Here is a 56,940-nt window from a genome sequence, read left to right as displayed (position 1 = left end):
GACAAGCTGATGGACAAGATCATGCCCGGTCAGGCACCGACCGCAGATGCCGATGCCGTGGCGATCACCCTGGACACCAAGGACGGGCTGACCTTCGGATCGGGCAAGGACAAGCGGCTGGTGCTGCCGGTGCGCTTTTCCTACCCGGCGGTGGAACTGCGCGAACTGGCCATCGAACAACCCGCCGCCGACAATGCGGAAAACAAGAACCGCGTGAACGTGGTCTTTACCGTGGCGGGCAAGCTGGGCGACGTTTTCGCCTGCGTGGTCGAAGGGGGTGGCGTATCGATCCGCTGGGTCGATGGCGGCGATCCCGATGTGAAGCCCAAGATCCCTTCGGGGGCCGGGCTGCGGCTGAAGACGCCCGCCGTCACCGGCGGCGGCTACCTGCGCTATGACGAGGTAAAAGAGGAATATGGCGGCGTTTTCCAGCTGAGCGTGCTGAACAGTTTCAGCGTGACGGCCATAGGTCTGCTGGGGACCGAGCCATTCAACATGGTGATCGTGATCGGTGTGCGGTTCACGCCCGCCATCGTCATCGGTCCGGGCTTTACGATTTCCGGCCTTGGCGGACTGCTGGCGATCAACCGTTCGCTGGACAGTGCGGCACTGCGCGACGGGCTGAAGGACGGCGTGGTGGGACAGTTGCTGTTCCCTGCCGACCCGGTTGCCGCCGCACCCGACATCCTGAACAATCTGGGCAAGATCTTCCCCGTGCGCGACGGCGGCTTCGTCATCGGCCCGATGGCGGAAATCGGCTGGGGCTCTCAGGCGGGCTTTGTCGTCGCCCAGCTTGGTCTGGTGATTTCGCTGCCCGATCCCAAGCTGGTGCTTCTGGGCAAGGTCGTCATCGGCGTGCCTTCGGCCAAAGTCGACGAAAGCCTTCGCGTGGTCGATCTGCGCGCCGAGCTGATGGGAGAGATCACACCCGACTATTTCTTTCTCAAGGTCTCGCTGGCGAAATCCAAGGTCTTCAAGCTAGAGATCACCGGCGACATCTGCATCTTCATCCAATGGGGCGGAGAAGGCGCTTTCGTCATTTCGGTCGGCGGCTTCTTCCCCGGCTATGAGGCCCCCAAGCAGATCGGAGAAATGCAGCGCGTCGGCGTCAAGTTCGCGCCGCCGGTGAAATGGCTGTCCGTGTCGGTCCAGGCCTATGTGGCGATCACCACGAACACGGTTCAGTTCGGTGGCCGCGTGTCCATCGTCGCCGATCTTGAGGTCGCCAAGGCCGAGGCATGGTTGCAGCTGGATGCGCTGTTCCAATGGGCGCCGCATTTCTATTTCGAAATCCGCATAGATGCCGGGATCAAGGTCTCGGCCCTGGGTGTCACGCTGGCGGGCGTGCAGTTTCAGGGCAAACTGGCGGGCGACAAGCCCTTTCATCTGGAAGGCAAGGCAACGGTCGAAATCCTGTGGTGGGACATCGATGTCGATGTGGGGCCGATCGAATGGGGAGAAAGCCGCCCTGCCCCGGCGCCGCAGATCGACCCCATCGCCTCGGCTGCGCAGGCACTGGACGCCGATACCGCATGGGCGCCGCTGCTGCCTGCGGGCGCGGCCTCGATCGTGCGACTAAGCCCGGCGGATGACACCCCGCTGTATCATCCGATGGGCCAGATCGAGCTGCGTCAGCTTTCGGTGCCGCTGGAGACCGATATAGACCGTATCGGTTCCTCGCGCGTGACGCATCGGCGCATCAATCTGCAGGCAGCGACGCTGGGCGGGGTTGCGGCGGGCGCGGTCTGGCCGCTGATGGACCGTTTTCCGCCCGGACATTTCCTTGACCTCAAGGATCACGAGATCCTGTCGCGCCCGGAATATGAGGAACACGCATCAGGTCTGGGCATGGGCGCTGCGCGGGGTGCAAGCTTCAGCGCGGGTGTCCATGCAGGCGTCGCGTGGAACACGGTGCTGCCGCATCACGACCATGCGCCGATCCTTTCGACATGGCTGCTGGCGGGCCATGCGGGCAAGATTTTCGCAGCCTCGGCCAAGATGCGGGCGCGGGACGGGGTGAACCCCTATCTTTCCGCGCCGCAGCCCGCCCCTGCGGTCCAGATGACCGACCGTGGCGCGGTGCGGGTGGTGTCCGCCGAAACGCTGGCGATCGAAACGGGCATGGCGGGCGTGGTGATGCCCGCAAGTGCCGCAGCCGAGGCTGTCCGACTGGGACAGGCCGATGGCAGAGAGCTGACGGTGCTGTCGGCAGGGTTGGTGTGACATGGCGGAATATGCGACGCTGAAGCAATCGGCAGGGGTCAGCTTCTATGCTGCGGCCCGCGCACTGACGCCGGTGGCTTTCAAACCCGAAGACATCCACCTGGGCGATTATGCGTTCGTCCCCTATGTCCGCACCGGGCTTGCCGCCGCGATCAAGGACGTGCCGACCGGCAATCGCGCGGTGATTCAGGCGCGGGTCGAGGTGGCGGATTCCGCCAACCCGGCCACCAGCCAGCCCGTCGGGCGGGTATTGACGCTGTATGGGCCCGGCGACGTGACGGGCATTGATCCCGCGCAGGTGATCCGCCGCGAACCCGCGCCCGACAGCGCCGATGCCGAACGGGGCTACATGGCGCATATCGAATTCGCACTGCCGGATTTTCCGTGGATGTTCGCGCCGGAACCTGCCGCAGCCGACACCTGCAAGCCTTGGCTTGCCCTTGTGGTATGCGAAGCGGCACTGACACATATCGAACCCTCGCGCGGTGAGCTTCCGGCGCAGATATGGACCAAAAAGGGCCAGTTGCAGCCCCTGGAGGAAAATCACCGTTTCTGCCACGCCCAAGTCGTCGGCGCAGCCATTGATCCTGCCGGGCCGCGTCTGCGGGGCGATGCAGCCGATACGGTCGAGACCCGGCTATCGCCGGAACACGGCCCCGCCAATCTGTCGCGTATCCTGTGTCCGCGCAGGCTGGACGACGCAACGACCTATGTCGCGGCGCTTGTGCCCGCCTATGATTGCGGGGTCCGGGCCGGGCTTGGCATGGGCGGGGGCTCGCTAAGTGCTGCATGGACCCGCGCGCCGGGGGACGAACAGGACGACATCGTGCTGCCGGTCTATGACTTCTGGAGCTTTCGCACCGCGCCGGGCGGCAGTTTTCGCGAACTGGCCGAGCGGATCGAGGGTCTGCCCGCGCCATGGGCGATCGGGCGGCGGCTGATCGACCTGTCGCGCCCCGGCAGCGGCATTCCCGAACTGCCCGAAGGCGACAGCGACGCGATCCAGATCCTGAAATGCGCGCTTTATTCCCCCGCGACAGAACCACCCGGACGGCCGGTAACGACTGCCTGGCCCGTCGCCCATCGCGACGCCGTGCGGCTGCGCGTCGATCAGGCCAATGACAGCGCCGATCCCGATCTGCCGCGCGTGGGCGCAAGACTTTACGCCCGGTTTCAGCGCGCGGCCAACCGCATCGGGGCGGTTTTCGGCAACCCGCCCGGTGATGCCGTCGCAGCCGATGCCGATTGGTTTCCACAACTGAACACCGATCCCATGCTGCGCATCGTCGCATCACTGGGTGCCAAGGTGGTGCGCCGCGACCAGGAGGCGCTGATGCAATCGGCCTGGGCACAGGTCGAAGGCATCCGCCGCGCCAATCAGGCATTGGTCTGGGCGGGCATGGCCGAGGTCGTGAACATCTCGATACGCGACCGGCATATCGCGGTGCTGGACGCCGGGTCACTGATGCAGGTGACGCGCAACCTGCATCCAAGACTGCGCGACAGCGGCCATGATCGCACGGTGCTGGCCGCGGTGACGAACAGCCGCACGGCCGCCACGGTGATGACGGGGGCTTTTCGACGGGCGCTGCGTCAGGGCGGCTCGATCGGTCAAAAGCTGGCGGTGGCCGTCGATGGCAAGATCGTGGCAGGCCCGACAGGATTTGCCGATCACAGACGGGCCTATCGCACGCCCGACGGCATCCTTGCGGTATCCAAGGCGGGCATGGCCTTTTTCCCGGCCGAGATCGTCGCCAGAAGGCTGGGCGTCCCGGTCGATGCTGCGCTGGCCCGGCTTGATCAAAGGATAGGCGTTCTGGCCGAGGGCGGCGGGGCATTGCGACAGCTTGCGACCACGAAATGGCGCGGTCCCGATGGAATGGCCGGCGAGGCGCTGGCAGGGGCGCTGCTGGAGCAACTTGGTGAGCGGGTCGATCGGTTCGAGGCAGGCCATGCCAGCGGCGCCGAAGGGCTGGCGGAATTGCTGGTCGGTATCGGGAATTCCGGGCTGGCCGTGTCGGGGCGCGCGAAATCGGTGCTGGACAAGGTTGATCGGGTGGTACCGCGCGTCGATCTGCCCGGCCGGATCGTGACCGGACCCATCGTCACGGGCCCTATCGTCACGGGCCCCATCGTCACCGGACCGATCATCACGGGTCCGGTAATAACGCGCCCCGTGACACCGCTTCCCGGAACCCGCCCCATGACCCCGGTTGCGCCCACGCCCTTTGGCCGCACCATTCCCGAACGCGGCGCAACGATCACCGGGCCGCTGTCCCGGTCCAATACGGTCACGGGCGGGCGCATCGGCGCGGGGCCGGTCCTGACCAACCGACCGGCAGATAGCCTGCTGCGCATCCCGACCGAACCGCAGGCCCGGTTCGAAACGGATATGTCGCGCTGGGTTTCCGCGCAATTTGCCGAACTCAACCGAATGCCCTTGCAGACGTTGCGCGACCAGCTTGCCGTCATGGTCCGCGATCAGGTCGCACCTGCGGTCATGCAGACCGATCTGGGCCCGCTGGCCGTGTCGAAGCCGACGATTCTGGCGCAGATCGATCCGCGCGTCACGGCCCGCGCCGCGTTCCGGGGTCGCCTTGCCGTCAGCGGTCACGCGATCCCCGCAAACTGGATCGACCTGCTGGGCCTGCGTCCGATTATGGCCGCGCCGGAAATTCGGCGCCCGATGTCGAATGCGCTTGAGGATTTCGACCGCGACTGGCTCGTGCCGGGTCTGGGCACGATTGCGGCGCGCGATTTCATCACCCTGCTTGCGATCAATCCCGGCTTTGCCGAGGCGTTCCTGATCGGCGCCTCGGATGAAATGGGGCGGGAATTGCTGTGGCGCGACTATCCGACCGATCAGCGCGGCACCTATTTCAAACGGTTCTGGGATGCAGACGAAGACGAACTGACCGGCCCGATCCACCGCTTCAGCCGCCAGCCGATAGGCAGCCATTTCAGCATCGGCGGCGACAAGGCCGCAGGTGCGGGTGCGCTGGCGCTGGTGGTCCGGGGCGAATTGCTGCGGCGTTTTCCCGATACCTTCATCATGGCGATCCGGGCGATTTCGGATGCGGTGCCCCCCACCTTTGCCGCTGGAACCGAGGCGCGCGTGCTGTTTCACAGCCACCTGAAACCGGATTACAACATCATCGGTTTCGACCTGACGCCCGAACAGCTTGGACCGCAGAACTGGTGGTTCGTGCTGGCCCAGAACCCGACCGCGCCACGCTTCGGGCTGGACGGGAACCCCAGCGCCTCGACCGCGCATGACAATCTGGACTGGGCCGATTTCGGCAATATTCCGGTCGGCGGATTTCTGGGCACCGGTCGCAGCTTTGATGTCCACGACGCCAATGGCAAGCCGGATACCGTGCGCTGGCCGGGCCATGCGGGGGTGGTGGCCCGCATCTTGCTGAACAACCCGATCCGCGCCGCATGGCGGGCCGATACGCTGATCGACACAAGCGGGACGACCCGCGACGCAGGGCGGAGGTAACGACCGTGCCACCCATGGACCTCAGAGAGCTGAAAACCGCGCAGACCCGCACCGCAAGGTCGCGGCTGGCCGTGGAAAAGGCGGCGCATGCCGAGGCGGTCGCCCGCGCCGGGCTGAAGACGCAGCGTGCCGCGCTGGAAGCCGCGCAGCGGGCGGGCGACACGGCTGCCGTCGAACGGCTGGGCGTGGCGATCGAAAAAGCGAACGCGCAGTTGCAGGAACGCGAAAGCACCCGCAAGGAATTGCAAGACAGCCTGCGCGACCGGCTGGGCGACATGCTGCGCTTTGGGCTTGATGCCCCGGCAGACATTCCCCTTTTGCTGCTGCCCCTGCGGCTTGAAACGCGGTTTTCCCGCAACGCGGCGGGCGCATCGGTGCTGAAAGTCCGAATCTATCCCGATGAAATCCACGTGGACAACAGCCGTGCCGGACTGTCCGAGGCCGAGGCGCAGGCGGGCCGTGCCTATTGGAACGCGCTGTTTCAGGCAGCAGATGACAGCGGCATGGAGACATTCTGGTCCACGCTTCGTCAGGTGACCGGGCCTGAACGGGCGCGGCACGTGGCCTTTGCCACCCGCCCTTCGAACCCCGACGCGCGCGGCACGGGCGCATTGCCGGTCTTTCCCGAGGTGGCGGCGCTTGACGCCGCCGCCGCGCGACCGCGCCTGCTGCCCGAACGCTTTCGTATCTCGGCATGGCAGGGCGGCAATCTGCTGCGGGCCGAAGGTGCCTTGATCGACCGCGACCTGCGTATCGGCCTTTTGTCGGGCGACGGCGCCAAGCTGACGGATCAGGACGGGCTGAAGGTGCTGGAAGGCACGGAATGGCTTTCGGACTATGACCTTGCGCTGAAGCTGGGCATGGCGATCGAACTTGCCTTGCCGGGGACCGCCCCGATCGAACGGCTTTTCGTCTATGGCGTGGCGCAAAGCCGCCAGCCCGCCGAGGGCGCGGCGGCGCTTGACGACCTTTTTGCGGCGCATGACGGCGCAGCGAAAATGGCCTTTGTCGCGCCCGGCACGCCCACGAACAACACCGAAGCGACCGAGGCGGGCTGGATGCGCTGGTCAGACCCCGCACCCGTGCCGCTGACGCCCCCCGCCTTGCCCGCCGACAGCGCCGCGATGCGGACCGCAGCCGCGCTTGGCACCGATCCCGCCCGGCTGGCCGGACTGGCTGGCGCCGCCGGGCGCGAAGATGTCTTGGCCGGGGCCATCAACGCCGCGCTGTGGCCGGCGACATGGGGCTATTTTCTGGAAACGCTGGACGACGGACAAGAGACGCTGTCCCCCCGCATCATCGAAGAACTGCGCCTGTTCCACCAAAGCTTCGTGCGCGGCGGCGGCAGCCTGCCCAGCCTGCGCATTGGCCGCCAGCCTTACGGCCTTTTGCCGTTTGCGGGCTTTTCGCACAGGTTTTCAGCGCAGGATGCTGGCCGCACCGAGGCCGGGTTGGAGCGGATGACGCGAAAGATGCTGCCGAACTGGCTGGCCGGGCTGGACGACGTGCCGATGCTGGATCAGGGCGCGGATGCACAGCGCGTTCTGTCAATTTTCGGCCATGCCCCGCAAAGCTGGGCCGTGCGGGCGCGCAAATGCCTGTCATCGGACTTTCTGAACAAGATCGGTGCCACGACGGATCAGGCGGGACCGGCCGCGGATGTCGAGGCCCTGCTGAACCAGCTTTTGGCGGAATCCTTGGGCGGGTTTTCGTATATCTATGGCGCGGGGTCGCTGGATGACGAAGCGCGCCCCGTCGCCTTGCCCTATGCCGATCCGGCGCGCGATGGGGACTATCTTCAGGCGCTGCTTGACGGGCGCAGCCCCGGCGCGATCTCCAGCATATTTCAGGCGCTGGTTGGCCTTGGCTGGAGCAGGACGAAAGCGGCGGCAACGCCCAGCCGAAGCCTGCCCGATGCCGTGCGGGCCACCGCAGCTGTGGACGCATCGCTGGGCCAGCGGGTCATCGCGCTGACCACGGGCGAAGACATCCGCGCCGGCAGCGAATACATGGCGGTGCTGGCTCAGGTCAGCGCGGGGACCACGACAAGCCGCGCTGCGGTCCTGCGTCCCGCAATGATGGCGCAGGACGCGGCCAAGCGCGTGCTGGATGCCACCTCCAGCGTCGAGCGCGATCTGCTGGGCATCGAACTGATCGAGGACATGCTGATTGCACGTGCCCGGCTGGCCGATCTGCATGGCGCGATGATCACCCTGATCGATCTTGCCCGCAGCGGTGAAAACTTCACCCGCGCCGTGGCCGAGACGCTGGATACCGCCAGCCACCGGCTGGATGCGTGGGTGCTGGCCTTGTCATGGGCGCGCTTTAGCCGCGCACGCAAGGCCAAGCCCGAAGGGCTGACCCTGGGTGCCTATGGCTGGCTGTTCGATCTGCGCCCACAGGATCGCGGCGCACGGGCCGGGGGCTATATCGCCGCGCCCACCTTGGAACAGGCGACCACGGCAGGGCTGCTGCGCAGCGCCTATCTGGCGCATAACCCGGCGGATGGCAGCGGCGGCGCCTTTGCGATCGACCTGTCCAGCAATCGCGTCCGCCGCGCCCAATCGCTGCTTGAGGGGGTGGCGAACAGCCAGCCGCTGGGCGCGCTGCTGGGCTATGACTTTGAACGCAGGCTGCACGACGCCGATTGCGACCGCTTCATCCTGAGCTTTCGGGGGATTGCGCCATTGGCGACCGGCCAGCCCGATGCTGCGGCCAATCCGGGCAACGATCCGGCGGCGCAGGTGAATGGCGGGGTGAACGTCACCGACATGCTGCGGCTGCTGGAACATTGGAACGATCCGCAACGGGGGCCCACGGATATTTTCAACCGACTGTCCACCCGGCCTGTGGGCAACCCCTATCTGGATGCCGATGTCGTCTGGGACGGCCCCAGCAATGCCGAACGTGCCGCCATTTCCGCCGCGATGACGCAAGGCGCGGCGGATGCCGATGCTTTGGCCGACCTGCTGCTGGCGGAATCCGTGCATCAGCTGGGTCAGGGCAATATGGCACGCGCCTCGGCGGCGCTGGATGCGGCGGGTCGGGGCGAGGCCCCGCCGCCCGCCCTGCCCGATGTCGTCGTGTCACGCGGGCCGGGGGTCATTGTCGGCCACAGGCTTATCGCCGTGCCCGATCCCGCATTGGGCTGGTCCACAAGCGCTCCGCGCGCGCAGGTCAGCCCGCTGGCCGAGGCATGGGCCGCCGGTCTGTTGCCCGACCCCGCCCGGATCGTGATCGGGACCGCAGCGGGCGGGGGCCGGGCGACGCTGGCCGATACCGCGTTGTCGGCGCTGGATTTCACCTTTGCCTGCCGTCACCCCGAAATGCTGGCGCAACTGATCCGTGCGCGGGCGGCGCTGGCCAATCCCGATGCCGCGTTTCCCGAAAGCCCCGCCGAATTGGGACCGCAGGGCATTTCCCTGATGCAGGCCCGACTGACAGGCGTGGCCCTGCAGGATGTGCTGGATCAGGCGACAGCGCTGGATGGCGCGGCCATCGGACTGCCGGGCAATACGGGGTGGCAACCAGCGCCGGGCGAACTGAATGCGGCGCTTGGCCGCATATCGGTCGCTGCGGGCGCGCTTTCCGCGCGGCTGGGTGAACTGCGTGACCTGCTGCAAGCTGCCGAGGCGCCGCGCGACAAGATGACCGAGGCGCTGCTGGCGCTGACGGATTTCGGAATTGCGCTGCCAGACATCACGGCAAAACACAGCGCCGACGTGGCCCTTTTGGCCCTGCGCGAAGGCGAGAACCGGCTTGCCCGCCTGCAGCCGGTGCTGGCGCTGCCCGCGACGACCGGGACGCTGGCCGATGCGGCACTGGCGTTGTTCGGCAGCGCGCTGCCCGTGCCGGTGCGCCACGTCTTTGCCCCCGCCGATCCCGCTGAGCCGATGGGCGAACGGGCCTTTGCCGCGCCCAAACCCGGCGCAATCCAGCGTTATCTGGCCGATATGGGGGCGGTGCGCGTCGCCGTGGGACGCTTCGGGCGGTTGTCTTTGCTGTCCGCGATCAATGGCAGGGGGCCGTCGCTGACGCTGCGCCAGCTATGCGGTATCGGTGACAATCCACCCGACAGCTGGATCGGCACGGGCTTGCCGCCGCAGGTCGCGTCTCCGACCTGCCCTGTGGTTTCGCTTTTGGCTGACGCGCCGGCTGGGCTGGACCTGACGCAAGGCATCACCGGGCTTTTGATCGACGACTGGTCCGAAACACTGCCCCTGCGCGAGGCGGCCGAAAACGGGGGCACTGCCAGCCGGGCGACCGCCGGTGTCGCGCTTCATGCCGACGCCCCGGCAGCCGAGCCGCCGCAAGTCATGCTGCTGGGCCTGTCGCCCGATCGTCAGCGTTGGACCGAAGACAGCCTGTGCGATTTTCTGGCCGATACGCTTGAACTGGCCAAGGCACGGCTGATCACGCTGGAAACCTTGCCGCTGGCCGCCCGCATCCTGCCCGCCATCTATACGCAAAGCTGGTCGCTGCAAGGCGAGCCGGTGATCGACTGGACCCGCATCGCGCTTGAGGTGCAGCAGCTTGCGCGCCTGTCCGGCCTGAAGAACTTCACCATGGTCAAGGAGGGCTAAGCGTGATTCAGGACAAGTTTACAGCGCATGAGGCCATGGTCGCCCGCCCGTTTGACGCCAAGGCCATCGGCGCTGTCATCGTCAAACCTCCGGCATGGACCCGGCTTGAACCCCAAAGCCTGTCCGGCGAACCCGCACCCGGCGTCGAAATGCGCGTTGCGGATGCTTTGTGGATGATGGCCCGGCAATGGCAGCTTGGCGAATTTCAGGGCGAGGATTGCGGCACCCCCGTATCGGTCAGGGTCAGCGCGCAAAGCCAGTCATTGACCGCCCTGCGCCCCGGCGACCCGCAACGCGCGGCAACCGCGATGCCGTTGCCCGAAGGTTGCGCGATCGAACCGCAGATCGAGGCAGAGCCATGGGCCGCGCCGTCGCTGCGTGATCGCGCCGAAGCGGGTCAGGCACTTGTGCAGGGCCTTGCCCCGCTGGGATGGGCAGGCGAGGCGCAGCTGCTTGCCGATTGCCGCTTTGATCTGGCCGCAGCGGATATTGTGGCCCAGCAACCCGATGAAAGCTGGCAGTTGATCGCGCAGCATCTGCCCGATGCCGAGGCTGCGGCCCTTGCGCTGGAAGCGGGCACCCCCGCATGGATGGAGGGCGAACCGGCCGAAATCTCTGACGCGGCACAGGAATGGCTGGACTGGTATCGCAGCAACGTCTCGCATCCGCGCGACAGCGAAAGCTGGCATTCGGACCGGCTGGAATATCGTTTCGGCCTGCAGGCCGGCGCTGGCGCGGACGCCCGAAGGATCGAGGCACCCTGCCATCTGGGCGGACCCGTGGACTGGTTCAGCTTTGAACTGGCTGAGGGCACGGGCCTTGGCATTGATGCCGATGCACCGATACGCGAACACCACGCCCATGTTCACGCCAGCCATTTGCGCTATCCGGGTATGCCCGCACCCCGGCTGTGGCAATTCGAGGATGGGCTGGTCAATTTCGGCCTGACCGATGTGCAACCCAACGATCTCGCGCGGCTGGCCTTTCTGGAATATGCCACGATCTATGGCACGGACTGGCTGATCGCCCCGATCGACCTGCCAAGGGCTGCACTGGTCGGCGTGACCGCCGTCAGCTACCGCACCACCTTCAACGAAGAGATCGTCGTGTCCGCAGCGGCGGATCAACCCCGCAAGGGCAGATTTTCGCTGTATCGGACGGATGGACCCGACGGCGCCGAACCGTGCTTCGTGATCCCGCCGAATGCCCGCCCCGCATTGGAAGGGGCAGCACGCGAAGAAGTGGTCTTTGCCCGCGATGAAACCGCAAACGTGGTCTGGGCCATCGAACGCAGCCACGAAGGTGCGGACGGTCTGGCCCGCGACCGCAGCCCCGAGGCCGATACCCGCGCAACGCTGCCCGCCCGACCGCGCGCAGGTGCGCAGGATGCCTGGACACTGGAGGTCCTGCCACCGGCACATTGGATCCCCATGGTGCCGATTCCGACCAGCCGCTTTGGCGGGTTCGTTCTGCGCAAAGGCTCGTTCGATGGCACCGATACCGCACGCGGTCGCGTCCTGTCACCACGCCCCTATGATCTGCAGGACGAAGAGGTTCCGCGCGAAGGCGTTCGCCTGCGCCGCGTGCCATCGGTTCTGCGCGACGAACAGGGGATGCTGCACAGATGGGTCGCCCGCCGCATCACGACCGCCTGGGGCGAAGCAAGCTCTCGGCTTGAATATGATGCCACGCGCGGCGCGGAATGAGATAATGCCTGCCGCGATGTGCGGCAGAATGAAACAAACGCATGAATAAATTTCGAATTGGATTGGAAATTCATACAGGCAGCAGACCAAGTATATATCCAATTAATCTGCCGACTCAGCCGGTTCCATGATATAAATATATAGTTATTATTATTATGGGCGGAGGCTGAATTGAAAGTTTCGCCTGCTGTAACCACGTTACTTCGCTCGACCGCACCGACATTGCTTTCTGCATTGACACTGCCACCGCCGTTGAATGCTTTGGGGGCAGCGATTGTCGCAAATGCGTTGGGGCGATATATTGCACCCGGATCCGCGACATTATCGCCTGCGGCATTATCGGGTGTGATTGAAAAGAATGCCGCTGACCCGGAAATCATGCCCGCATTGCGGCGTGCTGAATCCGACCTGAAAACATACGAGGTGGAAAACAACTTCCGTTTCGCCGAGCTTGACCAACGCGACCGCGAAGCTGCGCGCAGCTTTCAGGTTGAAAGCGGCATGAGCGAGCGGATATTTCGCGGCGGTATTACCATCGTGTGGGTCGCCGTCATCAGCATGGCGATGATGATCCTGCTGCTGCTTTTGCTGACCGCAGGAATGGTCAAGATCGACGCGACAAATACCAATTTTGCCATGGCGGCATTCGGACTTATCGGCAGCGCGGTCGGCTTCGTGAACGGGCTGGCCGCCACCGTCGTGACCTTTTACTGGGGCAGCAGCCAAGGTTCGAAAGAAAAGACCGAGGCGCTGAATGCCTCGCTTAAGCAGGCAAGCGACGAATTGGGCCAGCTTGTGTCGCGCCAGATTGCGCCGCCACAGCCCGTCGCGCTTTTGCCTGCACCGGAAATTGCCGCACCCGAACCCCCGCCACTTATCACGGTCAGGGCTGATCCGGGACTGATCCGGCAGATATTGGCCACGCTGGGCCAGCAGCACCGTCAGTTCGAGGGAAGCGTGACATGGGCCCTGATTGCCGAAGGCATCTCGGTCGAGGGCGGACGACCGGTCGGCACGACCGGCGATCCGGTCACCGTGACCCGCATATGGAAGGAATTCGGCATCCATTGCGTGGCGGCAGCCAAGCGTTACGGCGTTCCTGTTGAATTGATCGTTGCGACGATCGCAACCGAAAGCAGCGGCAAGCCGGATGCGTTTCGGCAAGAAAAGAACGATGCCAGCTTCGGCCTTATGCAGACGCTGCTGGAATCCGCGCGAGAGGCGCTTGGGGATAAGCGGCTTTCCGGAAATGATCTGTTCAAGCCCGACATCTCGATCATGGCTGGCACGGCATATATCGCACGCCAGCGGGACAAGACGAATTTCGACCCCGTTCTGGTCGCTGCCGCCTATAATGCCGGCTCGCCGCGCCACGCCAAATTCGAGGGCAATCGTTGGCGATTGTGGTGCCACCCGCCCGAAGGTGGCTACCATATCGATAAATTCGTCGCACGTTTCAACGATGCGATGGCGGTTTCCCGCAAGGACAGCTGGTTTGCCGATGAATGCCCCAGTTTCGTCGGTGCATTCGAACCCGATGCGCAAACAGGCAATCCCGCAGGCCCCACCCCGAACAATGCCTTGGCACCACTTGGGGCACAAAGCGCCGCGGCAGCGCAGGCCACCACGATATTGCGCGCTTTGGCGACGCCGCTGCCCTTTGCGGCCATCGGCGGCAATAAGGAGTTGGTGATCGCGGTGCAGCAGAAGCTGTCCGAACAGGGCTATCTGGACCCGCCGCCGGATGGCAGCTTCGGTTCGGTTTCCGGTTGGGCCGTGCATGAATTCTGTCTGCGCAACGGCATCGGGGATCAATTGCTGGACATGGCGGCGGCGGAATTGCTGATCGCGCCGAAAGCGCCGTTGGCCAACCCGGTCTGGAGCGGGGACTGGATGGACAGGGTCATCGACCACATGGCACGCAACGGATACTGGTTCAGCCGCTTCCCCGAATGCCGTAATATCGTTTACCTTGAGGGTGCGGACCCGGACGGCGGCATGAACAGCGATGAGCCGGACAAGTTCAACGATCTGCGCATCGTGTTCTGGTTCGATACGCAGGGTGCGATCAAGCATCTGGCCTGGGAAGCGACGACCGAGCCGGGCGATTTCTTTACCGACAATCCAGTCAATCCGGCGGGTGCCGCGCGGATCAAATTCGGCCAATACAAGGCATGGGCCGTAGGTATTCATCGCGGCGATCATGAAGCTCTGGTGCAGGTGGCCGACGTTTCGGTCTATCGCGACAAGAACCGCGACCGTATTCGCACCGGCGATGCGATAGATACCGGGATTTTCGGGATCAATCAGCACTGGGGCTATGATGTCAGCCGCGACAGCATCAAGAATACCAGCGCGGGCTGTCTGGTCGGGCGCACCACGGCCGGGCACAAGGAATTCATGCAGTCGGTCAAATCCGACCCGCGATACCGGGCCAACAATTCCTATAAGTTCGTCACCACGATCCTGCCCGCAGATCAGGTTTTGCGAGCCTGAATGCCCCCGCTTTTCCCCCGGAGGAGCAGATGTCACACGATGCCAATACAAACCCGCCGGGTGTCTCGCCCCCCGCTCCGCCTGTGCGCCCGGAACGAAAATGGACGCCGCCCCTGATCCTGGCGGCATTGGCCTTTCTTCTGGGGCTTTTTGGCGACATGGCCGATACGACCGGGCGGATTGCGGGCTGGTTTCGCGACCCGCCCTTGCCCAAGATCAGCGAAGAATACCTGATGGTCGAGCTGGAACCCGGCATCGGCATCCGCGAGGGGTTCGAGCGGATCGCCGAACAGGTGCAGGGCGTGCGGATGGTTCAGCCTGCATGGTTGCTGCATCTGGACGATCAGGTCATGCAGGCAACGCAGGTGTTCTGCGCTGGCTCGGCCGGAAGCCTTGCGATGGGCGGAGAGGGCGATGACCCCGTCCCCGCCGAAACCGTCGCTGGATGGGAAGCGGCCTGCAGATCGGATACGCGCGCCGATGTGATATTGGGAACCTATGCGCTGCGTTCTTTCGACCCGGATCCGTTGACGGGGCTGCGGATCGAACTGGCGCTGCTCGACAACGACCAAAAGGCGATAGATGCCTATGACGGCTTCATCGACGGTTCGTTGTCGCAAGACCCGCCTTGTTTCAAAAGCTCGATCAGCGACGAATGCGTGGCCGACCGGGTCGGCACCGAGATGATGGATGGTCTGCCGGTGATCGGACCGGGCGAGCAGCTGATATTGCCGATCTTCGCCTCGGTCCGTCTGGTCTGGGATCAGGCCGCGATCGAGTCTGCGGGAATCGATGCTGGCGAAACGATGTATGACGGCCTTGCCCCCACGCCGTTTCGCTTTCCCGCGCGTGTCTATCTGGGCGACCGGGTGCTGATCGAAAACCCCCGCCCGATGAACGCCACCCCAAGTTTGCGGCAAGGTTTCTACGAAGGCCGCGGATGAAGATGCTCCTTGGTGTCGCGACGCATCCCTTGGAAACCGACAGCCTTGCGACGCTGCTGCGCAATGCGCAATATTACGAAACCCATGCAAGGATCGCCTCGGTGCTGCATCACGGGTCCAGCCTTTTGATCGTGGTATTTTCCTCGGCCATTCCGCTGATCCCGCTGATCGGCGCCGATACCGCTGCCCTGACCTTCAGAATGGCGGTGCTGGGTGCCGCAATCACGATCGTTCAGGGCGCAAGGCAATTGTTTGGTTTTCACGACCGCTGGATCTACTATCGCACCGCACGCGAGGCGCTTCGCTGCGAAGCGATCCTGTATCATGCCGAGGCCGGACCTTACCGCACGGGCGATAAGAACAAGGTGCTGGCAGAGGCGTTGAACACGATCCTGAGCACGGAAAATCTGGCATGGCGTGCTTCGATGCTGAAGAACTCAGCCCTGCCATCCGGCTCCACGACGACCGAGGGGCGGAAAAACTAGCCAGTGCCAATTGCTGTTAAAAGCGCTGCGGGTGTCCGGGTTGGGAGTGGCTGCATCGCAGCTGTCATCATCCGGTCTTGGTCGTCGCAAGACGACTGTCTAACTCGGTCTGGGCCGTGGTGATGTCCATACCCTGAATGCGGAGGTAAGGGATCGCGGCGTGTTCGCGGGAAAGTAACCATCGGGGCCATCATCGACAGATCAGCCGGAGTGCCCATGGCGACTGCCGCAGGTGCCACAGTCGCTCCGCAGATCCCGGTCATCGACCCCGACATGATCGCGGAAAGCATCTGGTCCATGATCGCCATGAAGGACGGGGCCGAGGTGATCCTGCCCGCAGCGACAAGTCGATGACCCTTGATCCATAGCGCCCTAACCGGGCCGGGGCATTGGTAACTGCGGCGCCTTTGGACGGTTCAAGCAACTTCAAAGCGCCCGGTTTCCAGACACTCACGCCCAGCCAAGGACAGTTAGAGCAGTTAGGGACAAAGCATCCGTAGCTCTAAAACAATAATCGAGAGAGAAAATGGTCGGAGCGAGAGGATTCGAACCTCCGACCCCCTGCTCCCGAAGCAGGTGCGCTACCAGGCTGCGCTACGCTCCGACCGTGGAGCGGCAGGTAGCCCGTGGGGCGGCGGAATGCAAGGGGATTTTCGCACCCCGCAGCAAAAGCCGCGCCCACCCACAGGCAGGCGCGGCAAGGGGATCACAGCGCCGACAGGGCCGCGACGATCTTGTCGCCCATCTCGGCGGTCGAAACCGGCGTGCCGCCTTCGGCGCCCATCAGATCGGCGGTGCGAACGCCGTCTGCCAGCACTTTCTCGACCGCTTTTTCCAGCAGGTCGGCTTCGGCCAGCAGGTTGAAGGAATAGCGAAGCGCCATCGCAAAGCTCAGGATACAGGCGATCGGGTTGGCCTTGCCCTGACCGGCGATGTCAGGGGCAGAGCCGTGGACCGGCTCATACAGCGCCTTGGGGCGACCGTTGGCCATGGGCGCACCCAGCGACGCGGAAGGCAGCATCCCAAGCGATCCGGTCAGCATCGCCGCCGCGTCCGAAAGAATGTCGCCGAACAGATTGTCGGTCACGATCACGTCGAACTGGTTGGGGCGGCGCACCAGCTGCATGGCGCCGTTATCGGCATACATGTGCGACAGCTCGACCTCGGGGTATTCGTTGTCGTGGACCCATTGCACTTCCTCGCGCCACAGGATGCCCGATTCCATGACGTTGGCTTTTTCCATCGAACAGACGCGGTTGCCGCGTTTCTTGGCCAGCTCGAATGCGGCCCGCGCCACGCGGCGGATTTCGCCCGAGGTGTAACGCTGGGTGTTGATGCCGACGCGCCCGCCCTCATTCTCGGGGTTGTTGTCGTCGGAATGGATGCCGCGCGGTTCGCCGAAATAGATGCCCGAGGTCAGTTCGCGCACGATCAGGATGTCGAGGCCAGCGACCACCTCGCGCTTCAGCGAGGAAAAATCCGCCAGCGCGTCGAAGCATTGCGCCGGGCGCAGGTTGGCATACAGGTCCATTTCCTTGCGCAGACGCAGCAGGCCGCGTTCGGGTTTGACGCTGAAATCAAGGTTGTCATAGGCCGGGCCGCCGACCGCACCCAGCAGGACGGCATCGACCGATTGCGCCTTGGCCATCGTCTCGTCGGCAAGGGGCTTGCCGTATTTGTCGTAAGCCGCGCCGCCGACCAGATCCTCGGACACGTCAAAGGCGATGCCGCGGTTCGACTGGAACCAGCCGATGACCTTGCGGACCTCGACCATGACTTCGGGGCCGATGCCGTCGCCGGGCAGGATCAGCAGGGAATGGGTGGTCATCGCGGGCATCTCCTCGTGCTTTTCATCGCGTCGTCAGATCGCCTAGCCCCGCCATGGCCTTGCGTCAAGTTCACGGCGAATTGGGTTGCGCCCGCAAGGCGGCTGATGCCCGATAGAGCCAAGGAACCGAATAAAGGGGCAGCCCATGAAGGCAATGGCGGCAGCGGCCGGCGCGCTGGTCCTGATGACAGGTGCGGCGCTGGCGGATGGGGGCGTGACGGTCCAGCTTCCCGACATCTCGCAGATCGACGATGCCGAGGCGGCAAGGCTGATCGAGGAATTGGCGAATGTGAATGTCATCACCTCGAACTGTCCGGGCTATGAAATCAGCAATGGCGAATGGACGCTGATCACCGGCACGGGCGACAGGCTGGCCGCCAAGCTGGGACTGAATGCCACGACCTATGACAAGAAATATTACGGGCCCGCATTCAAGCTGCTGGACGACCCACAGGCCTGCGACCGCATCGGGCCGACGGCCAAGCCGCTGATCCAGAAGCTGGTCGATATGGGCGGCGGCACGACGCCCCTGACGCAATCGCAATAGGGCGGCTTGTCCGCGCGGGCATGGGGCAATAGCTTGCGCCCCATGACGGCTGATCCGACATATAGGGGATTCGCGCTGGACGCGGAAACGGCACTGGCCTTGCTTCAGTGGCAGGCCGAGCTTGGCGCGGACGAACCCTGCATGGATGCGGCGATCGACCGCTACGATCTGCCCGACCGCGCCGAAACCCCTGCAGCCGCCCCCGCTGCTGCCCCCGCGCCGCGCCGGGACGAGGCCGAGGATCACGCCGCCCGCGCCGAAGCTCTGGCCGCTGGCGCATCGACGCTGGCCGCACTGGCCGAGGCGCAGGAAGCCTTTGACGCCATCGAGATTCGCAAGGGTGCGCGCAATTTCTGCTTTGCCGATGGCAAGGCGGGCGCGCGCGTCATGGTGATCGGCGAAGCACCAGGCGAGGAAGAGGATTTGCAGGGCCGACCCTTTGTCGGGCGTGCGGGGCAGTTGCTGGACCGCATGTTCGCGGCCATCGGCCTTGCCCGCGACACCGTGGATGCCGAGCGCGGGCTTTACATCACCAATGTCCTGCCATGGCGTCCGCCGGGCAACCGCCGCCCCGAACCTGCCGAAATCGCGGCCATGCTGCCGTTTCTGCGCCGGCATGTAGAACTGGCACAGCCGGAAATGCTGGTCCTGATGGGCAACACGCCCTGCATTGCGGCGCTGAACCGTCAGGGCATCCTGAAGTTGCGCGGTCAGTGGTCCGAGGCGTTCGGCCTGCCCACGCTGCCCATGACCCATCCCGCCTATCTGCTGCGCACGCCATTGGCCAAGCGCGAGGCGTGGGGCGATCTTCTGTCCATCGCCGCAAGGCTTGAGGCGGGGCCGAAGCCCTAACCTTCGGTATTGCAGCCGCGATATTCGGTGGCGTGGTCGGGCGCGATCAGCGTCAGCACCAGCTGCGACGGGTCCAGCGCAAAGGGTTTGCCCGTTTCGCCCACGAAATCCGCCTGCGCGTGCAACATGCCGTCACGCTGCTCAAGCTCGGGCTGCGATACCCATGTGTCGGGCAACTCCATCGCGACTTCCGGCGCATTTTCATCGGGAAACAGCGCGGTGACGCGCATCCCGTCCGCAATTTCCTCGATCCGGCACAGGGGATGGTCGGGTGATTGTTCGGGCACCTCGGCCAAAGCGGACTGGATCAGCGGGTCCGGCCCGTCACCCACGGGGGGCGCGGTCAGCACGATATGGGCGGGCACGCAGATGTCCAGACACAGCCCGAAATCCACCTTGGCCTGCAGATCGACCGGCTGGCCGGGGGTCGCGGGCGCAATCTCCAGCGGCAGGACAAGCTGGTCGTGATAACCCAGCGTGCGCTCTCCGCCCGATTCGATGGCTTCGGGGCGGGGCCAGTGCGGCGTCACCTGCGCCATGTTCTGCGACCCCTGCCAGTCGAAGCGCGGCGGCACGCCCGCATCGCCGGGGCTGCGCCAATAGGTTTTCCAGCCCGGCTCAAGCTCAAGCCGCAATGCCGTCATGCGGTGTCCGTCCGGCGTGATCCAGCCCGGCAGCAATTCGGCCGAAACCAGCCCCGGCGGCAGGTCGTCGGGGTCGGATTGCGCCAGCGCCCCTTGGGCAAGGGCAGGCACGGCAAGACAGGTCAGCAGGACAAAAGCTTTCATGTTCGCATTCTTAGGCGTCGCAGGGGGTGGTCGGGAAGTCACAAATCCGGCAGGAGTTCCGCGCTCTCTTGCGCAATCGGCTGTCAGGTCCGATCTTTAAGGGAAACCAATGGAGCGGCATTTGGACCCTTCGAGCAACCTGACCGGCAAGATGCTGATCGCCATGCCCGGCGTGCGCGACCCGCGCTTTGAACATTCCGTCATCCTTGTCTGCGCCCATTCCGAGGAAGGCGCGATGGGGCTGGTGGTCAACCGGCCCATGCCCGAGATCGTCTTTACCGAATTGCTGGAACAGCTGGGCATCAGCGCCAGCGACAAGGCCATCGACATTCCCGTCCGATTTGGCGGGCCTGTCGAGCCGGGGCGCGGCTTCGTGCTGCATCGGCTGCCGGAAAACACGCCGCCCGATGACGCGCATATGCTGATCTGCGACGATCTGGCCATGTCCACGACGCGCGACATTCTGGAAGATTACGCCAATGGGCGCGGCCCGCAGCCCGCGATGCTGGCGCTTGGCTATGCCGGATGGGGTCCGGGTCAGCTTGATTCGGAAATTCTGGACAATGGCTGGCTGACGACCGAGCGTTACGACGAAATCATCTTTGGCGCGGACAATCCCGGCAAATGGAACGCAGCCCTGCGCGGCATGGGCGTCGATCCGATCGCGCTGTCGCCAAATGCGGGCCACGCCTGACACCCGCCGCCCCTGCCCCGCCTAGCGTGGGGCGGCGGCGCGGCGCAGGCGGTCGTTGATCGCCGCACCCAACCCGGTTTCTGGAATCGGTGCGACCGCAATGGGACGACCCAGCGCATCGGCACGGTGCAGGATGTCGAACAGCCGCGACGCCGCCTCGACCGGATCGCCGTTCTCGCTCAGGCTGATCTCTCCTGCGACGTCGCCAAAGCCGATCAGCACCTCATCCGCAGCTGCGCTGGTGGCGTTCAGGCGCAGGCTGGCGCGGGGGGCGTAATGGCTGGTCAACTGCCCCGGCGCGCTTGGCATGTCGGGGTCGATGACAGGGGCTGCCAGCGGCTGACCCAGCACCGCCTGAATATCCTCGGCGGCGATCCCGCCCGGACGCAGCAGCGCAGGCTGGCCCGCGACCCAGCCGATGATCGTCGATTCCACGCCCACCGGACAGGCGCCCGCATCCAGCACCGCCGGGATCCGCCCACCCAGACCCGTTACCGGGTCCGCGACATGGGCGGCGGCCGTCGGGCTGATCCGCCCGGAAGGATTGGCCGAAGGCGCGGCCAGCGGCCCGCCGAAGGCGCGCAGCAAAGTCCGCGCCGCCTGATGCGCAGGCAGCCGGATCGCCACGGTCCCCAATCCCGCCGTCACCAGCGATGCAATGCCGGCGTCGGGGCGCAGCGGCAGCACCATGGTCAGTGCACCGGGCCAGAACGCCGCAGCCAGCGCCCGCGACTGCGCGTCGAAAACCGCGATACGCTCGGCCGTTTCCAGATCGGGCAGATGCACGATCAGCGGGTTGAAGCTGGGCCGCCCTTTGGCCGCATAGATCCGCGCGACAGCCACCGCATTGCGCGCATCGCCCGCAAGGCCGTAGACCGTCTCGGTCGGGATCGCCACGACTTCGCCTGCGGTCAGCAGCGCGCTGATCCGGGCAATGCCTTCGGGATCGGGTGAAATCAGTTGGGTCTGCATCTGTTACGTCGGGTAGCGGTTGCGCGGGCGCGGTCCATATGGTGGCCTCACGGGGAACAATTATGCGCCCAGGCCGGATTTGCCAAGGCGCGGGAGGTAATGGGACATGGCCTATCACGCACCGGTCGCACAGATCACCTATATCCTTGACCAGATCGTGGACTTTCCCCAGCTTGCCGCGACCGACCGCTTTGCCGAAGCCACGCCCGAGACCGTGACCGCGATCCTGACCGAGGCGGGCAAACTTGCGACCGATGTGATCGCGCCGGTGAACCGTGCGGGCGATCTGCATCCCGCGCGGCTGGAAAATGGGGCACTGCGGTCCTCGCCGGGGTTTGCCGAGGCGTTTCGTGCCTTGGCCGAAGGCGGCTGGATCGGGCTTGCCGCCGACCCCGAACATGGCGGCATGGGTCTGCCGCAGGCACTGAACATGGCGGTCAATGAAATGACCGCCTCGGCCTGTCTGGCGCTGCAACTGAACCCTTTGCTGACCCAGGGCCAGATCGAGGCGCTGGAGCATCACGGCAGCGATGCGCTGAAATCGCTGTATCTGCCCAAGCTGAATTCCGGCGAATGGTCCGGCACGATGAACCTGACCGAACCGGGCGCGGGTTCCGATGTCGGGGCGCTGACCACCAAGGCCCAGCGTGCTGATGACGGCACTTACCGGATCACCGGGCAAAAGATTTTCATCACATGGGGCGACAGCGACCTGTCGGCCAATGTCTGCCATCTGGTTCTGGCGCGTCTGCCCGACGGGGCGGCGGGGACGCGCGGCATCAGCCTGTTCATGGTGCCGAAATTCATTCCCGACGATGCGGGCAATCCCGGCCAGCCCAATGATCTGCGGGTCGTCAGTCTGGAACACAAGCTGGGCATCCATGGCAGCCCCACCTGCGTCATGTCCTTCGAAGGTGCAAAGGGCTGGATCGTCGGCGCGGAACACAAGGGCATGGCCGCGATGTTCACCATGATGAACTGCGCCCGCCTTGGCGTCGGCGTCCAAGGCGTCGCGCAGGCCGAGGCGGCGCTGCAACAGGCCACCGCCTATGCCGCCGAGCGTGTGCAGATGGGTCCGATCATCCGCCACCCGGACGTGCGCCGGATGCTGGCGACCTCGCGCGCGGAAATCTTTGCGGCCCGCGCCATCTGTCTGGCCTGCGCCGTTGCGATCGACATGTCGCGCGCCACCGCCGAGGCGGATTGGGCCGCGCGCGCCGCCTTTCTGACGCCCATCGCCAAGGCGCATGGCACGGATGTCGGCACCCGCGTGGCCGATACCGCCGTGCAGGTCCATGGCGGCATGGGCTACATCGAGGAGACGGGCGTGGCGCAATATCTGCGCGACGTGCGCATTACCTCGATCTACGAAGGCACGAACGGCATTCAGGCGATGGACCTTGTGGGCCGCAAGCTGGCCGATGGCGGCACCGCCGCGATGGCTCTGCTGGACGAGGTGCTGGACGGCGCCAAATCGGCGCAGGCCAGTCAGCCCGAGCTGGCCCATGACGTCTGGCAGGCCGCCGAAACGCTGCGCGAAGCGACGCAGGATCTGCTGGACCGCGACCTGCCCGAACGCTTTGCCGGTGCCGTGCCCTATCTTGCGGCATTTTCCCGCGTGCTGGGGGCGCATTACCACCTGCGGGCGGCGACGCGCGGCGGCTCGGTCCCGCTGGCGCGGGTCTATGTCACACGCATCCTGCCGCAATATGCGGGCGATCTGGCCGCGGCCCGCGCCGGGCTGGACGATCTTGAGGCGCTTGACGATGCGGCATTGCTGGGTCAGATGGCCGGGTGATCCGTTCGACCCCGCATATCCCGCCCGCCGCAGGCGAAGCCGTCGAAATCGCCCCCGGCGTGCTGTGGATGCAGATGCCGCTGCCCTTCAAGCCCGAGACGGTGAACGTCTATGCGTTTCGCGACGATGACGGCTGGACGGTCGTGGATACCGGCATCGACACGCGGCACGGGCGGGCAATCTGGCAAACCCTGCTGGACGGGCCGCTGTCGGACGCGCCCGTCACGCGGCTGATCGCGACCCATCACCACATCGACCATATCGGCATGGCGGGCTGGTTCGTTCAGCAGGGCGCGCAGCTTTGGACCTCGCGCACGGCATGGCTGATGGCGCGCATGTCGATCCTGGACGTTCAGGAACGCCCCACCCCGCAGGCCGTGGCCTTCTGGCGCACGCACGGAATGCCGCCCGAGATGATCGCCGAACGCGAACAGGAACGGCCCTTCAACATGGCGGATGCCAGCGCGCCTCTGCCCCCCGGCTATTTGCGGCTGCGGGCTGGCGAACAGGTCCGCTTCGGCAATCGTCGCTGGTCGGTCCGCATGGGCGAAGGCCACGCGCCGGAACATGTCACGCTGTGGTCTCTGGACGACGATCTGGTGATCGGGGGCGATCAGCTTCTGGCCTCGATCTCGCCCAATCTGGGGGTCTATCCGAACGAACCGGGGGCCGACACGGTGGGCGCGTGGCTGGACAGCTGCCGCGAATTCCTGCCCCTTGCCCGACCCGAGCAGTTGATCCTGCCCGGCCACAAGGTGCCCTATCGCGGGCTGCCAACGCGGCTGCGGCAGTTGATCGACAACCAGATGGCCGCGAATGACCGGCTTGTCGCCGGGCTTCAGGTCCGGCCGCGCAGTGTCACGGACTGTTTCGAACTGCTGTATCGCCGCATGATCGGCAAACCGGAATACGGTCTGGCGCTGGCCGAGGCGGTGGGACATATCAACCATCTGGCCGCAGCGGGCCGGGTGTGGCCCGTGGGCCAGACCCCGGACGGTGCCACCCTTTGGGGGGCGTGACAGGTCGTCCGGGCTGGGTTATCCAGTCTGCGACCGAATGCAGGAAACAAGGGGGGAGCCATGGCCTCGCATCACGAAGTCACCGAACACAAGCACGGTGAAATGGACATTACCGATCACCAGAAGACATTCGCCGGTTTCATCAAGGTCTCGACCTGGGTGGCTGGACTTTCCATTGGTGTGCTGATCTTCATGGCGCTGACCAACGCCTGACCACCCCGGAGTAGATCATGCAAAGACGTGCCTTCCTCGCGCTGGCCCTGCCAGTCGCGCTTGCGGCCTGCGGCGCCGACAATGTCTGGAGCAGCGACGAGTCGGTGCGCGCGGCGCGCTACGTCGCGAACGAGCCGCCCTCGATCTCGCTTCTGACGGTGATCGGGATTCCGCGCGGCGAAGGCGGTCATTCCGCGCTGCTGATCAATGGCAGCCAGCGCGTGATCTTCGACCCGGCGGGAAGCTGGAACCACCCGTCGATCCCGGAACGCCATGACGTACTTTACGGGATCACGCCGAATTTCAAGAACTTCTATATCGACTATCACGCCCGCGAAACCTATTGGGTCGCCGAAGACACCGTGCAGGTGCCGCTGGCGGTGGCCGACGCCGCAATCCGCGCCGCCGAGGCGCAGGGTGCGACGAACAAAAGCTTCTGCGCCGTGGCGACGGGTCAGGTTCTGCGCAATGTGCCGGGTTTCGAAGGTGCGCCCTCGGGCTTTTCACCGCTGAAGCTGCGGAACTGGTTCCTGACGCTGCCGGGCGTCACCTCGAAAAAGCACATGGACGGCGATCCGGCGAACAACCACAACGTGCTGCTGCGGCAAAAGAACGGCACGGTCACCGGATACGGTGCCGACGGCCAGCTTCACGCCCAAAGATAAAGCGTCCCGAACAGCGCGATCATGCCCGCAATCACTGCGTAAAGCAGGTTGCGGGTCCATAGCCCGACGATCAGCGTGACCGCTGCGGCGGTCAGGCGCGCGGGATCGGGCTGGCCCCCGGTCGCGGCAGGCCAGACGACCAGCGGTGCGACCAGCGCGGGCAGCACGGCCACCGCCGTATAGCGCAGAGCGCGCGAAGCCCAGCCCGGCAATTGCCGCGTGCCGATGGCGCCCAGAAACGACCAGCGCAGCAGGAACGTGCCTAGTCCCAGCGACAGGATCACCAGCCAGATGGTCAGATCCGATGCGATCATCATGCACCTGCCTTTCGACGCTCGGTCCAGATTTCGACCCAGACGCCCACGGCCATGGCCACGGGCGCGGCCAGCAGCACGCCCAGCCCCGAAGGCAACCCGCTGAAGGCCAGCGAACAGATGATCGACGTCAGGGCCGCCGCGATATGTGCGGGGGTGCGCAGCATCGGCGCGACCATCGCAAGAAAGGTGATCGGCAGCGCGAAATCCAGCGCCCAGCTTTCCGGGATCGCGCGGCCCAGCGTGAATCCCAGCGCGCAGGCCACCACCCAAGGCACGCAGGCAGTAATCGCCGCGCCAAAGAAATAGGCAAGCCGCTGATCCAGTCGCAGACGCGGATTCGCCTCGTAATGCTGGATCGCCAGCGCATAGGTCTGGTCGATCAGAACATAGGCCATCAGCCCTTTGTCCCGTGCCGACGCCTCGCCCACCCATGGCACCATCGATGCGGAATACATCGCCATGCGCAGGTTCACCGCCAGCGCGGATGCGATGACGATGATCGCGGGCGTATGTTCCCCCAGCAATTGCACGGCGGTGAATTGCGACGCACCCGCCAGCACCAGAATGGCAAAGCCCAGCACCTGCGGCAGGTTCAGCCCGGTCTCATTCGCCACTACCCCGAACAACATGCCAAAGGGCAGCAATACCAGCAGGAACGGGATCGCGCCCAGCATACCGTGGCGCAGACATTCGGCGGGCGAGCGCGCAAGGACGCGCGCCTGTTCTGGCGTGGGATCGGCAGCGGATTGCCGGGCCCCTGCGCTTTGATCGACGGACATGATGGAAACGGCTTCGTCTTGGGCTAAGGATTGCGGCAGATTGGCGAAAGCCGAAAGACAGCGCAAGGGATCGCAGGGATTTGACCGCAAACATGCCGATCACCATTCGCATCGATCAGGGCGTGCCACCGCATCTGCAAGGCGCGGCGGCGCGGCTTTACTGGCGCGGCTTCGGGGCGGCGCTGCAACCCATGCCCACGCGGCCACGGCAAGGCGTCGCGCTGGTCGCCGCGCTGATGCAGCCGGGACGCGCGTTGATCGCGTTGGGACCGCAGGGCGGGCTTGTGGGGATCGCGGGCCTGCGCGGCGTCGAAGGCGGTTTCCTGGGCGATGGGACCGGCGGCTTTGTCGCGGCTTTCGGTCCGGCACGCGGGCGGTTGCGGCATCTGGCGACGCATCTGCATCGGGGCGGGGTCACGACCGACGACATGATCCTTGACGGGTTGGTGGTTCGCGCGGGTTGGCGCGGGCGCGGCATCGCCCGTGCATTGGTCGATGCCGCCGCATCGCAGGCAGGCCGCCTTGGCCACCCCGCCCTGCTGGCCGAGGTCATGGCCGACAACCCCGAAGCATTGGCCGCATGGCAGGCGATGGGATTTCAGCCCATCGGGCGGCAGCGGCAGGGCTGGCCGTGGCACGCCCCCGCACATCTGCTGCGCCGCGCGCTTTAAAGGGCTTCATCCTCAGGCGGGGTGGCGTCGTCGCCGTCTCCGACGTGCGGCGCATCGCCAAGGATGCCCGTGACCTGCGCCAGCAGGATAAAGGCGCGTCCCGACCGGGTTTCGGCCAGAACGGCCAGCACGCCGGGATCGTCCATCTCGGCGCGGCGGGAAAGCAGCTTGTCGAAATGGCGCAGGAAGTGATGGGCGACGTCGCGGAAGACCTCATCCTCGCGGATCATGGTGGCCGCACCCAGCAAGGCGGCGTCGTCCGTGACCACAGCCAGACCGGACACAGCCGCACCACGCTGGCCTTCGGCAAAGCGTGCCCAAAGCGCGGGATCGGTTTCGGGGATCTGCAGATCGTCCATATAGACGCCCTGCCCCGCCAGAAGCGTGACGACATCTTGCGCGGCACGGATCAGCCGCGCCATGCCGGGATCGGCCAGGGCCAGACGCAGGCAGCGAATCGCCTCGCGGTCCTCGGGGCCGTCGGGAAAGTTCAGCGCCAGAAACAGCTCGGTCGGCGTCAGGTCGGGGGCGGCGGGGGCCTCAAGCTCCAGCCTTGCCTGACGGGTATCGGCGGGCACCGAGGGACGCGGCGGGGCTGGCGCACGCGCAGGCATCGGGCGCATCGGCTGTGCTGCGCGCGGGACCATGGCGGGAACCGGCTCGGGACGCTCGGCCACATGTGACGGCGCGGCTTGGACCGCGCGCATCTGCGCCAGCGTCGCGCGCAGATCGTCCGCCTCATTGCGCAGGGCGGTCAGGGCATGGGCCGACCAGATGCCGAACCAGATCAGCGCCAGCGGCAGGATTACGCCCACCACCCAGATCAGCCATGACGCGGTATCCCGTGCCTGATCATCCGGGCCAAGCCATGCGAACAGCACAACCAGCAGCAGCCATCCGATGCTGGCCGCGACGCCGATGCTTGTCAGCCGCTCGTTGCCCTGACGGGCGATCAACTGGCGCAGCGTGTCCAACGCGCTCATGCCGCCACCGGATCAGGCATAACGGATCGACAGGATCTCATAGGATTTGCCGCCACCGGGGGTCACGACTTCGACGCTGTCGCCTTCATCCTTGCCGATCAGCGCGCGTGCAAGGGGCGAACGGATGTTCAGCAGGCCCCGCTCAAGATCGGCCTCGGCCTCACCGACGATCTGATAGGTCTTTTCCTCGTCGGTATCCTCATCGACCAGCGTTACGGTCGCGCCGAATTTGATGCTGCCCGACAGCTTCGACGGATCGATGACTTCGGCGCGCGAAATCAAACCCTCAAGTTCCTTGATGCGGCCTTCGACAAAGCTCTGCTTCTCACGCGCGGCGTGGTATTCGGCGTTTTCCGACAGGTCGCCATGTTCGCGCGCCTCGGCAATGGCGCGGATCACGGCAGGACGCTCGACCGCGCGCAATTCACGCAGCTCGGCGTCCAGCTGATCGAAGCCAGCGCGGGTCATCGGTATCTTTTCCATTCGGGTCCTTCCGGCCGCATTTCCGGCGGCACAAGTTCTGCGCGAAACAAAGGTGTTGGAACGCCCCCGGCCTTTTTGGCCGAGGGCGCCCCTGAACTTCCGGGCATCGTGGCGCGATTGGACCAACGTTTCAAGTCCCGGATGTCCGATCCGCGGCCATTCGCCATAGCCCGCATGTGGTATCCGGCTTTCGGATTGCGTCGAAAACGTCGCAGGCAGACGTCACTCCGTCGCGTTCCGATTGCCGCATGAAATATTACAGGCTAGGTCTGTCCCCCAAAGAATATCGAGCCAGGGAGCAAGCGCCGAGCCATGTCCGAAGTCGAACGCGAGTCGATGGAATATGACGTCGTCATCGTTGGGGGCGGGCCTTCCGGCCTGTCCGCGGCGATCCGTCTGAAACAGATCAACCCCGAATTGTCGGTGGTTCTGCTGGAAAAGGGCTCGGAAATCGGCGCGCATATCCTGTCGGGCGCGGTGCTGGACACGGCGGGTCTGGACAAGCTGATCCCCGACTGGAAGGAAAAGGGCGCCCCGGTCACGACCGAGGTGACGACCGACAATTTCTATGTGCTGGGCGAACAGGGTCAGGTGCGCGTGCCGAACTGGCCGATGCCGCCTTTGATGTCGAACCACGGCAAATACATCGTCAGCATGGGCAATGTCTGCCGCTGGCTGGCCGAACAGGCCGAGGCGCTGGAGGTCGAGATCTTTCCCGGCATGGCCTGTTCCCAACTGGTCTATGACGGCCAGCGCGTGGTCGGCGTCGTCGCGGGCGAAATGGGTCTGGCCGCAGACGGCACCCCCGGTCCCGGCTATGAACCGGGGATGGAGCTGCGCGGCAAATATGTCCTGATCGCCGAGGGCGTGCGCGGCAGCCTCGCCAAGGAATTGATCGGCAAATACGATCTGTCGGCAGGCCACGACCCGCAGAAATTCGGTCTTGGCATGAAGGAGATCTGGGAGATCGACCCGGCCAAGGCGAAACCCGGCACCGTCACCCACACCATGGGCTGGCCCCTGGGCAACAATGCGGGCGGCGGCAGCTTCATCTATCATCTTGAAGGAAATCAGGTGCTTGTGGGCTTTGTCGTCCACCTGAACTATCAGAACCCGCATCTGTATCCCTATATGGAATTCCAGCGTTTCAAGCATCATCCGCTGGTCGCGGAGCTGTTGGAGGGCGGCAAGCGCGTGGCTTACGGCGCGCGGGCGATTTCCGAAGGCGGCTGGCAGTCGATCCCCAAGATGGTCGTGCCGGGCGCGGCGCTGCTGGGTTGCAGCGCCGGTCTGGTCAACGTCCCCCGCATCAAGGGCAACCACAACGCCATGCTGTCCGGGATCGCCGCGGCGGATGCGGCAGCGGCGGCCATCGCCGCGGGCCGCGAGGGCGATGAGCTGGCGGATTATGAAACCGAGGTGCGCGGTGGCGACATCGCCCGTGACCTGAAGCCGGTGCGCAACGTCAAGCCGATCTGGTCGCGCCTTGGCCTGTGGCCCAGCCTTGCGCTTGGCGGCTTTGACATGTGGGTCGCGAACCTGACGGGCTGGAACCCGCTGGGCACGTGGAAACACGGCAAGTCTGACGCCGCCGCGACCGGCAAGGCTGCGGATTTCAAGCCGATCGACTATCCGCGCCCGGACGGCAAGCTGTCCTTTGACCGGCTGACCAATGTGGCGTTTTCGTTCACCAACCATGAGGAATCGCAGCCCTGCCATCTGCGGCTCAAGGATGCCTCGATCCCGATCTCGGTGAACCTGCCGCTTTACGCCGAACCTGCGCAGCGTTACTGCCCCGCAGGCGTCTATGAGGTGCTGGAAAGCCCCGAGGGACCGCGCTTCCAGATCAACTTCCAGAACTGCGTCCACTGCAAAACCTGCGACATCAAGGACCCCTCGCAGAACATCAACTGGACAACTCCGCAGGGCGGCGACGGGCCGAATTACCCGAATATGTGATCAAGCAAATCAACGCCGGGCATCCCCCGGCGTTGCCCATTTGTGACAAGGCCGCTAGGGTCTGCACGCGACATAGACGACGCGAACAGCGAAGGACTGGCCCAAGCCGTGACGAAGAAACTGATCTCGCTGGCGCTGATCGCGCTGACCGCCGCGCCGATGACCGCAGGCAGCGCCTTCGCCATTCCCCGCCTTGCGCAGGAAGCGCCGCCGCCCCATCGCCCCACCGACAAAGCCGAAGCTGCGCCCGCCGCGCCTGCGCCGGAAACGCGCGGTCTGGCCGGACCCTATCTGGCCGCGCGTCAGGCGGCCATCGGCAACGACTACGCCACGGCGGCCAACTATTTCCTGCAAGCGATGGCACAGGACGACACCGATCCGTTCCTGCAGGATTCCGCGCTGGTCGCCCTGATTTCCGCCGGAGAGATGGAGCGGGCGGGCGCGCTGGCCGTCACCATGTCCGATCAGGGCCGCGCGACCGAGCTTGCGCGCCTGATGCAGCGTTCGGAACTGGCCCGCGCGGAACGCTGGCAGGATCTGGTCAATGCCATCGACAACAGCCCCGCCCCGCAGGGCGACGATCCCGAACAGGGCGCGCCCGGCGGCAATATGCTGCTGGACAAGATGGTCCGCGCATGGGCGCTGCTGGGTGCGGGCAATGCCCGTCAGGCCCTGTCCGCATTCGAGGAACTGGGCAAGGTCCGCGGTGCGCGTCCGATGGTGAACTATCATCTTGCGCTGGCCAAGGCCAAGGTCGGCGATTTCGAAGGGGCCGAGCAATTGCTGGCCGATCCCAATACCGGCGCGCATATCCTTGGTGTGATCGCCCGTGCGCAGATCCTGTCGCAGCTTGAACGCAATCAGGACGCCGTGGCCATGCTGGAAGGCACGCCGGGCTTTGAGGAAGAGCCGCAGCTCGTCTCGATGCGCGACCGGCTGGAAAAGGGTGAGACCCTGCCCTTTGACAGCGTGAGAACCCCTGCAGACGGCATCGCGCAGGTGTATCTGACTTTTGCAAGCGTGCTGGCCACGAACGAGGAACCCGATCCCCTTGCGCTGATCCATGCGCGGCTGGCTGGCTACCTCTCGCCCAATCTGGGCGAGGCGCGGCTACTGACTGCGCAGCTTTTGCAGGGTTTCGGCCAATATGATCTGGCCGAAAACGAATTCGAGGCGCTGCGCGAGCTGGGCGAGATGCGCCCCATGGCCGAGCTTGCCCGCATCGACGCGCTGACCCGCGCCGACCGTCTGCCCGATGCCGAAAAGGCCGCGCTGTCGCTGACCGCCGCCTATCCCGATCTGGCGCAGGGCTGGATCGCGCTTGGCGATCTGCTGCGCCAGCAGGACAAGTTCAGCCCCGCCGTTCCCGCCTATGACAAGGCGCTGGCGCTGATCGGGCCGGATGCCGGCGAGGCGCGCTGGTTCCCGCTTTACGCCCGTGGCATCGCGCTGGAACGCTCGGGCCAGTTCCCCAAGGCCGAAGCCGATTTCCGCGAAGCGCTGAAGCTGCGCCCGGACAGCGCACAGGTGCTGAATTATCTGGGCTATAGCCTTGTCGATCGCAGCGAAAAACTGGACGAGGCGCTGGAGCTGATCCAGCGCGCCGTCGATCTGCGCCCGGATGACGGCTATATCCTCGACTCGCTCGCATGGGCCTATTACCGCCTTGGCCGCTATGATGAAGCCGTGGCCCCGATGGAGCGGGCGGTGTCGGCCATGTCGGGCGATCCGCTGGTCAACGACCATATGGGCGACATCTACTGGATGGTCGGCCGCCACCGCGAGGCGGAAATCCAATGGCACCGCGCCCTGAGCCTTGAGCCGACGCCGGAAACCGAAACCGACCGCATCCGCGCCAAGCTGGATCGCGGGCTGGATGCGGTGCTGGCCGACGAAAAGGCCAAATCCGGCAAGTGATGTCCGCCCCTCGTCGCGAATTCGCGCCCGCCAAGCTGAACCTGACGCTGCATGTCACCGGCCAGCGTGCCGATGGCTATCACCTGCTGGATTCGCTGGTGGTGTTTCTGGACGTGGGCGATGTCGTCACCGTCGCGGACGGGCCGCTATCGCTGGAACTGCGCGGGCCGTTCGCCGCAGAGCTGGCCGCCGACCCGGACAATCTGTGCCTGCGCGCCGCGCGTCTGGCGGGGCGCGATGCTGCGATCGTTCTGGAAAAGAACCTGCCCGTCGCCTCGGGGATCGGGGGCGGGTCTGCGGATGCGGCGGCCGTGCTGCGCGCGCTGGGTGCCACGCCCGAACACCCCGAGATGCTGGGCGCCGATGTGCCCGTCTGCCTTGCCAGCCGCCACACCCGGATGCAGGGGCTGGGCGAGGTTCTGACCCCGCTGCCCGCGCTGCCGCCCCTGCATCTTGTTCTGGTAAATCCGCGTCTTAGCCTGTCCACGCCCTTGGTCTTTCGGTCACTGGCCCGGCGCGACAACCCACCCATGCCCGACGCTCTGCCCGATTTCGTGGATGCCGGGGCGCTGATCACCTTTGTCGCCGCCTGTCGCAACGACCTGCAACCGCCCGCAATCGCGCTGATGCCGCAGATCGCCGATTGCCTTGCCGTGTTGGACGGCGCGGGGGCGGTTCTGTCGCGCATGTCGGGTTCCGGCGCGACCTGCTTTGGCCTGTTTGACAGCCCAGCCGATGCGCAGGCCGCGCGCGACCGCATTGCCGCCGAAAACCCCGGCTGGTGGGTCGCCGCATCTGGACTTGCATCCTGAACCCGCTAAACCTGCCGGAAACATTCGGAGGGGACACATGCTTCGTCTTGGCGTGAACATCGACCACGTTGCCACAATCCGCAATGCGCGCGGCACCCCCTGGCCCGACCCGGTGCGTGCCGCGAAGCTGGCCGAGGAAGCGGGCGCGGACGGCATCACCGCGCATCTGCGCGAAGACCGCCGCCATATCTCGGACGCGGATATCGACAATCTGATGGCGAACCTGCGTCTGCCTTTGAACCTTGAGATGGCCGCGACGGCAGAGATGCAGACCATCGCGCTGCGCCACCGCCCCCACGCCGTCTGCATCGTCCCCGAAAAGCGCGAGGAGCGTACGACCGAAGGCGGTCTGGATGTCGCGGGCAACGAAGCCGCGCTTGGCCGCTATATCGAGCCACTGCGCGATGCGGGCAGCCGCGTGTCGCTGTTCATCGGGCATGAGGCCGCGCAGATCGAGGCCGCGGCCCGCATCGGCGCTGCGGTCGTTGAACTGCATACCGGCGCCTATTGCGATTTCGACACCGAGGGACGGCTGGCCGAACGCGACGCCGAACTGGCCGCGCTGCGCCAAGGCGCGGCGCTGGCGCATTCGCTGGGCCTTGAGGTTCACGCAGGCCACGGCCTGACCTTCGACACGGTCGGACCCATTGCCGCGATCCCGGAATTCGTGGAACTGAACATCGGCCATTTCCTGATCGCCGAGTCTGTCTTTATCGGGCTGGATCAGGCCATCCGCGATATGCGCCGGCACATGGATGCCGCGCGGGGCTGATGCGCCGGGCGTTTTCCCTGATCGTCAGGACTGTCACGGGGCTTTGGTCGCTGCTGATGGTTCTGCTTATGGTGGCCTCGGTCGCGCTGTCCATTGCGATGACCCTGTTGCCGCAGGTTCTGGGGGCCGTCGCATCGGTCGTTGAAAGCGTCACGGGTCGCAAGACCGCCGTGACCGAAGCCCGCAGTCAACAGGCGCGGATGACCGAGCGGCTGGCAAAGGCCGATGCCGATCTGGCCGCCGAACGCACCGCCAGACGCACCGAGACACGCGCCCTGCGCCAGCAGATTGCCCGCATGTCCGACGAAGCCCGCCTTGCCCCCGTCACCTATCGCGGCCAGCGCGTGGCCATCCGCGAGGCGGTGCATGACACCAGCGAACGGGTCTCGCGCAGGGCGGCGGTGGCGGCGACGCGCAATGTCGGTTCGACCGTGGGCGAGGCGCTGCCGGTGATCGGCGTCGGCGTCATCGTGGCGGCGACGGCTTGGGAACTGAGCGATTCCTGCCAGATGATGCAGGAGATGCGCGAGCTGGACGCCGCCTTCAACCCCGAGAACCCGATCAGCGAGGATGAGGTCTGCGGCATCAAGCCCCCCACCCGCGACGAAATCTGGACAGCGGTGAAATCCAGTCCCGGCACCGCTTGGAACGGCGCGAAATCGCTTTACGCCGATCTGCCCGAGGTTTCGATCTCGGCCAGCTATGACTGGACCTTGGCGCGGCTGTCGGGCATGAGCGACTGGATCATGGGCAGCGACGCCCCGGTCAACTGACGAAAGGACGGCCCCCGTGATCCTTGGCATCGGCACCGATCTTGCCAATATCGACCGCATCGCAAAGGTGCTGGAACGCCACGGCGACCGCTTTCGCAACCGCGTCTTCACGCCCACCGAACTGGCCCTTGCCCAGCGGCGGATGCATGAGGCGGCGACGCTGGCCAAGCGTTGGGCGGCCAAGGAAGCCTGCTCCAAGGCGTTGGGGACCGGGCTTGCCATGGGCATCGCATGGCGGGACATGGCGGTCAGGAACCTGCCCACCGGCCAGCCCACGATGGAACTGACCGGCTGGGCCGCCGAACGGCTGGCTGCGATGACGCCGCCGGGCCATGTCGCGCATATCCACGTCACCATGACCGACGACCACCCATGGGCGCAGGCTTTCGTCGTCATCGAGGCGCTTCCCGACGGCGTGATGCCCCGTGGTTCAGCTTGACTTTCCGGGCCCGCGCACCCCATGAACGCGGGACTTTCGCAGGAAGGGAACGGCATAGATGGCCAAAAGCGAAGCCCGCAAGGATGGCGGCATCTGGGAAACGGTTAAGACGATCTTCTGGGCGCTGCTGATCGCAGGCGTCTTTCGCACGTTGTTCTTTCAGCCGTTCTGGATTCCGTCCGGCAGCATGAAGGACACGCTGCTGATCGGCGACTTCCTGTTCGTGAACAAGATGGCCTATGGCTATTCCGCCGTGTCCTGCCCCTTCTCGGCCTGCCCGATCTCGGGGCGCATTCTGGCGTCCGAACCCCAGCGTGGCGATGTCGTCGTGTTCCGTCACCCGACGCGCGGCGACGATTTCATCAAGCGCCTGATCGGCCTGCCCGGCGACCGCGTGCAGATGCGCAATGGCGTGCTTTACATCAACGGCGAAGCCGCCCCGCAAGTCCCCAACGGCACCTTTGCCGAGGCGCAGCAGCCGCAGGGCCCCGGCGAAAGCCTGCCCTGCCCGCCGCAGATCCGCGCACCCGAGGGCGGCCAATGCGTGGCTGAGCGTTTCACCGAAACGCTGCCGGGCGGCGTCAGCCATGACGTGCTGAACCTGGCCGCCAACGGCCCCGGCGACAATACCCCCGAATTCACGGTCCCCGAAGGCAACTATTTCTTCATGGGCGACAACCGCGACAATTCGGGCGACTCGCGCTGGCCCGCCTCGGCTGGTGGCGTGGGCATGGTTCCTGCGGAATACCTGATCGGTCGGGCTGACCGGATCATGTTCTCATCGGCGGGCAAATCGCTACTGTATTTCTGGACGTGGCGTGCCGACCGCTTCTTTAAGGCTGTGGACTAAGGAAGAATTTGCCGCGGCAGACCCCGCCGTGGCATGATCGCGATATGAAAACTTCCGCTGAACTGCGCGCTTTCTCAGAGCGGCTGGGCCATGAATTCGCCCGGCCCGAATTGCTGTTGCGCGCGCTGACGCATGGCTCGATCTCGACGGCGACGCGCCCTGACAACCAGCGTCTGGAATTTCTGGGCGACCGCGTTCTGGGCCTGACCCTGGCCGAGGCGCTGTTTACCGCCGACCGCGCCGCGACCGAGGGCCAGATGGCCCCGCGCTACAACGCGCTGGTCAAGGGTGAGACCTGTGCCGCCATCGCGCGCGAAATCGGGCTGGGCGACGTGCTGAAACTGGGCCGATCCGAGATGATGTCGGGCGGCCGCCGCAAAGAGGCGCTGCTGGCAGACGGGATGGAGGCGGTGCTGGCCGCCATCTATCTGGACGCGGGCTTTGAGGCGGCGCGGGCCGTGATCCTGCGGCTTTGGGCGGCGCGTCTGGCCAATGTCGACGCCGATGCGCGCGATGCCAAGACCGCGCTGCAGGAATGGGCACAATCGCATGGCATGGGCCCGCCCCGCTATGTGCAGACGGCGCGCACCGGGCCGGACCATGCGCCGGAATTCGAAATCACCGTCCAATTGGACGATGGCCGCGAAGCGAATGCCAGCGGCAAGGGCACAAAACGCAGCATCGAGCAGGCCGCTGCCGCCGCGCTGCTGGAACAGATCGAAGGAAACACATGACCGAAACGCGCGCGGGCTTTGTCGCCCTGATTGGCGAACCCAATGCCGGGAAATCGACGCTGCTGAACCAGATGGTAGGGGCCAAGGTCTCGATCGTCACGCATAAGGTGCAGACGACCCGCGCCCGCATCCGGGGCATCGCCATGGAAGGCGCGTCGCAGATCGTGTTCGTCGATACGCCCGGCATCTTTCGCCCGCGCCGCCGTCTGGACCGTTCCATGGTCAAGGCCGCCTGGGGCGGCGCTGCCGATGCCGACATCATCCTGTTCCTGATCGAGGCGCATCGCGGCCTGACCGACGGCGCACAGTCGATCATCGACAATCTGCGCGAACATGCGGGCAAGACCCCCGTGGCGCTGGTCATCAACAAGATCGACCGCGTCAAGGCCGAGCAATTGCTGGAACTGTCGCAGAAACTGAATGCCGCGTTCGAATTCACCAGGACCTTCATGATCTCGGCTGAAAAGGGCTATGGCTGCGGCGACCTGATGGAATGGCTGGCGGCGGAAGTGCCCGAAAGCCCGTGGCTTTACCCCGAAGATCAGGTGGCCGATCTGCCCATGCGCATGATCGCCGCCGAGATCACCCGCGAGAAGCTGACCCTGCGCCTGCACGAAGAAATCCCCTATCAGCTGACGGTCGAAACCGAAGCATGGGAGGAGAAGAAGGACGGCAGCGCCCGCGTCGATCAGGTGGTCTATGTCGCACGTCCCGGCCACAAGGGCATCGTGCTGGGCAAGGGCGGCGAGACGATCAAGGCCGTGGGTCAGGCCGCCCGCGCCGAACTGATCGAATTCATGGGCCGCCCCGTGCATCTGTTCCTGCAGGTCAAGGTCCGCGAAAACTGGCTGGACGAGGCCGAGCGTTACAACGAGATGGGCCTGGATTTCCGCGACGGCGATGCCTGAGGCACGTCTGGCTGCCGGCATCTGGGTTGCTGCCTATCTGCGACGGCTGGGGCTTGCGGACATCCCCGCTTATGTCACGCGCCACGGCGACGACACGGCGGGGGCGGTGATGGTCAAATGCGCCACGCTGGACGGGCAAGCCAGCCTGTGGTCCCGCGAATGGGATTTTGAGACCGATCAGCGCCCATGGGTCTGTCTGTCGCAAGCGGCGGAACGTGAAATCGACGCCGAAATCACCCGCCATGCCGGCCGCGACCCTGATCTTTGGGTGATCGAGATCGAGAGCCGCGACGGTCGCACCCTGCTGGATCAGCAGGGATTGGCATAACCCCCTTGAATACAACCCCAAAGCCACCAAATCTTGTGGCTTTCCCGTGACATTCCGCACCGGCCACACTATAAGATGTAAGCCCAAGGCAGGATAAAAAGACCAATGACCGAACCCGCCCCCCAGCCCTCCGAATACGGCGCCGATTCCATCAAGGTTCTCAAGGGCCTGGAAGCTGTGCGCAAGCGTCCCGGCATGTATATCGGCGACACCGACGACGGCTCGGGGCTGCATCATATGGTCTATGAGGTCGTCGATAACGGCATCGACGAGGCGTTGGCAGGTCATGCCGATTTCGTGCGGGTGAAAATTCACGCCGATAGCAGCGTGTCCGTGCGCGACAACGGGCGCGGCATCCCGGTCGATATGCACCCCACCGAAGGCGTGTCCGCGGCCGAGGTCATCATGACCCAGCTTCATGCGGGCGGGAAATTCGACCAGAACAGCTACAAGGTCTCGGGCGGGTTGCACGGCGTGGGCGTGTCGGTGGTCAACGCTTTGTCGGATTGGCTGGAGCTGCGCATCTGGCGCAATGGCCGCGAACATTACGCCCGCTTTGAACATGGCGACACCGTTGAACACCTGCGCGTCGTGGGCGATGCCCAGCCCGGCGAAAAAGGGACCGAGGTGCGGTTTCTGGCCTCCAGCAAGGCGGATGGCGGGGACGGCACGTTCTCGAACCTGGAATATGTGTTCAAGACGCTGGAAAACCGCCTGCGCGAGCTGGCCTTCCTGAATTCCGGTGTCCGCATCATTCTGGAAGACGAGCGCCCCGCCGAACCCCTGCGGACCGAGCTGTTCTATGACGGCGGCGTGCGGGAATTCGTGAAATATATCGACCGCTCGAAAACCCCGGTCATGGCCGAGCCGATCTTTATCACCGGCGACAAAAACGGCATCGGGGTCGAGGTCGCGATGTGGTGGAACGACAGCTACCATGAAACCGTGCTGCCCTTTACCAACAACATCCCGCAACGCGACGGCGGCACGCATCTGGCGGGCTTCCGGGGCGCGCTGACCCGCGTCATCAACACCTATGCCCAGACCAGCGGCATCGGCAAACGCGAAAAGGTGGATTTCACAGGCGACGATGCCCGCGAAGGTCTGACCTGTGTGCTGTCGGTCAAGGTGCCCGATCCCAAATTCTCCAGCCAGACCAAGGACAAGCTGGTGTCATCCGAGGTGCGCCCGGCGGTCGAGAGCCTTGTGAACGAAAAGCTGGCCGAGTGGTTCGAGGAGAACCCGTCCGAGGCCAAGCAGATCGTCGGCAAGATCATCGAGGCCGCCTTGGCCCGCGAAGCCGCCCGCAAGGCGCGGGAACTGACGCGGCGCAAGACGGCGATGGACGTGGCCTCGTTGCCCGGCAAGCTGGCCGATTGTCAGGAAAAGGACCCCTCGCGTTCCGAACTGTTCATCGTCGAAGGTGACTCGGCAGGTGGTTCGGCCAAGCAGGGGCGTTCGCGCCAGAATCAGGCCGTGCTGCCTTTGCGCGGGAAAATCCTGAACGTCGAACGTGCGCGCTTTGACCGGATGCTGTCCAGCGATCAGGTCGGCACGCTGATCACCGCGCTGGGGACCGGCATCGGGCGCGACGAATTCAATCTGAACAAGCTGCGCTACCACAAGATCGTCATCATGACCGATGCCGATGTCGATGGCGCGCATATCCGCACGCTGCTGTTGACGTTTTTCTTCCGCCAGATGCCCGACCTGATCGAGGCGGGGCATCTGTATATCGCCCAGCCCCCGCTTTACAAAGTCAGTCGCGGCCGGTCCGAGGTTTACCTTAAGGACGAAGCCGCGCTGGAAGATTACCTGATCGAACAGGGCATCGACGGTGCAAGCCTGCGTCTGGGCAATGGCGAACAGATCACCGGCGCGGATCTTGCCCGCGTGGTCGAGGAAGCCCGCATCGTCCGCCGCGTTCTGCGCGCCTATCCCACGCATTACCCCGCCCATATCACCGAACAGGCCGCGATTGCCGGGGCGCTGGTGCAGGGCCGCGTCGATCAGGACGCCCAAGGTGTCGCTGATGCGGTGGCCACGCGCCTTGACATGATCGCCGAGGAATATGAGCGCGGCTGGACGGGGCGCCCGACACAGGATGCAGGCATCCGCCTGACCCGCCTGCTGCGCGGCGTCGAAGAAAACCGGACGCTGGACGGCCCCATGCTGCGCAGCGGTGAAAGCCGCCGTTTGGGCGCCATGACGCAAAGCCTGCAGGAAATCTATGGCAAGACCGCGCATCTGATCCGCAAGGACCGTGACATTCCGATCCACGGCCCCCTTGGCCTTCTGGCCGCGATCTTCCTGGAAGGGGAAAAAGGGCTGTCCCTGCAGCGCTACAAGGGCTTGGGCGAAATGAACCCCGAACAGCTTTGGGAAACCACGCTGGACCCGGTGGCGCGCACGATGCTGCAAGTGCGGATCGAAGATCTCAGCGAGGCTGATGACATTTTCACCAAGCTCATGGGTGATGTCGTCGAACCGCGGCGCGAATTCATTCAGCAGAACGCCCTGAGTGTCGAGAATCTTGATATCTAACGAGGTCGTTATTGCCTCAACAGTCTCGAAGATGTTACACAACTTAGGGATGAATGTTGCGCTGAAGTCGCGCCTTTGAAGTTGGTAACCCGCTTCACCGATTGGTTTCTTGCGATAAGGCCGATTGCGGACTTATGTGACATTCAGACGACTATTATTAGATCCCCTTACGCGCTGCCATTCATCCCCCTCAGGAATGGCGCGCTGTGCCTTAGGAGACTTTGAATGATGAAAATTAAAACGATCGCTCTTGTGGCAGGTTCGCTGTCGCTTGGTGCAACGGCTGCGGCGAACGCCGGTGGCTTCGTTCCCCCGGTTATGGACAGCGCGCCCATCGTCGCCGAAGTCGAAGCGCCCGTCGGCGCTTGGCAGGGCGGTTATGCGGGTCTGACGCTGGGCTATGCCTTCAAGGGCGACGACCGCGTGGGTCTGACCGACAGCGCGTCGAACACCTTTCTGGGTGACATCGGCGAAGCCGAACTGAAAGGCGCGAATGCCGGTATCCGTGCCGGTTATCGCTGGCAGCGCGGCAACTGGGTCTTCGGCCCGGAAGTCGGGATCGAAGGCGGCGACATCAAGGGTGACACCAGCGGCACGCTTCTGGGCACCGATCTGGAAGCCGAAGGCAAGGTGAACCACATGGTCGCCCTGCGCTTCAAGACCGGCTACACCGTTCGCCCCGACATGCTGGTCTACGGCATCGCCGGTGTCGGCCGTGTCGATATGGACTATGAACTGAACGGCATCGAAGACAGCTTCAGCAAGACCGGCTATATCCTTGGTCTGGGTGTTGAAAAGCAGATCAACGAAAAATGGTCGGTCACCGGCGAATACGAATATGCAAACTTCGGCAAGGAAGATCTGCAATTCGGTGGTCTGGATACCGAAGCCACGCCCAAATACAACAATCTGAAAGTCGGTGTGAACTTCCGGTTCTGATCGGAAATCACCCCTGACATGCAAGAGCCGGCTGAGTAAGCCGGCTCTTATCGTTTCGGAAATACGGCTTATGCTGCGCCGACTTCGATCCCGCGCTGCACGGCGGGACGGTCCAGAAAACGCGCCAGATAGGCCTGCACATTGGCATAGCCGTCCATGCCGGTTTCCTTTTCCGCCTCATAGTTCACGCGGACGGTGCGCAACCACGGAGCGATGGCCATGTCGGCGATGGAATATTCGCCGGTGATCCAGTCCTTTCCCGCAAGCTGGCGGTCCAGCACGCCCAGCAGACGGTTCGCTTCGTTGTAATAGCGCGTGCGGGGGCGGGGATCCTCGATCTCGCTGCCTTTGTAGCGGTGGAAGAAACCGACCTGCCCGAACATCGGACCCAGCCCGCCCATCTGCCACATCAGCCACTGGATCGTGTGATAACGTGCAGCACCCGAGGCAGGCAGGAATTGCCCGGTCTTGTCGCCCAGATAGATCAGCATCGCGCCTGTTTCGAACAGACCGATTGGCTTGCCGTCCGGGCCGTTCGGGTCGATCATCGCCGGAATCTTGTTATTCGGATTCAGCGATAGAAATTCTGGGGTAAACTGATCCTCGGGGTTGCCGATGCTGATGCGATGGGCGTCATATTCCAGCCCCGTCTCCTCCAGCATCACCGAGGTCTTGATGCCATTGGGCGTGTTCAGCGTGTAAAGCTGGATGACATCGGGGCGCACAGGCGGCCAGCGGCGGGTAATCGCAAAATCGGAAAGTGCAGACATTTTGGGGGGTTCCTGTCGTGTCTTTGCTGGATTTACACACCATGATGTGACCAGTATGGCCCACGTCACCGGCGTGTCTGAGAAAAGGTAAGCACATGATCAAGGAATTCAAGCAGTTCATCGCCCGCGGCAATGTCGTCGATCTTGCGGTGGGTATCATTATCGGTGCGGCTTTCACGGCTATCGTCAACTCGCTTGTTGCCGACCTGATCAACCCGATCATCGGTCTGGTGACTGGCGGCACTGATTTCAGCGGCCACTATTTCGTGCTCAAGGGCGAAGTTCCTCCCGGCGCCAGCCTTGCCACCGCGCGCAATACCGGCGCTTCGGTCTTTGCATGGGGTGCGTTCATGTCGTCGGTCATCAACTTCCTGATCATCGCATGGGCCGTGTTCCTGCTGGTCAAGGCGGTGAACAAGCTGCAATCCAGCACCATCGGCAAGGCCGAGGCCGCACCGTCCGGCCCGACCCAGGAAGAACTGCTGGTCGAAATCCGCGACGAGCTGCGCGCACGTCGCGCCTGATCGCGGCTATCATTCGACAAGAACGGCGCGACCCCGTGGTTGCGCCGTTTTCTTTTGCGCGGATGCCCCTTAGGCTGGTGAAAAATTCACAAGCAGCGGCCCCGCGCAGGAGAATTTTCCATGGTCGAGATTGACGCCATAGATCGCCGTATCCTGAATGCGCTTCAGCGTGACGGGCGCATCACCAATGCCGATCTGGCGGCCAAGGTCAGCCTTTCCCCCAGCGCCTGCCACCGCCGCGTCCAGCGGCTTGAGGAAACCGGCCTGATCCAGGGCTATGTCGCCTTGTTGGACGCCCGCAAGCTGGAACGTCCCACCACGGTCTTTGTCGAGATCACGCTGTCGGGTCAGGCGGATGAACTGCTTGAGGCATTCGAACGCGCCGTCCGCACCATTCCCGATGTGCTGGAATGTCACCTGATGGCGGGGTCCGCCGATTATCTGCTGAAGGTCGTGGCGCAGGATACCGACGATTTTGCCCGCATCCACCGCCAGCGATTGGCCAAGCTGCCGGGCGTGGCGCAGATGCATTCGTCGTTTTCGCTTAAGACCGTGGCCCAGACCACCGCCTTGCCGATATAGAAAACCCCCGCCCGAGGGCAGGGGTTTTCAGAACTCTTGCGTGATCGCACGTCTTAAAGCGCGCCTTCGCGTTGCGCTTTTTTGCGCGCCAGCTTGCGGGCGCGGCGAACGGCCTCAGCCTTTTCACGGGCCTTCTTGACCGAGGGCTTCTCGAAATGCTGCTTAAGCTTCATTTCACGGAACACCCCTTCACGCTGAAGTTTTTTCTTCAGGGCGCGAAGCGCTTGTTCGACGTTATTGTCGCGAACACTTACCTGCATGTGGTTGTCACCACCTTCCTAGGTTAAAGTTGAGCTGAATTGCAGGACGCGACCTCTTAGCAGGGCGAATCGCGTTTGTCCAGAATTTCTGGACCAGACAGGAGTTGGAGCCATGACGAGCGAACGCGACCGGTTGATCGACGCAGCCCTGAACCATGTCATCTTCGAAGGGATGGGCGACAAGGCCATAGCAGAAGGCGCGCAAGACCTTGGCATGTCACGCGATCTGGCCCGCGTTTACCTGCCGCGCGGGGGGGCCGATCTGGCCGCCGCCTATCATCGGCGCGGCGATGCCGAGTTGCGCGAATGGCTTGGTTCGACCACGTTGCAGGGGCGTTTTCGTGACCGCGTGACCGATGCGATCATGCACCGCCTGTCGCTTTCGGGCCGCGAGATGGCGCGGGCGGGCGCAGTCGTGCTGGCCTTGCCGCAGAACGCTGCGCTGGGTGCCCGCCTGATCTGGGAAACCGCCGATGCCGTCTGGGACGGGCTTGGCGACACGTCGGACGATGTGAACTGGTATTCCAAACGCGCCACGCTTTCGACGGTCTACGGTGCCACGGTGCTTTATTGGCTGGGCGACGATTCCCCCGAAGCCGAGGATACCCGCGCCTTTCTGGAGCGCCGGATCGAAGGCGTGATGCGCTTTGAAAAGATCAAGGGACAGGTCGGCGCGCTGCCCGGCGTCTCGGCCCTTGCGGATCTTGCGACAGGTTGGATCAAGCGCCCCGTTGCGCGCCACGCGCCGGGACGGATGCAGGCGGGCGGTGCCGACGCATGATCCCTGACGTGATGCGCGCGGTGGAAATCACCGCACCGGGCGCTGCCGATGTGCTGAAACCCGCGACCCGTCCCGTCCCCGTGGCGGGGCATGGCCAGATCCTGATCCGCGTGGCATGGGCCGGCGTGAACCGCCCCGATGTGCTGCAACGCGCCGGTCTATACGCGCCACCCCCCGGAGCGTCGGACCTGCCGGGGCTGGAATGTTCCGGCACGGTCGCGGCGATCGGTCCCGGCGTCACCCGCTGGAAGACGGGCGACAAGGTCTGCGCCCTGCTGCCCGGCGGGGGTTATGCGGAATATGTCACCTGCCCCGCCGATCACGCCTTGCCCATCCCCCGCGGCCTTGACCTGCGCGACGCGGCCGCCTTGCCCGAAACCGCCTTTACCGTCTGGTCGAATGTCGTGACCCGCGGCGGTCTGCAGGCCGGAGAGCGGTTTTTGGTTCATGGCGGTTCTTCGGGGATCGGGACGATGGCCATTCAGATCGCGCGGGCGCTTGGCGCGCGGGTCTGGGCCACGGCAGGCTCGGACGACAAATGCGCGGCCATTGCCCGTCTGGGGGCCGAAGCGATCAATTACCGCGAACAGGATTTCGTGTCGGCACTGCAAAAGGCGGGCGGCGCGAACCTGATCCTGGACATGGTAGGCGGCGATTATATCCCGCGCAACATCAAGGCATTGTCCGATGAAGGCCGTCTGGTGATGATCGCCTTTCTTGGCGGGCCAAAGGCCGAGTTGAACTTTGCCCAGATCATGATGCGACGGCTGGTGGTGACCGGATCGACCCTGCGGCCGCAATCGGATGCCGCCAAAGCAGGGATCGCCGACACACTGCGCACCCGCCTTTGGCCTTTGGTCGAAAGCGGCGCTGTGCGGTCTTTGATCGACAGTTGCTATCCCCTGACCGATGCCGCCGAGGCGCATCGGCGGATGGAAAGTAGCGGGCATATTGGGAAGATCATGCTGGAGGTGGCGGGGGGTTAGTTTTTGCCCGCATTGTGACGAGCGACCGGAAATAGTTTTTGCTGCAGAAGCTTTATGGCCTTCTGCTGCTTCATCCCCAGTTCGTCATTCGCAGAGTAATCGCCACTGTAAATCTTGCGCCATTCGATCTTTAGCCGCCGCGCCTCGATGGTATCGTCGTCAATTGATCCACACATATTATCAATGGCTAAGACGACTTCGCTCCTCAATTCGAGGATTTCGTTAAAAAGCTCATCAACGCCGTCCCATCCAAGCTGGATGTAAACCGCGACCTGACAGTCCTGAAGCTCCACGAACAACGCGTTACTATCAGCTATCCGCTGTTGCCTTAGCTTTAGGTAAGTGGCCTCTCGATCAGCTATTTCGACAGGGACTCGGCTATGCTGACTTCGGATGAAACGCATCGCATCATCCACTTTAGCGATAGCGATCAACGCTCTTTCGGCGACGTCAGCCCGCCTTTTTCCCACTGCTTCGGAACGCCAAGCAGTCAGCTGACTATAAGCAACCCATGCGCCTATACTTACGACAAAAAGCGAACCCAGCGCAGAAACTGCGGATATTACTGCGGCAATATCGGATGTCGTCATTAGTGGGCGCGCGCCATCTACCGCGACAAACCACCCGCCACGCTGGGCACATCCCCCGCTGCAAAGCCGTAATGCCGCAGCCAGCGCAGATCGCTTTCAAAAAACGCGCGCAAATCCGGGATGCCGTATTTCAGCATCGCGATCCGGTCGATCCCCATGCCGAACGCAAAACCTTGCCATTCGTTCGGGTCGATCCCGCCTGCCGCCAGCACCTTGGGATGGACCATGCCCGAGCCAAGGATCTCCAGCCACGAATTGCCCTGCCCGATGGTCAGCTTGCCGCCTTCCCACGAACAACGAATATCGACCTCGGCCGAGGGCTCGGTGAAGGGGAAATGGCTGGCGCGGAAACGCAGCTCAACCTCATCCACCTCGAAGAAGGCGCGGCAGAACTCCTCAAGCGTCCATTTCAGGTTCGCCATGGAAATGTCTTTCCCCAGCGCCAGCCCCTCGACCTGATGGAACATCGGCGCGTGGGTCTGGTCCATGTCCATGCGATAGACGCGGCCCGGCGCGATGACGCGGATCGGCGCGCCCGTCGCCTGCATGGCGCGGATCTGAACCGGAGAGGTGTGGGTGCGCAGCACATGGGGCGGACGCAGATCGCCCTCGGCCCGCGCCATGAAGAAGGTGTCGTGCTCCTGCCGCGCGGGGTGTTCAGGCGGGATGTTCAGCGCGTCGAAATTGAACCAGTCGCTTTCGATCTGCGGCCCTTCGGCCACGCGAAAGCCCATATCGGCAAAGATCGCGGTGACTTCCTCGGTCACCTGGCTGACGGGGTGGATCGTGCCCTGTGGACGCGGACGCCCCGGCAGGGTCACGTCCAGCCATTCTTCCTTGAGCCGCGCGTCCAGCGCCGCGTCTTCCAAGCCCTGCTTGCGGGCGCGCAATGCGGTGTCCACCTCATCGCGAAGGCGGTTCAACTCGGCCCCGCGGGTCTGACGCTCTTCCGGCGTCATGCGGCCCAGTTCCTTCATCATGCCGCTGATTTCGCCCTTCTTGCCAAGAGCTGCCAGCCGCACCTCCTCCAGCGCGTCCCCATCGGCAGCGCCCGAGATGCGGTCAAGATAGGACTGGCGAAGGTTGGTCAGATCGGACATGGGGCTTTCCTTACGGTTCACGCGCGGATTAGCACGCGGGCGGCACGGGGAAAAGCCTCAGCGGTCCAGCGTTTCCATGACCAGATCGACAGGACGGCACAACCGCACCCCGCCGGGACCGCAGACAAAGGGGCGTTCCACCAGCACCGGATCGGCGATCATGGCGGCGATGATCGCCTCATCCCCGGCACCTGACAGCGCCTTGGCCGCCGGTTCCTTGACGCGCAGCGCCTGACGCGGTGTCAGCCCCGCAGCGCTGATCAGCCCCCAAAGCTGCCCGCGCGTCCAGCCATCCTTCAGATATTCGATGACCACCGGATCATGCCCGGCATCGCGGATCATCTTCAGCACGTTGCGAGAGGTCGAGCAGTTCGGCTTGTGATAAATCGTAATCATGGCACGACTTTAGCGCGGCGGGCGGCAGGTTCAAGCGCGGGGTTCGACGCGCAGCCAGACACCGCCATGCGGGCGCAGGGTCAGGATCATGCGCGGTTCGGGGTGGCGGTCGGTCAGTTGGAAACGAAGACGCGCGACCAGCGTGGCAAGGATGATGACCGCCTCTTGCAGCGCGAAACTGGCGCCGATGCAGATGCGCGGCCCGGCGCCAAAGGGCAGGAAGGCAAAGCGGTCCCGCTGCACCCCCGGTGCGAAACGGTCGGGGTCGAAGCTGTCGGGGTCGTCCCACAGCATATGGTGGCGGTGCAGCGCATAGATCGGCAGCACGATGGTATCACCGGGCCACACTTCTCGGCCACCCAGCCGGTCGTGGATCCGAGAGGTCCGCGACAGAAATGCGGCTGGCGGGTAAAGCCGCAACGCCTCGTCGACGATCTGGCGGATATAGGTCAGGCGCGGCACATCCGCAGCGGTGGCGGCGCGTGCGCCCAGCACAGCGCCGGCCTCAGCGGCCGCGCGGTGCTGGACCTCGGGATCGAATGCCAGCAGATAAAGCGCCCATGCCAGCGTCAGCGCGGTCGTTTCATGCCCCGCGACGATGAAGGTCAGCAGGTTGTCACGCAGCTCCGCCCCAGTCATCGACCGATGCGTTTCCGGATCCTCGCCCGCGCGCAGCAGGTCCAGCAGATCGGGCACCCCACGCGGCCCTGACCGCGCCCGCGCGCGGATCGCGTCATCTGCCACCTGCTTCATCCGCCGCAGATCGCCCCCCGAGGCCAGCCGCCCCGGACGCGGAATCCAGCGAGGCAGCCCCATGATGTCCAACACCGAGACCCGCGCCGCCCCTGCGATATAGGCGTCGATCGCGCCATGCACGGCATCGCGGTCGAACCCCTCATCCCCCGAAAACGTCACGTCCGAAATCACGTCGAAGGTCGCGGCCACCGTCTCGGCAAAAACATCGACCACGCCGCCTTGCGCCAGCCTGCGGCTTGACGCCTCGGCTGCGGCGGTCATCACCGGCGCCAGCGCCTCGACATTCCTTTGCGCGAAGGCGGGGGCAGCGGCGCGACGTTGCCAGCGCCAATGCGCACCTTCGGCCACGAACAGCGACTTGCCGATGGCGGGTTCCAGAATAAGCTGCGTGACCAGAGATTTGGGATAATCGTCCACCCGATCCTTCAGCACGATGCGCAGCGCGTCCGGGTCCATGACCATATGCCAACGCGCGCCCGTCCGCCCCGAGACCATCGGCTGGCGCACCGCGATTTCCGGGATCAATTCCAGCACATTGCGCCGCGCCAGCAGCGCCGTGCCGATCACGCCCAGCGGCTTGCGGTTCAAGTTGATGCGGGCGGGGTAAGTGGGCATGTAACGAAAACAACTGGCCATCAACGGCAGTTCCGTGTCGCCAGACACGATTAGAAGTGCTTAACTCATACAATCGGCTCGCAAGCCAATATATGTAATGTTTGTAAGCCCTTGACCTAAAGAGCAGACAGGCAGCGCGAGACGGGCGAAAGCTCTTAGAAATCTGGTTCCAATCCGTGACCGCGCTTTGCCCAGAACTTACACCAGCGACCGCAGCTATCTGCAATATGTATCTGGTATACCCGAGAAAGTGCAACTACGTCGGGCGGCGCGCGCCGATCAATCACATCTGTTGCGCCTTCCTCAACGGCGGCATTGCGAGCGGAATCGCACAAGGATTCACCGTATGCCAGCAGGTCGCGGGAAAGCTTCGGCACCCAAGCGTCACTGATCTGAGCGGCAGTCAGAACATCGACGCAATCGCGTAGGAAATCGCCGCGAAAAGATGTTCGCGGAACACCAGATCCGTGCAAAAATGAGTTAGAATACACCGGGAAGCCGTCGCATTCTGGCAGCAACTCCAGAACGTGAAATCCATCCATCTGCTCAAGCGCAGCCTCACAAGACTGCAGGCCCAGAAATGCGCCGTTCTTGAAACTCTGCTCAATCCACAGATTTGCCGCTGCGTCCACACCCACGACTGGCGCACCCATGTTCTGATCGGCTCCTTCCGAAATGCTCATGATTGCTTTGGTCAGACGCTCCAACTCATTCTTCTTTGATCGGCTGCGACCGAGTAGGCGGCCCAGAAAGCCCTGCCTTGTGGTCGAGACTGGTTCCGTGATCCCATTCACCAAATTCTGATAGGTCAGCCACAAAGACTCGAATTCACTTTCGAGCCCTATATGAGGTCGCGCCAATGGCATCATATCAAGGCCCATACCGATCACCTTTTGTTATACTACAAAATGCTTTTAAACGGCATCGCATCAAATCCCCCATAACGGCGCCGGTTCGATACAAGCAATACTTAACGTCGGGCTTGAGGGATGCAGCTTTTAATTCGGTCATGCAGCGTCAGAACAAAAAAACCCGCGCCATCACAGCGCGGGTTTCATCATTCCAACCTGTCGCCTGAAATCAGGCGGCGGCTTTGGCCTGTGCCACGACGGCAGCGAAAGCTTCCGGCTCGTGAACGGCCAGATCGGCCAGAACCTTGCGGTCCACTTCGATCCCGGCTTTCGCCAAGGCCGCGATGAAGCGCGAATAGGTCATTTCGGCATCAACCGCACGGACAGCCGCGTTGATCCGCTGGATCCACAGCGCGCGGAAGTTGCGCTTGCGGTTCTTGCGGTCGCGGGTCGCGTATTGGTTCGCCTTGTCGACGGCTTGGGTCGCGGTGCGGAAGTTGCGCGAACGGTTGCCGTAATAGCCTTTTGCCGCGTCAAGAACCTTCTTGTGGCGGGCGTGGGTGACTTTACCCGATTTGACTCGTGCCATGTCCGGTTCTCCTTAGCGGTTATAGGGCATGTATTTCTTGACGATTTTCGCGTCCGACTCGGACAGGATCATGGTCCCGGTCACATCGCGGATGAATTTCGTCGAGCGCTTGATCATGCCGTGGCGCTTGCCAGCCGGGCCAGCTTTCACTTTGCCCGAGGCCGTCATCGAGAACCGCTTTTTCGCGGCCGATTTGGTCTTCATCTTCGGCATTTTACTCTCCTTGCGGTCAGAGTGAACGCACGACTCGGCAATGCCATATCGGCCGGCCGCGCGGGTGGAAGCGTGCCCTTTAAGCGGACACGCCACGAAAGGCAAGTGTTATTGCGAGGTCGCGGACGATTCAGCCGGTCCTTCGACACCCGGAGGTGCGGGCTCCCGCTCGCCGTCCTGCATCCCGGCCTGCGGCGCCGGTTCGGAAGCTGCGGGCGCATCGGTCCCCTGCCCCACGACTGCGGGCGGTGCGGTAACGCTGGTGTCCGCGCCGAAGCTTTCGCCGCCGATCAGTCGCTGCCACGACTGGGTGACGCTTTCCAGACCCAGCGGGCGCTGATCCAGCAATGTCGTCGCAAACAGCGCGACGATGCCCAGCACCAGCGCAAGCGCCGCACCCCGCGGCGCTTCGGTCCGGGCCACCGAAACGATGGCCATGATGACCGAGATCGCGCAAAGCGCGATACCGGCCAGCAACAGAAGGTCGATCATCCGAAACCCCTTATTGGCGTATCCTGCTGGTCCAGCGGCTTATTCTGGATCGGTGCGATAGATCAAGCGTTCGTCGCAGGGCGCGATGCGCAGGATGTTGGTCGTGCCGGCTTGATTGAAAGGCACGCCCGCCATGACGACGATCTGGTTCGTCTCATTGGCAAAGCCGAAATCGCGCGCAGCCTTGGCTGCGTTGACCACAGCCTGCTTGAAACGCTCAAGCTCGGGCGTCAGCACGCAATGCGTGCCCCAGGTCAGGCACAACCTGCGCAACGTCTCGGTCTCCGAGGTCAGGGCGATGATCGGCACGCGGGGACGTTCGCGCGCCGTCAGGCTAACCGTGGTGCCTGACGAGGTATAGGCGCAGATCGCGGAAATATCGGTGGTTTCGGCGATTTCGCGGGCGGCTGCGACAATTGCATCGGCCACGGTCTGGCGCTTGGCCACGCGCGAGCTTTCGATGATCTCCAGATAGGTCGGGTCCGATTCGACCGAACGCGCGACGTTATCCATGGTCGAAACCGCCTCGACCGGATAGGCACCGGCGGCGCTTTCGGCCGACAGCATGATCGCGTCCACGCCTTCATAGATGGCGGTGGCCACGTCTGACACCTCGGCGCGGGTCGGCATCGGGCTTTCGATCATCGATTCCAGCATCTGCGTTGCGACGATCACCGGCTTTGCGGCGGCGCGGCAGGCTCGGGTCAGGCGCTTCTGGATCGGCGGCACCGAATGCACCGGCAGTTCGACCCCCAGATCGCCCCGTGCGACCATGATCCCGTCCGAGACCTTGAGGATTTCGCCAAAGGCGCGCACGGCGGCGGGCTTTTCGATCTTGGAAAGAATGGCGGCGCGGCCCTTGGCAAGTTCGCGTGCCTCGATCACGTCCTCGGCCCGCTGGACAAAGGACAGGGCCAGCCAGTCCACGCCCAATTGGCAGGCGAATTCCAGATCGTCGCGGTCCTTATCGGACAGCGCGGCCAGAGGCAGCACCACGTCCGGCACGTTCACGCCCTTGCGGTTCGAGATCGGCCCTCCGGCAGTCACAACGCAATCCGCGAAATCGGCACCGCAGCTTTCGACACGCAGGCGGATCTTGCCGTCGTTGACCAACAATTCGGCGCCCTGCTCAAGCGCCGCGAAAATCTCGGGATGGGGCAGTTGGACGCGGCTTTCGGTGCCCGACGTGTCGTCCAGATCAAAGCGGAATGCCTGACCGATTTGCAGATCATGCGGACCCGCGGCAAAGGCACCGACGCGCAGCTTGGGGCCTTGCAGGTCGGCCAGAACCGCGATCGGGCGACCCGATTCGGCTTCGATGCGGCGGATGATGTCGTAGCGCGCACGTTGTTCGTCATGGGTGCCGTGGCTCATGTTCAGGCGGAACACGTCGGCACCCGCCTCGAACAGCGCGCGGATGGTCGCGAAATCGCTGGATGACGGCCCGAGGGTTGCCACGATCTTGACCTTGCGATGCCGTCTCATCCGAACTCTCCCATAGCTGTTTGCGCTAGCATGCGCTGTATAGACGTTTTGCCAAGCGTGCGGCAACTGGCGTCGCCCCTCGGCCTTGCAGTATTCAATGCCTCATGCAAGGCAAAGAAACATGACGGCATCAGCTTTTACCACAATCGGCCCGGATCGCCCCTCGCGTTGGCTTGTCACCTGCGACCATGCGACGAATCGCGTGCCTGACTGGATCAACGGCGGCGATCTTGGCATCGCCCCCGAGGATATGGCCCGCCACATCGCCTATGACGTGGGGGCGGCGGGACTGACGCGCAAGCTGGCCGAGCGGCTGGACGCCCCCGCAATCCTTTCGGATTTCTCGCGGCTTGTGATCGATCCGAACCGCGGCGAGGATGACCCGACCCTGCTGATGCGCATCTATGACGGCACGGTCATTCCCGCGAACCGCCATGCCGACAGCGCCGAGCGTGAGCGGCGGCTGGACAGGCTTTATCGCCCCTATCACGACGCCTATGACCAGTTGGCCGACGCCCATCCGCGCCGCGCGATCTGCGCCATCCACAGCTTTACCCGCCAGCTTCGCGGCAGGCCGCGCCGCCCGTGGTCGGTCGGCGTGCTGTATTCACATGTTGATGAACGGGTCGGCCCCGCCCTGATCCGCGAGTGCCGCGAGATGGGCTGGATCACCGGCGACAACGAACCTTATTCCGGGCATCTGGAGGGCGATTCCATCGATCGCCATGCCTTGGCGAAAGGCCGCCCCAACGTCCTGATCGAGATTCGCAACGACCTGATCGAGAACGAGGAGGGCCAAGCCCTGTGGGCCGACCGGCTGGCACAGGTGCTGGACGACTTTCTGGAGCGTCACGAGCTTTAGGGTCTAAGGACCACAGGGCGCGTTGCGGTCAGCGTAATCCATCAGGTTCTGCCGCAGCCGCTGCATCTGCGTGGTCAAACGCATCAACTCCTCCATCGGGAAGCCTGCAGCTTCGGCCACGCAGCGCATGATCTCATCAGCTTTGGGCTGCAAGGAACGTCCCGCCTTGGTCAGATAGACCAGCACGCGGCGCTCGTCGGCCGTGTCGCGACGACGTTCCAGCAGGCCCATCGCCTCCATCCGCTTCAGCATCGGCGTCAGCGTATTGGTTTCCAGCGCCACTTCCTCGCCCAAGGTGCCGGTCGTCACCCCGTCCTTGGTCCAAAGCGAGACCATGGTGATATATTGCGGAAAGGTCAGCCCCAGCGGTTCAAGCTGATGACGATAGACCCGGTTGAAAGCCAGCCCCGCGGCATAGGTCGCAAAGCAAAGCTGCGTATCCAGACCGCGCGCGGTATCCGGTTCCGGCTTCGAGATGTCATGTTTCATGACAGCGAAATTACATCGCCCGCGATTAAATCGCAAGCACTACACATCACCGGATATATCGCAATGGCGCTGACCGCCCCTTTATGCCGCACGCGACTATATCGCGCCCGTTGACAGGGCTGGGCGTTCATTTTATATCGTATGCGATCTTGTCGCTTGCGGCTGTTTAGCGTTCTTCGGTCGTTGTCAGCAAGTGTCTGGTTTGTTGTTGTCAGGGGGTTCGGGGTTACCTTTCCCGCAAGCGCCAGGATCGTAAGCACCAGTTCAACCGGCAGATTCCGCAGGTCGGACCTGCAACTGCTCAGCCATCAGAAAAAGCTCTGTGGGTCGATATCGACCGACAAACGCAGATTGGTGGGGGCCTTGGGTGCAATCGCCAGCCAGTCGCGGATCGCCGCCTGCACAGGTGCCTGGCGCGGCGCGCGGATCAGCATCCTGACGCGCGCCCGCCCCCGGATGCGGGCAATCGGTGCGGGCGCAGGCCCCCAAAGCTCGGCCCCGATGGCGCGCAGGGGATCGCTGCGCTGCGCCAGAACGCGGGCGTAATCCTCGACCACGGGCTGATCCGGGTGGGACAGGATGATGCCCGCCAAGCGACCATATGGCGGCATACCGGCGGATTGGCGCGACGCGGCCTCGGCATCCCAGAATTCTTCGTCACGGCCTGACAGGATAGCGCGGATCACCGGATGATCGGGCTGATGCGTCTGCAGCAGCGCGACACCCCGCGCCCCGCCGCCTTCGCGCCCCGCACGGCCCGCGACCTGCCGCATCAGCTGAAAACTGCGTTCCGCCGCGCGCAGGTCCGCGCCTTGCAGGCCAAGATCGGCGTCAATCACCCCCACCAGCGTCAGACGCGGGAAATTGTGCCCCTTGGCCACAAGCTGCGTGCCGATGATGATGTCCGTCTCGCCCGCGCCGATTTCGGCAATCGCTTCCTTCAGCGCACGGGCGCTGCCGAACAGGTCCGAGGAAAGCACGCTGGCCCGCGCATCCGGGAAGCGTTCCGCAACCTCCTCAGCCAGCCGCTCGACCCCCGGACCCACGGCGACCATCTTGCCTTCGACCCCGCAGGCGGGACAGGCGACCGGGATCGGCTTCGTCGCGCCGCATTGGTGGCACACAAGGCGGTTCTGAAAGCGATGTTCCACCATCCGCGCATCGCAATCGTCGCAGCCGACCTGCTGGCCGCAGGCGCGGCAGGCGGTGATGGGTGCATAGCCGCGCCGGTTCAGAAACAGCAGCGACTGTTCACCCTTGGCCTGACGTGCCCGTATCTCGGCGGCAAGGCGCGGGCTGATCCAGCGCCCCTTTTCCATATCGGCCTCGCGCAGATCAATCGTGCCCATCTCGGGCAGTTCCGCCGTGCCATAGCGCGACCGCAGATCGACGCGGGCATATTTCCCCGCCCCCGCATTCACCCAGCTTTCGACCGAGGGCGTGGCCGAGGCCAGCACCACCTGCGCCCCCGCGATGCTGGCCCGCAGCACCGCCATGTCGCGGGCGCTGTAATAGACCACGTCCTCCTGCTTGTAGCTGCCGTCATGTTCCTCATCGACGACGATCAGGCCCAGATCGGCAAAGGGCAGGAACAGTGCAGACCGCGCGCCCACCACCATGCCGACATTATGCGTGGCCGCCATCATCCACAGCCTGCGGCGTTCGCTGCGGGTGATGCCGGAATGCCATTCGCCGGGCTGGGCGCCAAACCGCGCCTCGACCCGGTTCAGGAATTCCGAGGACAGCGCGATTTCCGGCAACAGCACCAGCGCCTGACGGCCTTGGCGCAGGCATTCCGCCACGGCCTCCAGATAGACCTCGGTCTTGCCCGACCCGGTGACGCCCCGCAAAAGCGTGGTGCCGTAACGGCGGCTGCGCAGCGCCGCGCGCAACTGCTCGGCCGCCTCGGACTGGTCGGGGGCAAGGGGCTTTCCGGGCAGATCGGGGTCCAGCTTCGGATAGGGCACATCGCGGGGCGCTAGCACCTCGGCCAATGTGCCCGCCTTGACCAGTCCCTGGACGACGCTGCTGGTGACGCCCGCAAGCTGCGCCAGTTCGCCGGGTGCGAACCCCGCCCCGCCGTGATCGTCGATCACCCGCAGAACGGCGGAGCGGGCATCTGTCATCCGTTCGGGCGGCGGCCCTGCGCGGTGGATGATGCGCCGCGCCGATGGCGGCTGATCCAGATCCGGCGCGCGCGTCGCCATCCGCAGCATCGAGGGCAGCGGCGTCAGCGTATATTCTGCCATCCGCTCAAGAAACTCGATCATTTCGGGCGACAGGGGGGGCGCGTCGATCAGCCGCGCGACGGGGCGCAGCTTGGCCATGTCGAAATCACCCATCCCCTCGCCCCAGACGGCGCCCATGACGCGGCGCGGCCCCAAAGGCACGACCACAAGCTGGCCCAGCCGCACCCCGCCTTCGGGGGCAAGATAGTCAAGGACGCCGACCACTTCCTGCGTCAGCACGGCGATGCGCGCGCCATGGGGAAAGAACAGCACCCGAGACATGGCTAGGCGATCAGGATCAATGCCAGCGGCAGGTTGAACAGCACCACGGGCGCCGCAAGGATCGCGGGCAGCAATTCGATGAAATCCGGTCCGGCCATGACATTTCCTTTTCCGGGGGCGATCCTGCCACGCGGGCGAACCTGCCCGCAACCCACAGCCCCGCCCTTCACGCGCGGGCTGTTATGCGCTAAACCCTCGGGCAAAGCCGCAAGCAAGGGTTCCCCCGCATGAAATTCTTTGTCGATACCGCCGATGTCGCCGCCATCCGCGAGCTGAACGAACTGGGCATGGTGGATGGTGTCACCACCAACCCGTCGCTGATCCTGAAATCGGGCCGCGACATCATCGAAGTCACCAAGGAAATCTGCGACATCGTGTCCGGCCCGGTCAGCGCCGAAGTCGTCGCCGCCAATGCCGACGACATGATCCGCGAAGGCAAGCACCTTGCCAAGATCGCCCCGAATATCACCGTCAAGGTGCCGCTGACCTGGGACGGCCTGAAAGCCTGCAAGGTGCTGTCGGGCGAAGGCCACATGGTCAACGTCACGCTGTGCTTCAGCGCGGCG

At 64.3% G+C, this 56,940-nt stretch carries 54 protein-coding genes and 1 tRNA gene (2 of these 55 only partly in view); 34 read left to right on the top strand and 21 right to left on the bottom strand.

Annotation, left to right across the window (positions count from 1 at the left end):
• From FN835_RS12240 to FN835_RS21245, 8 genes are all read left to right on the top strand, one after another.
• Positions 1-2,223, top strand: the 3' portion of a protein-coding gene (locus tag FN835_RS12240; protein WP_142663509.1) for a DUF6603 domain-containing protein. The gene continues 726 nt to the left of window position 1, outside the view; 2,223 of the gene's 2,949 nt are visible here — the last part of the coding sequence; its start codon lies off the left edge, out of view; it ends in the stop codon at positions 2,221-2,223.
• 1 nt (position 2,224) lies between these two features.
• Positions 2,225-5,725, top strand: a complete 3,501-nt coding sequence (locus FN835_RS12235; protein WP_142663508.1) for a hypothetical protein — start codon at positions 2,225-2,227, stop codon at positions 5,723-5,725.
• A gap of 14 nt (positions 5,726-5,739) precedes the next feature.
• Positions 5,740-10,308 carry a hypothetical protein gene (locus FN835_RS12230; RefSeq protein WP_142663507.1) on the top strand — a complete coding sequence of 1,523 codons (4,569 nt, stop codon included), beginning with the start codon at positions 5,740-5,742 and terminating at the stop codon, positions 10,306-10,308.
• A gap of 2 nt (positions 10,309-10,310) precedes the next feature.
• A complete protein-coding gene (locus FN835_RS12225; RefSeq protein WP_142663506.1) occupies positions 10,311-12,014 on the top strand; it encodes a hypothetical protein in 1,704 nt (567 codons plus the stop codon).
• 378 nt (positions 12,015-12,392) lie between these two features.
• On the top strand, positions 12,393-14,510 hold the full coding sequence (locus FN835_RS12220; RefSeq protein ID WP_142663505.1) for a peptidoglycan-binding protein: 2,118 nt from the start codon (positions 12,393-12,395) through the stop codon (positions 14,508-14,510).
• A 29-nt stretch (positions 14,511-14,539) separates the two neighbouring features.
• Positions 14,540-15,454: a hypothetical protein gene (locus FN835_RS12215; RefSeq protein WP_142663504.1), complete on the top strand. Its 915-nt coding sequence runs from the start codon at positions 14,540-14,542 to the stop codon at positions 15,452-15,454.
• Positions 15,451-15,939, top strand: a complete 489-nt coding sequence (locus FN835_RS12210) for a DUF4231 domain-containing protein (RefSeq protein WP_142663503.1) — start codon at positions 15,451-15,453, stop codon at positions 15,937-15,939. The genes FN835_RS12215 and FN835_RS12210 overlap by 4 nt, the downstream gene beginning before the upstream one ends.
• Before the next feature lie 216 nt (positions 15,940-16,155).
• The gene (locus tag FN835_RS21245) at positions 16,156-16,293 is read left to right on the top strand and encodes a hypothetical protein (protein ID WP_185958657.1); all 138 of its coding nucleotides are present in this window, start codon (positions 16,156-16,158) and stop codon (positions 16,291-16,293) included.
• Positions 16,294-16,466: 173 nt separating this feature from the next.
• Here FN835_RS21245 and FN835_RS12205 read toward each other — a convergent pair.
• Together FN835_RS12205 and leuB are read right to left on the bottom strand one after the other, a co-directional pair.
• Positions 16,467-16,543: transfer RNA gene (locus FN835_RS12205), tRNA-Pro, on the bottom strand.
• 102 nt (positions 16,544-16,645) lie between these two features.
• Positions 16,646-17,767: a 3-isopropylmalate dehydrogenase gene (leuB, locus tag FN835_RS12200; protein WP_142663502.1), complete on the bottom strand. Its 1,122-nt coding sequence runs from the start codon at positions 17,765-17,767 to the stop codon at positions 16,646-16,648.
• Positions 17,768-17,912: 145 nt separating this feature from the next.
• On the opposite strand from leuB, the gene FN835_RS12195 reads away from it, so the two are divergent.
• A complete protein-coding gene (locus FN835_RS12195) occupies positions 17,913-18,314 on the top strand; it encodes a hypothetical protein (RefSeq protein ID WP_142663501.1) in 402 nt (133 codons plus the stop codon).
• A gap of 42 nt (positions 18,315-18,356) precedes the next feature.
• Complete coding sequence (locus FN835_RS12190) at positions 18,357-19,166, top strand: uracil-DNA glycosylase (RefSeq protein WP_142663524.1); 810 nt, start codon at positions 18,357-18,359, stop codon at positions 19,164-19,166.
• Here FN835_RS12190 and FN835_RS12185 read toward each other — a convergent pair.
• Complete coding sequence (locus FN835_RS12185; RefSeq protein ID WP_142663500.1) at positions 19,163-19,954, bottom strand: protein-disulfide reductase DsbD domain-containing protein; 792 nt, start codon at positions 19,952-19,954, stop codon at positions 19,163-19,165. The two genes, FN835_RS12190 and FN835_RS12185, sit on opposite strands and share 4 nt — an antisense overlap.
• Positions 19,955-20,075: 121 nt before the next feature.
• Here FN835_RS12185 and FN835_RS12180 point away from each other — a divergent pair, with 121 nt between their 5' ends.
• Positions 20,076-20,648, top strand: a complete 573-nt coding sequence (locus FN835_RS12180) for a YqgE/AlgH family protein (protein WP_142663499.1) — start codon at positions 20,076-20,078, stop codon at positions 20,646-20,648.
• A gap of 21 nt (positions 20,649-20,669) precedes the next feature.
• On the opposite strand, the gene FN835_RS12175 is transcribed toward FN835_RS12180, so the two are convergent.
• Positions 20,670-21,620: an L-threonylcarbamoyladenylate synthase gene (locus FN835_RS12175; RefSeq protein WP_142663498.1), complete on the bottom strand. Its 951-nt coding sequence runs from the start codon at positions 21,618-21,620 to the stop codon at positions 20,670-20,672.
• Positions 21,621-21,726: 106 nt separating this feature from the next.
• Here FN835_RS12175 and FN835_RS12170 point away from each other — a divergent pair, with 106 nt between their 5' ends.
• Genes FN835_RS12170 through FN835_RS12155 form a run of 4 tightly spaced genes read left to right on the top strand, consistent with a single transcriptional unit; the run spans position 21,727 to position 25,315 of the window.
• Positions 21,727-23,418 carry an acyl-CoA dehydrogenase family protein gene (locus FN835_RS12170; RefSeq protein WP_142663497.1) on the top strand — a complete coding sequence of 564 codons (1,692 nt, stop codon included), beginning with the start codon at positions 21,727-21,729 and terminating at the stop codon, positions 23,416-23,418.
• Positions 23,415-24,437 carry an MBL fold metallo-hydrolase gene (locus FN835_RS12165; protein WP_142663496.1) on the top strand — a complete coding sequence of 341 codons (1,023 nt, stop codon included), beginning with the start codon at positions 23,415-23,417 and terminating at the stop codon, positions 24,435-24,437. The genes FN835_RS12170 and FN835_RS12165 overlap by 4 nt, the downstream gene beginning before the upstream one ends.
• Positions 24,438-24,497: 60 nt before the next feature.
• Positions 24,498-24,650 carry an aa3-type cytochrome c oxidase subunit IV gene (locus tag FN835_RS12160; protein WP_142663495.1) on the top strand — a complete coding sequence of 51 codons (153 nt, stop codon included), beginning with the start codon at positions 24,498-24,500 and terminating at the stop codon, positions 24,648-24,650.
• A gap of 17 nt (positions 24,651-24,667) precedes the next feature.
• Entirely contained in the window at positions 24,668-25,315 is a 648-nt protein-coding gene (locus FN835_RS12155; protein WP_142663494.1) for a hypothetical protein, read from the top strand.
• Here FN835_RS12155 and FN835_RS12150 read toward each other — a convergent pair.
• On the bottom strand, positions 25,300-25,629 hold the full coding sequence (locus tag FN835_RS12150) for an AzlD domain-containing protein (RefSeq protein WP_425467471.1): 330 nt from the start codon (positions 25,627-25,629) through the stop codon (positions 25,300-25,302). The two genes, FN835_RS12155 and FN835_RS12150, sit on opposite strands and share 16 nt — an antisense overlap.
• On the bottom strand, positions 25,629-26,411 hold the full coding sequence (locus FN835_RS12145; protein WP_142663492.1) for an AzlC family ABC transporter permease: 783 nt from the start codon (positions 26,409-26,411) through the stop codon (positions 25,629-25,631). Before FN835_RS12145 ends, FN835_RS12150 begins: the two co-directional genes overlap by 1 nt.
• 92 nt (positions 26,412-26,503) lie before the next feature.
• Between FN835_RS12145 and FN835_RS12140 the strand changes: the two genes are divergently transcribed.
• Positions 26,504-27,082 (top strand): GNAT family N-acetyltransferase, encoded by a 579-nt coding sequence (locus tag FN835_RS12140; RefSeq protein WP_142663491.1) that lies wholly within the window; start codon positions 26,504-26,506, stop codon positions 27,080-27,082.
• Here FN835_RS12140 and FN835_RS12135 read toward each other — a convergent pair.
• Positions 27,079-28,065, bottom strand: a complete 987-nt coding sequence (locus FN835_RS12135; protein WP_142663490.1) for a hypothetical protein — start codon at positions 28,063-28,065, stop codon at positions 27,079-27,081. The two genes, FN835_RS12140 and FN835_RS12135, sit on opposite strands and share 4 nt — an antisense overlap.
• A gap of 12 nt (positions 28,066-28,077) precedes the next feature.
• Positions 28,078-28,548 (bottom strand): transcription elongation factor GreA, encoded by a 471-nt coding sequence (gene greA / locus FN835_RS12130; RefSeq protein ID WP_142663489.1) that lies wholly within the window; start codon positions 28,546-28,548, stop codon positions 28,078-28,080.
• A gap of 312 nt (positions 28,549-28,860) precedes the next feature.
• Here greA and FN835_RS12125 point away from each other — a divergent pair, with 312 nt between their 5' ends.
• From FN835_RS12125 to FN835_RS12070, 12 genes are all read left to right on the top strand, one after another.
• Complete coding sequence (locus tag FN835_RS12125) at positions 28,861-30,507, top strand: electron transfer flavoprotein-ubiquinone oxidoreductase (protein ID WP_142663488.1); 1,647 nt, start codon at positions 28,861-28,863, stop codon at positions 30,505-30,507.
• Positions 30,508-30,615: 108 nt separating this feature from the next.
• Entirely contained in the window at positions 30,616-32,424 is a 1,809-nt protein-coding gene (locus FN835_RS12120) for a tetratricopeptide repeat protein (protein WP_142663487.1), read from the top strand.
• Positions 32,424-33,236 (top strand): 4-(cytidine 5'-diphospho)-2-C-methyl-D-erythritol kinase, encoded by an 813-nt coding sequence (locus FN835_RS12115; RefSeq protein ID WP_142663486.1) that lies wholly within the window; start codon positions 32,424-32,426, stop codon positions 33,234-33,236. The genes FN835_RS12120 and FN835_RS12115 overlap by 1 nt, the downstream gene beginning before the upstream one ends.
• Positions 33,237-33,273: 37 nt before the next feature.
• The gene (locus FN835_RS12110) at positions 33,274-34,008 is read left to right on the top strand and encodes a pyridoxine 5'-phosphate synthase (protein WP_142663485.1); all 735 of its coding nucleotides are present in this window, start codon (positions 33,274-33,276) and stop codon (positions 34,006-34,008) included.
• Positions 34,008-34,781: a hypothetical protein gene (locus FN835_RS12105; RefSeq protein WP_142663484.1), complete on the top strand. Its 774-nt coding sequence runs from the start codon at positions 34,008-34,010 to the stop codon at positions 34,779-34,781. The genes FN835_RS12110 and FN835_RS12105 overlap by 1 nt, the downstream gene beginning before the upstream one ends.
• Before the next feature lie 16 nt (positions 34,782-34,797).
• Positions 34,798-35,220 (top strand): holo-ACP synthase, encoded by a 423-nt coding sequence (gene acpS / locus FN835_RS12100; RefSeq protein ID WP_142663483.1) that lies wholly within the window; start codon positions 34,798-34,800, stop codon positions 35,218-35,220.
• 58 nt (positions 35,221-35,278) lie between these two features.
• Positions 35,279-36,070 (top strand): signal peptidase I, encoded by a 792-nt coding sequence (gene lepB / locus FN835_RS12095; RefSeq protein ID WP_142663482.1) that lies wholly within the window; start codon positions 35,279-35,281, stop codon positions 36,068-36,070.
• Between the two features lie 44 nt (positions 36,071-36,114).
• Positions 36,115-36,804: a ribonuclease III gene (gene rnc / locus FN835_RS12090; RefSeq protein ID WP_142663481.1), complete on the top strand. Its 690-nt coding sequence runs from the start codon at positions 36,115-36,117 to the stop codon at positions 36,802-36,804.
• Positions 36,801-37,712 (top strand): GTPase Era, encoded by a 912-nt coding sequence (era, locus tag FN835_RS12085; protein ID WP_142663480.1) that lies wholly within the window; start codon positions 36,801-36,803, stop codon positions 37,710-37,712. The genes rnc and era overlap by 4 nt, the downstream gene beginning before the upstream one ends.
• The gene (locus FN835_RS12080; protein ID WP_142663479.1) at positions 37,705-38,040 is read left to right on the top strand and encodes a DUF1491 family protein; all 336 of its coding nucleotides are present in this window, start codon (positions 37,705-37,707) and stop codon (positions 38,038-38,040) included. Before era ends, FN835_RS12080 begins: the two co-directional genes overlap by 8 nt.
• 105 nt (positions 38,041-38,145) lie before the next feature.
• Complete coding sequence (gene gyrB, locus FN835_RS12075; protein ID WP_142663478.1) at positions 38,146-40,584, top strand: DNA topoisomerase (ATP-hydrolyzing) subunit B; 2,439 nt, start codon at positions 38,146-38,148, stop codon at positions 40,582-40,584.
• Positions 40,585-40,809: 225 nt separating this feature from the next.
• Positions 40,810-41,523 carry an outer membrane protein gene (locus tag FN835_RS12070; RefSeq protein ID WP_246098720.1) on the top strand — a complete coding sequence of 238 codons (714 nt, stop codon included), beginning with the start codon at positions 40,810-40,812 and terminating at the stop codon, positions 41,521-41,523.
• A gap of 68 nt (positions 41,524-41,591) precedes the next feature.
• Here the strand turns inward: FN835_RS12070 and FN835_RS12065 are convergent, their stop codons facing one another.
• The gene (locus FN835_RS12065) at positions 41,592-42,293 is read right to left on the bottom strand and encodes a glutathione S-transferase C-terminal domain-containing protein (RefSeq protein WP_142663477.1); all 702 of its coding nucleotides are present in this window, start codon (positions 42,291-42,293) and stop codon (positions 41,592-41,594) included.
• Between the two features lie 95 nt (positions 42,294-42,388).
• Here FN835_RS12065 and mscL point away from each other — a divergent pair, with 95 nt between their 5' ends.
• The gene (gene mscL, locus FN835_RS12060) at positions 42,389-42,817 is read left to right on the top strand and encodes a large conductance mechanosensitive channel protein MscL (protein ID WP_142663476.1); all 429 of its coding nucleotides are present in this window, start codon (positions 42,389-42,391) and stop codon (positions 42,815-42,817) included.
• Between the two features lie 120 nt (positions 42,818-42,937).
• Positions 42,938-43,399: an Lrp/AsnC family transcriptional regulator gene (locus tag FN835_RS12055; RefSeq protein WP_142663475.1), complete on the top strand. Its 462-nt coding sequence runs from the start codon at positions 42,938-42,940 to the stop codon at positions 43,397-43,399.
• Between the two features lie 53 nt (positions 43,400-43,452).
• On the opposite strand, the gene rpsU is transcribed toward FN835_RS12055, so the two are convergent.
• Positions 43,453-43,659 carry a 30S ribosomal protein S21 gene (rpsU, locus tag FN835_RS12050; protein WP_011748553.1) on the bottom strand — a complete coding sequence of 69 codons (207 nt, stop codon included), beginning with the start codon at positions 43,657-43,659 and terminating at the stop codon, positions 43,453-43,455.
• Between the two features lie 112 nt (positions 43,660-43,771).
• On the opposite strand from rpsU, the gene FN835_RS12045 reads away from it, so the two are divergent.
• Both FN835_RS12045 and FN835_RS12040 read left to right on the top strand, forming a co-directional pair.
• Entirely contained in the window at positions 43,772-44,440 is a 669-nt protein-coding gene (locus FN835_RS12045) for a COQ9 family protein (RefSeq protein ID WP_142663474.1), read from the top strand.
• On the top strand, positions 44,437-45,426 hold the full coding sequence (locus FN835_RS12040; protein ID WP_142663473.1) for an NAD(P)H-quinone oxidoreductase: 990 nt from the start codon (positions 44,437-44,439) through the stop codon (positions 45,424-45,426). Before FN835_RS12045 ends, FN835_RS12040 begins: the two co-directional genes overlap by 4 nt.
• Here FN835_RS12040 and FN835_RS12035 read toward each other — a convergent pair.
• From FN835_RS12035 to pyk, 9 genes are all read right to left on the bottom strand, one after another.
• Positions 45,423-46,016, bottom strand: coding sequence for a hypothetical protein (locus FN835_RS12035; protein ID WP_142663472.1), 594 nt, complete (start codon positions 46,014-46,016; stop codon positions 45,423-45,425). The two genes, FN835_RS12040 and FN835_RS12035, sit on opposite strands and share 4 nt — an antisense overlap.
• Positions 46,017-46,033: 17 nt before the next feature.
• Positions 46,034-47,116 (bottom strand): phenylalanine--tRNA ligase subunit alpha, encoded by a 1,083-nt coding sequence (gene pheS, locus FN835_RS12030; RefSeq protein WP_142663471.1) that lies wholly within the window; start codon positions 47,114-47,116, stop codon positions 46,034-46,036.
• A 57-nt stretch (positions 47,117-47,173) separates the two neighbouring features.
• Entirely contained in the window at positions 47,174-47,512 is a 339-nt protein-coding gene (locus FN835_RS12025) for an arsenate reductase family protein (RefSeq protein WP_142663470.1), read from the bottom strand.
• Between the two features lie 30 nt (positions 47,513-47,542).
• Entirely contained in the window at positions 47,543-48,904 is a 1,362-nt protein-coding gene (locus tag FN835_RS12020) for a cytochrome P450 (protein ID WP_246098719.1), read from the bottom strand.
• Positions 48,905-49,038: 134 nt separating this feature from the next.
• The gene (locus tag FN835_RS12015) at positions 49,039-49,764 is read right to left on the bottom strand and encodes a hypothetical protein (protein ID WP_142663469.1); all 726 of its coding nucleotides are present in this window, start codon (positions 49,762-49,764) and stop codon (positions 49,039-49,041) included.
• Between the two features lie 199 nt (positions 49,765-49,963).
• Positions 49,964-50,323, bottom strand: coding sequence for a 50S ribosomal protein L20 (rplT, locus tag FN835_RS12010; protein ID WP_142663468.1), 360 nt, complete (start codon positions 50,321-50,323; stop codon positions 49,964-49,966).
• A gap of 12 nt (positions 50,324-50,335) precedes the next feature.
• Positions 50,336-50,536 carry a 50S ribosomal protein L35 gene (gene rpmI / locus FN835_RS12005; protein ID WP_114349997.1) on the bottom strand — a complete coding sequence of 67 codons (201 nt, stop codon included), beginning with the start codon at positions 50,534-50,536 and terminating at the stop codon, positions 50,336-50,338.
• A gap of 108 nt (positions 50,537-50,644) precedes the next feature.
• Complete coding sequence (locus tag FN835_RS21240) at positions 50,645-51,028, bottom strand: hypothetical protein (RefSeq protein ID WP_185958656.1); 384 nt, start codon at positions 51,026-51,028, stop codon at positions 50,645-50,647.
• A gap of 39 nt (positions 51,029-51,067) precedes the next feature.
• Entirely contained in the window at positions 51,068-52,513 is a 1,446-nt protein-coding gene (pyk, locus tag FN835_RS11995; protein ID WP_142663467.1) for a pyruvate kinase, read from the bottom strand.
• Positions 52,514-52,634: 121 nt separating this feature from the next.
• On the opposite strand from pyk, the gene FN835_RS11990 reads away from it, so the two are divergent.
• Positions 52,635-53,375: an N-formylglutamate amidohydrolase gene (locus tag FN835_RS11990; protein WP_142663466.1), complete on the top strand. Its 741-nt coding sequence runs from the start codon at positions 52,635-52,637 to the stop codon at positions 53,373-53,375.
• A 3-nt stretch (positions 53,376-53,378) separates the two neighbouring features.
• On the opposite strand, the gene FN835_RS11985 is transcribed toward FN835_RS11990, so the two are convergent.
• Together FN835_RS11985 and FN835_RS11980 are read right to left on the bottom strand one after the other, a co-directional pair.
• A complete protein-coding gene (locus FN835_RS11985) occupies positions 53,379-53,864 on the bottom strand; it encodes a MarR family winged helix-turn-helix transcriptional regulator (protein ID WP_142663465.1) in 486 nt (161 codons plus the stop codon).
• Between the two features lie 308 nt (positions 53,865-54,172).
• Positions 54,173-56,374 carry a primosomal protein N' gene (locus FN835_RS11980; RefSeq protein WP_142663464.1) on the bottom strand — a complete coding sequence of 734 codons (2,202 nt, stop codon included), beginning with the start codon at positions 56,372-56,374 and terminating at the stop codon, positions 54,173-54,175.
• 227 nt (positions 56,375-56,601) lie between these two features.
• Here FN835_RS11980 and fsa point away from each other — a divergent pair, with 227 nt between their 5' ends.
• A protein-coding gene (fsa, locus tag FN835_RS11975) for a fructose-6-phosphate aldolase (protein ID WP_142663463.1) crosses the window boundary here: on the top strand, positions 56,602-56,940 show its 5' portion. 315 nt of this gene lie beyond the right edge of the window; 339 of the gene's 654 nt are visible here — the first part of the coding sequence; its start codon is at positions 56,602-56,604; its stop codon lies beyond the right edge, outside the window.

It is taken from the genome of Paracoccus laeviglucosivorans (assembly GCF_900182695.1).
GTDB classification, from domain to species: Bacteria; Pseudomonadota; Alphaproteobacteria; order Rhodobacterales; family Rhodobacteraceae; genus Paracoccus; species Paracoccus laeviglucosivorans.
This window is presented reverse-complemented; position numbering and strand designations above follow the sequence as displayed.

Excerpts from the sequence above, each read along its gene's own strand:
- era (WP_142663480.1), top strand. The coding sequence starts at position 36,801 with ATGACCGAAACGCGCGCGGGCTTTGTCGCCCTGATTGGCGAACCCAAT.
- FN835_RS11990 (WP_142663466.1), top strand. The coding sequence starts at position 52,635 with ATGACGGCATCAGCTTTTACCACAATCGGCCCGGATCGCCCCTCGCGT.
- FN835_RS12210 (WP_142663503.1), top strand. The coding sequence starts at position 15,451 with ATGAAGATGCTCCTTGGTGTCGCGACGCATCCCTTGGAAACCGACAGC.
- FN835_RS12105 (WP_142663484.1), top strand. The coding sequence starts at position 34,008 with ATGCGCCGGGCGTTTTCCCTGATCGTCAGGACTGTCACGGGGCTTTGG.
- FN835_RS12155 (WP_142663494.1), top strand. The coding sequence starts at position 24,668 with ATGCAAAGACGTGCCTTCCTCGCGCTGGCCCTGCCAGTCGCGCTTGCG.
- FN835_RS12045 (WP_142663474.1), top strand. The coding sequence starts at position 43,772 with ATGACGAGCGAACGCGACCGGTTGATCGACGCAGCCCTGAACCATGTC.
- FN835_RS12190 (WP_142663524.1), top strand. The coding sequence starts at position 18,357 with ATGACGGCTGATCCGACATATAGGGGATTCGCGCTGGACGCGGAAACG.
- rpmI (WP_114349997.1), bottom strand. The coding sequence starts at position 50,536 with ATGCCGAAGATGAAGACCAAATCGGCCGCGAAAAAGCGGTTCTCGATG.
- FN835_RS12040 (WP_142663473.1), top strand. The coding sequence starts at position 44,437 with ATGATCCCTGACGTGATGCGCGCGGTGGAAATCACCGCACCGGGCGCT.
- FN835_RS12185 (WP_142663500.1), bottom strand. The coding sequence starts at position 19,954 with ATGAAAGCTTTTGTCCTGCTGACCTGTCTTGCCGTGCCTGCCCTTGCC.
- FN835_RS12070 (WP_246098720.1), top strand. The coding sequence starts at position 40,810 with ATGATGAAAATTAAAACGATCGCTCTTGTGGCAGGTTCGCTGTCGCTT.
- mscL (WP_142663476.1), top strand. The coding sequence starts at position 42,389 with ATGATCAAGGAATTCAAGCAGTTCATCGCCCGCGGCAATGTCGTCGAT.
- FN835_RS11985 (WP_142663465.1), bottom strand. The coding sequence starts at position 53,864 with ATGAAACATGACATCTCGAAGCCGGAACCGGATACCGCGCGCGGTCTG.
- FN835_RS12195 (WP_142663501.1), top strand. The coding sequence starts at position 17,913 with ATGAAGGCAATGGCGGCAGCGGCCGGCGCGCTGGTCCTGATGACAGGT.
- FN835_RS12230 (WP_142663507.1), top strand. The coding sequence starts at position 5,740 with ATGGACCTCAGAGAGCTGAAAACCGCGCAGACCCGCACCGCAAGGTCG.
- FN835_RS12125 (WP_142663488.1), top strand. The coding sequence starts at position 28,861 with ATGTCCGAAGTCGAACGCGAGTCGATGGAATATGACGTCGTCATCGTT.
- rpsU (WP_011748553.1), bottom strand. The coding sequence starts at position 43,659 with ATGCAGGTAAGTGTTCGCGACAATAACGTCGAACAAGCGCTTCGCGCC.
- FN835_RS12015 (WP_142663469.1), bottom strand. The coding sequence starts at position 49,764 with ATGGGCCTTGATATGATGCCATTGGCGCGACCTCATATAGGGCTCGAA.
- FN835_RS12065 (WP_142663477.1), bottom strand. The coding sequence starts at position 42,293 with ATGTCTGCACTTTCCGATTTTGCGATTACCCGCCGCTGGCCGCCTGTG.
- FN835_RS11980 (WP_142663464.1), bottom strand. The coding sequence starts at position 56,374 with ATGTCTCGGGTGCTGTTCTTTCCCCATGGCGCGCGCATCGCCGTGCTG.
- FN835_RS12150 (WP_425467471.1), bottom strand. The coding sequence starts at position 25,629 with ATGATCGCATCGGATCTGACCATCTGGCTGGTGATCCTGTCGCTGGGA.
- FN835_RS12140 (WP_142663491.1), top strand. The coding sequence starts at position 26,504 with ATGCCGATCACCATTCGCATCGATCAGGGCGTGCCACCGCATCTGCAA.
- lepB (WP_142663482.1), top strand. The coding sequence starts at position 35,279 with ATGGCCAAAAGCGAAGCCCGCAAGGATGGCGGCATCTGGGAAACGGTT.
- FN835_RS12055 (WP_142663475.1), top strand. The coding sequence starts at position 42,938 with ATGGTCGAGATTGACGCCATAGATCGCCGTATCCTGAATGCGCTTCAG.
- FN835_RS12110 (WP_142663485.1), top strand. The coding sequence starts at position 33,274 with ATGCTTCGTCTTGGCGTGAACATCGACCACGTTGCCACAATCCGCAAT.
- rplT (WP_142663468.1), bottom strand. The coding sequence starts at position 50,323 with ATGGCACGAGTCAAATCGGGTAAAGTCACCCACGCCCGCCACAAGAAG.
- gyrB (WP_142663478.1), top strand. The coding sequence starts at position 38,146 with ATGACCGAACCCGCCCCCCAGCCCTCCGAATACGGCGCCGATTCCATC.
- FN835_RS12025 (WP_142663470.1), bottom strand. The coding sequence starts at position 47,512 with ATGATTACGATTTATCACAAGCCGAACTGCTCGACCTCTCGCAACGTG.
- FN835_RS12175 (WP_142663498.1), bottom strand. The coding sequence starts at position 21,620 with ATGCAGACCCAACTGATTTCACCCGATCCCGAAGGCATTGCCCGGATC.
- FN835_RS12145 (WP_142663492.1), bottom strand. The coding sequence starts at position 26,411 with ATGTCCGTCGATCAAAGCGCAGGGGCCCGGCAATCCGCTGCCGATCCC.
- FN835_RS12135 (WP_142663490.1), bottom strand. The coding sequence starts at position 28,065 with ATGAGCGCGTTGGACACGCTGCGCCAGTTGATCGCCCGTCAGGGCAAC.
- FN835_RS21240 (WP_185958656.1), bottom strand. The coding sequence starts at position 51,028 with ATGATCGACCTTCTGTTGCTGGCCGGTATCGCGCTTTGCGCGATCTCG.
- FN835_RS21245 (WP_185958657.1), top strand. The coding sequence starts at position 16,156 with ATGGCGACTGCCGCAGGTGCCACAGTCGCTCCGCAGATCCCGGTCATC.
- FN835_RS12020 (WP_246098719.1), bottom strand. The coding sequence starts at position 48,904 with ATGGCCAGTTGTTTTCGTTACATGCCCACTTACCCCGCCCGCATCAAC.
- greA (WP_142663489.1), bottom strand. The coding sequence starts at position 28,548 with ATGGAAAAGATACCGATGACCCGCGCTGGCTTCGATCAGCTGGACGCC.
- pheS (WP_142663471.1), bottom strand. The coding sequence starts at position 47,116 with ATGTCCGATCTGACCAACCTTCGCCAGTCCTATCTTGACCGCATCTCG.
- FN835_RS12080 (WP_142663479.1), top strand. The coding sequence starts at position 37,705 with ATGCCTGAGGCACGTCTGGCTGCCGGCATCTGGGTTGCTGCCTATCTG.
- rnc (WP_142663481.1), top strand. The coding sequence starts at position 36,115 with ATGAAAACTTCCGCTGAACTGCGCGCTTTCTCAGAGCGGCTGGGCCAT.
- leuB (WP_142663502.1), bottom strand. The coding sequence starts at position 17,767 with ATGACCACCCATTCCCTGCTGATCCTGCCCGGCGACGGCATCGGCCCC.
- FN835_RS12160 (WP_142663495.1), top strand. The coding sequence starts at position 24,498 with ATGGCCTCGCATCACGAAGTCACCGAACACAAGCACGGTGAAATGGAC.
- FN835_RS12115 (WP_142663486.1), top strand. The coding sequence starts at position 32,424 with ATGTCCGCCCCTCGTCGCGAATTCGCGCCCGCCAAGCTGAACCTGACG.
- FN835_RS12235 (WP_142663508.1), top strand. The coding sequence starts at position 2,225 with ATGGCGGAATATGCGACGCTGAAGCAATCGGCAGGGGTCAGCTTCTAT.
- FN835_RS12035 (WP_142663472.1), bottom strand. The coding sequence starts at position 46,016 with ATGACGACATCCGATATTGCCGCAGTAATATCCGCAGTTTCTGCGCTG.
- pyk (WP_142663467.1), bottom strand. The coding sequence starts at position 52,513 with ATGAGACGGCATCGCAAGGTCAAGATCGTGGCAACCCTCGGGCCGTCA.
- FN835_RS12215 (WP_142663504.1), top strand. The coding sequence starts at position 14,540 with ATGTCACACGATGCCAATACAAACCCGCCGGGTGTCTCGCCCCCCGCT.
- FN835_RS12170 (WP_142663497.1), top strand. The coding sequence starts at position 21,727 with ATGGCCTATCACGCACCGGTCGCACAGATCACCTATATCCTTGACCAG.
- FN835_RS12220 (WP_142663505.1), top strand. The coding sequence starts at position 12,393 with ATGCCCGCATTGCGGCGTGCTGAATCCGACCTGAAAACATACGAGGTG.